The sequence below is a fragment of the Luteibacter sp. SG786 genome (assembly GCF_011759605.1).
Lineage (GTDB): Bacteria > Pseudomonadota > Gammaproteobacteria > Xanthomonadales > Rhodanobacteraceae > Luteibacter.
Genome location: NZ_JAAOYX010000001.1, coordinates 1,970,734 through 2,025,317 on the forward strand (window position 1 = coordinate 1,970,734; position 54,584 = coordinate 2,025,317).

57 protein-coding genes (2 of these 57 only partly in view) are annotated in these 54,584 nt (G+C 66.6%); 29 read left to right on the plus strand and 28 right to left on the minus strand.

The features are described 5' to 3' along the window. Together FHS47_RS09055 and FHS47_RS09060 are read right to left on the minus strand one after the other, a co-directional pair. On the minus strand, positions 1-399 hold the 5' portion of the coding sequence (locus tag FHS47_RS09055) for a glycosyltransferase family 2 protein (protein ID WP_167025915.1). The gene continues 390 nt to the left of window position 1, outside the view; the window shows 399 of its 789 coding nt (coding positions 1-399); the start codon lies at positions 397-399; its stop codon lies beyond the left edge, outside the window. Positions 400-407: 8 nt separating this feature from the next. Further along, a complete protein-coding gene (locus FHS47_RS09060) occupies positions 408-677 on the minus strand; it encodes an acyl carrier protein (RefSeq protein WP_167025918.1) in 270 nt (89 codons plus the stop codon). 444 nt (positions 678-1,121) lie between these two features. Here FHS47_RS09060 and FHS47_RS19910 point away from each other — a divergent pair, with 444 nt between their 5' ends. Then, positions 1,122-1,250, plus strand: a complete 129-nt coding sequence (locus FHS47_RS19910) for a hypothetical protein (RefSeq protein ID WP_282097538.1) — start codon at positions 1,122-1,124, stop codon at positions 1,248-1,250. 62 nt (positions 1,251-1,312) lie between these two features. Here FHS47_RS19910 and FHS47_RS09065 read toward each other — a convergent pair whose 3' ends face one another. After that, positions 1,313-2,416: a Glu/Leu/Phe/Val dehydrogenase gene (locus tag FHS47_RS09065; protein ID WP_167025921.1), complete on the minus strand. Its 1,104-nt coding sequence runs from the start codon at positions 2,414-2,416 to the stop codon at positions 1,313-1,315. A 189-nt stretch (positions 2,417-2,605) separates the two neighbouring features. Beyond that, positions 2,606-2,944, minus strand: a complete 339-nt coding sequence (locus FHS47_RS09070; RefSeq protein WP_167025924.1) for a YXWGXW repeat-containing protein — start codon at positions 2,942-2,944, stop codon at positions 2,606-2,608. 104 nt (positions 2,945-3,048) lie between these two features. Between FHS47_RS09070 and FHS47_RS09075 the strand changes: the two genes are divergently transcribed. The 4 genes from FHS47_RS09075 to FHS47_RS09090 all read left to right on the plus strand — a co-directional run bounded on the left by FHS47_RS09075 (position 3,049) and on the right by FHS47_RS09090 (position 9,437). Next, positions 3,049-3,918 carry an alpha/beta fold hydrolase gene (locus FHS47_RS09075; protein WP_167025927.1) on the plus strand — a complete coding sequence of 290 codons (870 nt, stop codon included), beginning with the start codon at positions 3,049-3,051 and terminating at the stop codon, positions 3,916-3,918. Between the two features lie 232 nt (positions 3,919-4,150). Continuing rightward, positions 4,151-7,603 carry a methylmalonyl-CoA mutase family protein gene (locus FHS47_RS09080; protein WP_167025930.1) on the plus strand — a complete coding sequence of 1,151 codons (3,453 nt, stop codon included), beginning with the start codon at positions 4,151-4,153 and terminating at the stop codon, positions 7,601-7,603. Between the two features lie 118 nt (positions 7,604-7,721). Next, positions 7,722-8,489, plus strand: coding sequence for a hypothetical protein (locus tag FHS47_RS09085; RefSeq protein ID WP_167025933.1), 768 nt, complete (start codon positions 7,722-7,724; stop codon positions 8,487-8,489). 129 nt (positions 8,490-8,618) lie between these two features. Beyond that, on the plus strand, positions 8,619-9,437 hold the full coding sequence (locus tag FHS47_RS09090; protein ID WP_167025936.1) for a DUF3014 domain-containing protein: 819 nt from the start codon (positions 8,619-8,621) through the stop codon (positions 9,435-9,437). Between the two features lie 112 nt (positions 9,438-9,549). Here FHS47_RS09090 and FHS47_RS09095 read toward each other — a convergent pair whose 3' ends face one another. Continuing rightward, on the minus strand, positions 9,550-10,461 hold the full coding sequence (locus FHS47_RS09095) for a peptidylprolyl isomerase (protein ID WP_167025939.1): 912 nt from the start codon (positions 10,459-10,461) through the stop codon (positions 9,550-9,552). 46 nt (positions 10,462-10,507) lie between these two features. Next, on the minus strand, positions 10,508-11,926 hold the full coding sequence (locus FHS47_RS09100; RefSeq protein WP_167025942.1) for an aldehyde dehydrogenase family protein: 1,419 nt from the start codon (positions 11,924-11,926) through the stop codon (positions 10,508-10,510). Positions 11,927-12,036: 110 nt separating this feature from the next. On the opposite strand from FHS47_RS09100, the gene FHS47_RS09105 reads away from it, so the two are divergent. The 3 genes from FHS47_RS09105 (at position 12,037) to FHS47_RS20010 (ending at position 17,142) form a co-directional block, all read left to right on the plus strand. After that, positions 12,037-12,924: a LysR family transcriptional regulator gene (locus FHS47_RS09105; RefSeq protein ID WP_208381882.1), complete on the plus strand. Its 888-nt coding sequence runs from the start codon at positions 12,037-12,039 to the stop codon at positions 12,922-12,924. An 80-nt stretch (positions 12,925-13,004) separates the two neighbouring features. Next, a complete protein-coding gene (locus tag FHS47_RS09110) occupies positions 13,005-15,239 on the plus strand; it encodes a DUF5916 domain-containing protein (protein ID WP_167025945.1) in 2,235 nt (744 codons plus the stop codon). An 85-nt stretch (positions 15,240-15,324) separates the two neighbouring features. Next, positions 15,325-17,142, plus strand: a complete 1,818-nt coding sequence (locus FHS47_RS20010; protein WP_208381883.1) for a glycoside hydrolase family 15 protein — start codon at positions 15,325-15,327, stop codon at positions 17,140-17,142. Here FHS47_RS20010 and FHS47_RS09120 read toward each other — a convergent pair. Beyond that, positions 17,139-17,438 (minus strand): hypothetical protein, encoded by a 300-nt coding sequence (locus FHS47_RS09120; protein ID WP_167025948.1) that lies wholly within the window; start codon positions 17,436-17,438, stop codon positions 17,139-17,141. The genes FHS47_RS20010 and FHS47_RS09120 overlap by 4 nt on opposite strands. 96 nt (positions 17,439-17,534) lie before the next feature. Between FHS47_RS09120 and FHS47_RS09125 the strand changes: the two genes are divergently transcribed. Next, positions 17,535-18,131 (plus strand): class I SAM-dependent methyltransferase, encoded by a 597-nt coding sequence (locus FHS47_RS09125; protein WP_167025951.1) that lies wholly within the window; start codon positions 17,535-17,537, stop codon positions 18,129-18,131. Positions 18,132-18,138: 7 nt separating this feature from the next. On the opposite strand, the gene FHS47_RS09130 is transcribed toward FHS47_RS09125, so the two are convergent. Continuing rightward, positions 18,139-18,918, minus strand: coding sequence for a CPBP family intramembrane glutamic endopeptidase (locus FHS47_RS09130; RefSeq protein WP_167025954.1), 780 nt, complete (start codon positions 18,916-18,918; stop codon positions 18,139-18,141). 122 nt (positions 18,919-19,040) lie between these two features. On the opposite strand from FHS47_RS09130, the gene FHS47_RS09135 reads away from it, so the two are divergent. Further along, positions 19,041-20,615, plus strand: coding sequence for a TerC family protein (locus FHS47_RS09135; RefSeq protein WP_167025957.1), 1,575 nt, complete (start codon positions 19,041-19,043; stop codon positions 20,613-20,615). 93 nt (positions 20,616-20,708) lie between these two features. Here the strand turns inward: FHS47_RS09135 and FHS47_RS09140 are convergent, their stop codons facing one another. After that, positions 20,709-21,140: an MAPEG family protein gene (locus FHS47_RS09140; RefSeq protein ID WP_167025960.1), complete on the minus strand. Its 432-nt coding sequence runs from the start codon at positions 21,138-21,140 to the stop codon at positions 20,709-20,711. A 105-nt stretch (positions 21,141-21,245) separates the two neighbouring features. On the opposite strand from FHS47_RS09140, the gene FHS47_RS09145 reads away from it, so the two are divergent. Together FHS47_RS09145 and FHS47_RS09150 are read left to right on the plus strand one after the other, a co-directional pair. Next, a complete protein-coding gene (locus tag FHS47_RS09145; RefSeq protein WP_167025962.1) occupies positions 21,246-22,115 on the plus strand; it encodes a neutral zinc metallopeptidase in 870 nt (289 codons plus the stop codon). Positions 22,116-22,118: 3 nt separating this feature from the next. Next, positions 22,119-22,460: a YkgJ family cysteine cluster protein gene (locus FHS47_RS09150; protein WP_167025965.1), complete on the plus strand. Its 342-nt coding sequence runs from the start codon at positions 22,119-22,121 to the stop codon at positions 22,458-22,460. Between the two features lie 271 nt (positions 22,461-22,731). Here FHS47_RS09150 and FHS47_RS09155 read toward each other — a convergent pair whose 3' ends face one another. Then, positions 22,732-24,552, minus strand: coding sequence for a DEAD/DEAH box helicase (locus FHS47_RS09155; protein WP_167025968.1), 1,821 nt, complete (start codon positions 24,550-24,552; stop codon positions 22,732-22,734). 147 nt (positions 24,553-24,699) lie between these two features. On the opposite strand from FHS47_RS09155, the gene fghA reads away from it, so the two are divergent. Both fghA and rimJ read left to right on the plus strand, forming a co-directional pair. Further along, the gene (gene fghA, locus FHS47_RS09160) at positions 24,700-25,548 is read left to right on the plus strand and encodes an S-formylglutathione hydrolase (RefSeq protein WP_167025971.1); all 849 of its coding nucleotides are present in this window, start codon (positions 24,700-24,702) and stop codon (positions 25,546-25,548) included. Further along, entirely contained in the window at positions 25,545-26,099 is a 555-nt protein-coding gene (gene rimJ / locus FHS47_RS09165; RefSeq protein WP_167025974.1) for a ribosomal protein S5-alanine N-acetyltransferase, read from the plus strand. The genes fghA and rimJ overlap by 4 nt, the downstream gene beginning before the upstream one ends. Here the strand turns inward: rimJ and FHS47_RS09170 are convergent. From FHS47_RS09170 to FHS47_RS09185, 4 genes are all read right to left on the minus strand, one after another. After that, positions 26,083-26,520, minus strand: coding sequence for a DoxX family protein (locus tag FHS47_RS09170; RefSeq protein ID WP_167025977.1), 438 nt, complete (start codon positions 26,518-26,520; stop codon positions 26,083-26,085). The genes rimJ and FHS47_RS09170 overlap by 17 nt on opposite strands. 94 nt (positions 26,521-26,614) lie before the next feature. Then, positions 26,615-27,988 (minus strand): DEAD/DEAH box helicase, encoded by a 1,374-nt coding sequence (locus FHS47_RS09175; RefSeq protein WP_167025980.1) that lies wholly within the window; start codon positions 27,986-27,988, stop codon positions 26,615-26,617. A gap of 308 nt (positions 27,989-28,296) precedes the next feature. Then, positions 28,297-28,956, minus strand: a complete 660-nt coding sequence (locus FHS47_RS09180; RefSeq protein WP_167025983.1) for a class I SAM-dependent methyltransferase — start codon at positions 28,954-28,956, stop codon at positions 28,297-28,299. Positions 28,957-29,014: 58 nt separating this feature from the next. Next, positions 29,015-29,311: an EF-hand domain-containing protein gene (locus FHS47_RS09185; RefSeq protein WP_167025986.1), complete on the minus strand. Its 297-nt coding sequence runs from the start codon at positions 29,309-29,311 to the stop codon at positions 29,015-29,017. Positions 29,312-29,433: 122 nt separating this feature from the next. On the opposite strand from FHS47_RS09185, the gene FHS47_RS09190 reads away from it, so the two are divergent. Next, positions 29,434-30,690 carry an MFS transporter gene (locus FHS47_RS09190; protein WP_167025989.1) on the plus strand — a complete coding sequence of 419 codons (1,257 nt, stop codon included), beginning with the start codon at positions 29,434-29,436 and terminating at the stop codon, positions 30,688-30,690. 31 nt (positions 30,691-30,721) lie between these two features. Continuing rightward, positions 30,722-31,210 (plus strand): peptidylprolyl isomerase, encoded by a 489-nt coding sequence (locus FHS47_RS09195; protein ID WP_167025992.1) that lies wholly within the window; start codon positions 30,722-30,724, stop codon positions 31,208-31,210. 789 nt (positions 31,211-31,999) lie between these two features. On the opposite strand, the gene FHS47_RS09200 is transcribed toward FHS47_RS09195, so the two are convergent. From FHS47_RS09200 to FHS47_RS09215, 4 genes are all read right to left on the minus strand, one after another. Beyond that, the gene (locus FHS47_RS09200; RefSeq protein WP_167025995.1) at positions 32,000-32,446 is read right to left on the minus strand and encodes a DUF6326 family protein; all 447 of its coding nucleotides are present in this window, start codon (positions 32,444-32,446) and stop codon (positions 32,000-32,002) included. Continuing rightward, positions 32,443-33,147: a DUF4386 domain-containing protein gene (locus FHS47_RS09205; RefSeq protein WP_167025998.1), complete on the minus strand. Its 705-nt coding sequence runs from the start codon at positions 33,145-33,147 to the stop codon at positions 32,443-32,445. Before FHS47_RS09205 ends, FHS47_RS09200 begins: the two co-directional genes overlap by 4 nt. 134 nt (positions 33,148-33,281) lie before the next feature. Next, positions 33,282-33,734 (minus strand): organic hydroperoxide resistance protein, encoded by a 453-nt coding sequence (locus FHS47_RS09210; protein ID WP_193569736.1) that lies wholly within the window; start codon positions 33,732-33,734, stop codon positions 33,282-33,284. 30 nt (positions 33,735-33,764) lie between these two features. Then, positions 33,765-34,337, minus strand: coding sequence for a C40 family peptidase (locus FHS47_RS09215; RefSeq protein WP_167026001.1), 573 nt, complete (start codon positions 34,335-34,337; stop codon positions 33,765-33,767). Positions 34,338-34,450: 113 nt separating this feature from the next. Here FHS47_RS09215 and FHS47_RS09220 point away from each other — a divergent pair, with 113 nt between their 5' ends. Beyond that, on the plus strand, positions 34,451-35,710 hold the full coding sequence (locus FHS47_RS09220; RefSeq protein WP_167026004.1) for an FAD-dependent oxidoreductase: 1,260 nt from the start codon (positions 34,451-34,453) through the stop codon (positions 35,708-35,710). 44 nt (positions 35,711-35,754) lie between these two features. Here FHS47_RS09220 and FHS47_RS09225 read toward each other — a convergent pair whose 3' ends face one another. Continuing rightward, a complete protein-coding gene (locus FHS47_RS09225; protein ID WP_167026007.1) occupies positions 35,755-36,159 on the minus strand; it encodes a globin in 405 nt (134 codons plus the stop codon). A 148-nt stretch (positions 36,160-36,307) separates the two neighbouring features. Here FHS47_RS09225 and gorA point away from each other — a divergent pair, with 148 nt between their 5' ends. After that, positions 36,308-37,669, plus strand: a complete 1,362-nt coding sequence (gene gorA, locus FHS47_RS09230) for a glutathione-disulfide reductase (RefSeq protein ID WP_167026010.1) — start codon at positions 36,308-36,310, stop codon at positions 37,667-37,669. A gap of 16 nt (positions 37,670-37,685) precedes the next feature. Further along, entirely contained in the window at positions 37,686-38,477 is a 792-nt protein-coding gene (hutG, locus tag FHS47_RS09235; protein ID WP_167026013.1) for an N-formylglutamate deformylase, read from the plus strand. Positions 38,478-38,635: 158 nt separating this feature from the next. Here hutG and FHS47_RS09240 read toward each other — a convergent pair whose 3' ends face one another. Genes FHS47_RS09240 through asnS form a run of 6 tightly spaced genes read right to left on the minus strand, consistent with a single transcriptional unit; the run spans position 38,636 to position 43,897 of the window. Beyond that, the gene (locus FHS47_RS09240; RefSeq protein ID WP_167026016.1) at positions 38,636-39,055 is read right to left on the minus strand and encodes a RidA family protein; all 420 of its coding nucleotides are present in this window, start codon (positions 39,053-39,055) and stop codon (positions 38,636-38,638) included. Further along, entirely contained in the window at positions 39,045-40,496 is a 1,452-nt protein-coding gene (locus FHS47_RS09245) for an aldehyde dehydrogenase (protein WP_167026019.1), read from the minus strand. Before FHS47_RS09245 ends, FHS47_RS09240 begins: the two co-directional genes overlap by 11 nt. Positions 40,497-40,503: 7 nt before the next feature. Then, positions 40,504-41,292, minus strand: a complete 789-nt coding sequence (locus FHS47_RS09250; RefSeq protein ID WP_167026022.1) for an SDR family oxidoreductase — start codon at positions 41,290-41,292, stop codon at positions 40,504-40,506. A 29-nt stretch (positions 41,293-41,321) separates the two neighbouring features. Beyond that, entirely contained in the window at positions 41,322-41,654 is a 333-nt protein-coding gene (locus FHS47_RS09255; protein ID WP_167026025.1) for a hypothetical protein, read from the minus strand. 6 nt (positions 41,655-41,660) lie between these two features. Beyond that, the gene (locus FHS47_RS09260) at positions 41,661-42,479 is read right to left on the minus strand and encodes a MalM family protein (protein ID WP_167026028.1); all 819 of its coding nucleotides are present in this window, start codon (positions 42,477-42,479) and stop codon (positions 41,661-41,663) included. A gap of 14 nt (positions 42,480-42,493) precedes the next feature. Then, positions 42,494-43,897, minus strand: coding sequence for an asparagine--tRNA ligase (gene asnS, locus FHS47_RS09265; RefSeq protein WP_167026030.1), 1,404 nt, complete (start codon positions 43,895-43,897; stop codon positions 42,494-42,496). 124 nt (positions 43,898-44,021) lie between these two features. On the opposite strand from asnS, the gene FHS47_RS09270 reads away from it, so the two are divergent. The 9 genes from FHS47_RS09270 to radA all read left to right on the plus strand — a co-directional run bounded on the left by FHS47_RS09270 (position 44,022) and on the right by radA (position 52,000). Continuing rightward, on the plus strand, positions 44,022-44,345 hold the full coding sequence (locus FHS47_RS09270) for an iron-sulfur cluster assembly accessory protein (RefSeq protein ID WP_167026032.1): 324 nt from the start codon (positions 44,022-44,024) through the stop codon (positions 44,343-44,345). A 244-nt stretch (positions 44,346-44,589) separates the two neighbouring features. Next, positions 44,590-45,012, plus strand: a complete 423-nt coding sequence (rpsF, locus tag FHS47_RS09275) for a 30S ribosomal protein S6 (protein WP_166699056.1) — start codon at positions 44,590-44,592, stop codon at positions 45,010-45,012. A gap of 15 nt (positions 45,013-45,027) precedes the next feature. After that, positions 45,028-45,258 (plus strand): 30S ribosomal protein S18, encoded by a 231-nt coding sequence (gene rpsR, locus FHS47_RS09280; RefSeq protein ID WP_045830959.1) that lies wholly within the window; start codon positions 45,028-45,030, stop codon positions 45,256-45,258. Between the two features lie 108 nt (positions 45,259-45,366). Next, on the plus strand, positions 45,367-45,813 hold the full coding sequence (rplI, locus tag FHS47_RS09285) for a 50S ribosomal protein L9 (protein WP_167026035.1): 447 nt from the start codon (positions 45,367-45,369) through the stop codon (positions 45,811-45,813). A 166-nt stretch (positions 45,814-45,979) separates the two neighbouring features. After that, positions 45,980-47,389 carry a replicative DNA helicase gene (locus tag FHS47_RS09290; RefSeq protein WP_167026038.1) on the plus strand — a complete coding sequence of 470 codons (1,410 nt, stop codon included), beginning with the start codon at positions 45,980-45,982 and terminating at the stop codon, positions 47,387-47,389. A gap of 60 nt (positions 47,390-47,449) precedes the next feature. After that, positions 47,450-48,208 (plus strand): SGNH/GDSL hydrolase family protein, encoded by a 759-nt coding sequence (locus FHS47_RS09295; protein ID WP_167026041.1) that lies wholly within the window; start codon positions 47,450-47,452, stop codon positions 48,206-48,208. A 157-nt stretch (positions 48,209-48,365) separates the two neighbouring features. Beyond that, positions 48,366-49,334, plus strand: coding sequence for a CsgG/HfaB family protein (locus tag FHS47_RS09300; protein ID WP_167026044.1), 969 nt, complete (start codon positions 48,366-48,368; stop codon positions 49,332-49,334). A 108-nt stretch (positions 49,335-49,442) separates the two neighbouring features. Then, positions 49,443-50,531 carry an alanine racemase gene (alr, locus tag FHS47_RS09305; protein ID WP_167026047.1) on the plus strand — a complete coding sequence of 363 codons (1,089 nt, stop codon included), beginning with the start codon at positions 49,443-49,445 and terminating at the stop codon, positions 50,529-50,531. A gap of 80 nt (positions 50,532-50,611) precedes the next feature. After that, positions 50,612-52,000, plus strand: coding sequence for a DNA repair protein RadA (gene radA, locus FHS47_RS09310; protein WP_167026050.1), 1,389 nt, complete (start codon positions 50,612-50,614; stop codon positions 51,998-52,000). 15 nt (positions 52,001-52,015) lie between these two features. Here radA and FHS47_RS09315 read toward each other — a convergent pair whose 3' ends face one another. The 3 genes from FHS47_RS09315 to FHS47_RS09325 are packed head-to-tail and all read right to left on the minus strand — an operon-like array spanning position 52,016 to position 53,736. Beyond that, the gene (locus tag FHS47_RS09315; protein WP_167026053.1) at positions 52,016-52,843 is read right to left on the minus strand and encodes a sterol desaturase family protein; all 828 of its coding nucleotides are present in this window, start codon (positions 52,841-52,843) and stop codon (positions 52,016-52,018) included. 18 nt (positions 52,844-52,861) lie between these two features. After that, positions 52,862-53,143 (minus strand): EF-hand domain-containing protein, encoded by a 282-nt coding sequence (locus FHS47_RS09320; protein ID WP_167026056.1) that lies wholly within the window; start codon positions 53,141-53,143, stop codon positions 52,862-52,864. 56 nt (positions 53,144-53,199) lie between these two features. After that, positions 53,200-53,736: a hypothetical protein gene (locus tag FHS47_RS09325; protein WP_167026059.1), complete on the minus strand. Its 537-nt coding sequence runs from the start codon at positions 53,734-53,736 to the stop codon at positions 53,200-53,202. 183 nt (positions 53,737-53,919) lie between these two features. On the opposite strand from FHS47_RS09325, the gene ompR reads away from it, so the two are divergent. Next, on the plus strand, positions 53,920-54,584 hold the 5' portion of the coding sequence (gene ompR / locus FHS47_RS09330) for a two-component system response regulator OmpR (RefSeq protein ID WP_167026062.1). 55 nt of this gene lie beyond the right edge of the window; 665 of the gene's 720 nt are visible here — the first part of the coding sequence; the start codon lies at positions 53,920-53,922; its stop codon lies beyond the right edge, outside the window.

Here is a 54,584-nt window from a genome sequence, read left to right on the forward strand (position 1 = left end):
GTACACCGGGCGGCCGCAGACCATGGCTTCAGGCGCCGCCCGGCCCGCCTCCAGGAAGCGCGGCACGTCCTGCGTGTCGTGCTGTCCGTCGGCGTCGATCTGCAGCACGTGGCTGTAGCCGGCGGCGTGCGCGGCGAGAAAGCCGGCGGTGAGCGCCTTGCCCTTGCCGCCGTTGGCCGGAAGGCGGATCAGGCGCAGGTCGTCGCGCCCGGCCACGAGGCGGTCGAGTGCTTCGCGGGTTTCGGCGTTCGAGCCGTCGTCCACGAGGAACACCGGCAGACCGTAACCGGCGAGTGCGTTCGCCGTGGCGCCGACGGTGCGGCCGTGGTTGTACACGGGTATGACCGCGCAGGGCGCGAACGATCCCGCCGCGTCGCGCGGCTCCGGCCTGCCCGCCACCGGTCCGCTCAGCGGGCGAGCAGTGTCTGCACGGTGGCGACCACATCGCCGACCGTACGCACGCTCTTGAAGTCTTCAGGCTTGATCCGGGTGCCGGTCATGTCCTGCACCTGGATGGCGAGGTCGATCGCGTCGATGCTGTCCAGTTCCAGGTCGGTGAACAGGTTGGCTTCCGGCGTGACCTTCGTGGGATCGATCTCGAAGGTTTCATGGAGGACGGACCGCAAGCGGGCGAGAACGTCGTCGGAGGTGAAGGTTTCGGCTGGGATCGCGCTCATAGCTCGGTAAGTCCAATTCATCCCCGGACGGCCGTGGCCACTTCCCGAAGGACAATGGCAGCACGCGCCACCACCGAGGCGACGAAAGTGATCGGAATGCTCTGGTTGTTGCCGCCCCCTCGGACGGTATCCCCTGGCCCAAAAGCATCGTGTAGGCAAAGCCTTACAAGATTCCCCGGGTACCGAAATTGTAGCAGATCACGGTTGAGAACAATGGGTCGCCGGCCATCGTGGGGGCAGGGCGCCGGGCGCATCGAGGTCCGGACCGGCGGCCCGGACACTGTCCGGCCGGTGCGAAGACGGCGTCCGCGGACAGGTTCGCGCTAGCGACCGGCCTCCTCGAAACGGCGCTACGGCGCGCTCTCAAGGCATGTGCGGCATCTGGCACGGCTCTTGCCACATACCTCTCGAGACCCTTCCCATCATCGTTCCAGGAGAGCCGCCATGAAGTACGAAACCGCCATGCTGAAAACCTTCTTCGTCGTCGCCGTGCTGACCTGCGTGCTGACGTTCGGAGCGATGGTCACGACGGCGGCGCCGGTCGCCACGCAGTCGATCGCTGCCGTTCGCTGAGGGCGGAAACGGAAAAGCCGCCGGTTGCCCGGCGGCTTTTCCGTCGCACTTGCTCGACGCGATTACTGGCCGCGCATGCGGCCCTGGAAACGCGGCGCGCCATTGCCCATGTGCGGCAGGCGGATCTTGCCGATGGCGCTGATGCGCTCTTCGGCCATGCGGTCCGCCGCCTTGTAGGTCGGGATGTTGTCGCGCGCCGAGATCTCGAAGATACGGCCGACGTTGTAGTAGATGGTGCGCATCATGCGCATCGCACGTTCGCGGTTGTAGCCGTCGATTTCGAGCGACACGTTCATCACGCCGCCGGCGTTCACGGCGTAGTCCGGGGCGTAGAGCACGCCGCGGCGTGCCAGTTCGTCGCCGATGGCGTCGGTGGCCAACTGGTTGTTGGCCGCGCCGCAGATGATCTTCGCCTTGATGCGGTCGATGGTCTGCTCGTTGACCGTACCGCCGAGGGCGCACGGGCTGTACACGTCGGCGTCGACGTCGTAGATCTCGTCCAGGCCCACGGCTTCGCAGCCCAGTTCGTCGACGCAGCGCTGCACGGCATCCTTGTTGATGTCCGTGACGAACACCTTGGCGCCCTGTTCGCGCAGCAGCTTGATGAATTCGCTGCCCACGTGGCCGCAGCCCTGCACGGCATAGCTGTACTTGCCCACATCCTCGTTGCCGTGCTTGTGCTGCAGCGCGGCCATCAGGCCCTGCAACGTACCGAACGCGGTGAACGGGGAGGGGTCGCCCGAGCCGCCGTGCACCTGGTGCACGCCGGTGACGTATTCGGTTTCACGGAACACGTATTCCATGTCGTTGACGTCGATGCCCACGTCTTCGGCCGTGATGTAGCGGCCGTTGAGCGAGTTCACGAAGCGACCGAACGCGCGGAACAGGGCTTCCGACTTGTCCTTGGAGGGGTCGCCGATGATCACGGCCTTGCCGCCGCCCAGGTTCAGGCCGGCCACCGCGTTCTTGTAGGTCATGCCGCGCGACAGGCGCAGCACGTCGTTCACGGCGTCCTGCTCGCTCTTGTAGGGCCACATGCGCAGGCCGCCCAGCGACGGGCCAAGCACGGTGTTGTGGATCGCGATGATGGCCTTCAGGCCCGCGTCCTTGTTATGGCAGAAGACGACTTCTTCGTGGCCCGTGTTGGCGATGGTTTCGAAAATCATCGAACGCGTTACTCCAGTTACAAGCGGCCCCCAGGCCGCCCTTCAGGTGGATACCGGCGGTGGGGACCACCGGTGGAATGTGACCGTCCAAAAAAATCGCCCCAACCTGGGAGGCGGGGGCGATATGTCTTGTCAGCTGCCTAGTTTAAACCGTTGCGGGCCCCTGTGTAGGTGCGCCGCAACAGAGCGTTACCGGTGCCAGTGGGGGTCGCGGTACCAGACCTCTCGCTCGAACCGCCAGCCGCGGCCATAGGGGTGCCAGGCCGGCGCGCGGTACACGTAGCCCGGGCGCGAGGCGTACCAGTGGCCGCCCACCCATACGTAACGACCGCCATACCAGTTCCAGTAGCCCGGCGCCCAGACGTAACCGACGCGCGGCGGCGGCACGCGCTCGAAGCGCGGCGGGGGCGGGCGGGTGCCCACGGTGACAGAGACGTATTCCCGCGCGGCGGCGGGCGGGGTGTAGCTCGCGGCGCCGGCGGCCAGGCCCAGGGCGGCCACGGCAGCGAGGGTACGGGTCAGGCTCATGGTTGCTCTCCTTCGGACTCCGCGCGGGTGCGGATTCGTGCGCCAGAACGCGGGCTCGTTCGTGCGGGTTGACGACCTTCCGCCGTATGCGTTCAGCTTCGAGGATGAAACCGCCCCGCCGCTTCGGCGTCCGTACCATCGCAACTCTCCTCGGCATCCGTCTCGCCTACCGCCTGGGCAGCCGCCTGGCACCGCGTCGCACGGTGGCGCATGCCGCCCGCGTGTTCCAGACGCCGCTGCCCAGCAGCCGGGAGCGCGCGGCGCATGCCGCCGCCTCCACCTCGGCCAGGGAGGTATCGCTCGACATGGGCGGCCACGCCATCGCCACCTACGTGTGGGGCGACCCCACGACGCAGCCGTATGTCCTCTTCGTGCACGGCTGGTCGAGCATGGGCCTGCGCTGGGAAAACTGGGTGCCGCAGGTTCTTGCGAACGGCTGGGCGGCAGTCGCCTTCGACCAGCCGGGGCACGGCCGGAGCGGCGGCACGCTGTGCACGCTGCCCGATTTCGCGAACACGGTGGCCGCCGTCGCCCGGCATTACGGCGATCCGGAGGGCGTGGTGGCGCACTCTCTGGGGGGCGCGGCGGTGGCGTTGGCGCTCGACGATGGCTGGACCACGAAGCGCGTGGTGCTGATTGCCGCGGCGGCGGACGTGCAGGGGGCGACGAGGCGTTTCTCCCGATTCGTGCGCCTGAGCGAGCGCCTGCGCCCTAAGCTGCACGACGCGCTGGCCGAGCGCACCGGTGTGCTCATCGACGACCTGCACATCGCCCGGCATGCCCCGAAGCGCACCCAACCGGTGCTGGTGGTGCACGATCGCGACGATCCGGAGGTGCCTGTGGAAGAGGCCGCGATGTACATGAACCTCTGGCCCGGTGCGACATTCATGGAAACCAGCGGTCTTGGTCACCGCGCCGTGGTGGACGATGAGGCGGTGAGAAAGGCGGCCCTGGAGTTCCTCTCGTCACCGTGAGGCAGATGCGCCCTGCGTGGGCGCCTTCTAGCTGCTCTCCATGGATGGGGTGGCTGCTCCGTGTGGGAGCCGCTTCAGCGGCGATGGATGCTTGCGGCAAGCTTGCCCGCTGCCGCGGGATCGCCGGCAAAGCCGGCTCCCACAGGTACGCTGCAGCGCAGCAAGGGCCGCTACGCACGCCGCAGTAGAATTCCGAGTTCCCCACTGCTGTCGATAAAGTCCCGGAGTTTCCATGAGCTCGCAGCCCAAGCACATTCCCGCCAGCAACACGGACGCGGAAGCCACGCCGCTGCGCTTCGTGACGGCGGCGAGCCTCTTCGACGGCCATGACGCGGCCATCAACATCATGCGCCGGATCATCCAGAGCCAGGGGGCCGAGGTGATCCACCTGGGCCACAACCGCTCGGTGGAAGACGTGGTGCGCGCGGCGTTGCAGGAAGACGCGGACGCCATCGCGCTGTCGTCGTACCAGGGCGGCCACGTGGAATATTTCAAGTACATGGTGGACATGCTGCGCGAGCGCGGGGCAGGTCATGTGCGCGTGTTCGGCGGTGGCGGCGGCACCATCACGCCGGAAGAGATCAAGGAACTCCAGGCCTATGGCGTGGAACGCATCTACCATCCCAACGACGGCATGAAGCTCGGCCTCGTCGAGATGATCGAGGACGTGATGACGCGCACCCGCGCCGCGGCGAAGCAGCGCGTGGAAGTCGCGCCGCCGTCCGCCTCGGTGGAAGACGAGATCTCCATCGGTGCCATGCTTTCGGCCATCGAGGAAGACCGGCTGGGCGACGAAGAACTGGCCCGCCTGCGGAAGGCATGGAAGCTGGCCGGCGGCAAGACGCCCGTGCTCGGCCTCACAGGCACAGGCGGCGCGGGCAAGTCCTCCGTGGTGGACGAACTGCTGCTGCGTTTCCTGCACGCGTTCCCGCAGATGCGCATCGCGGTGCTCGCGGTGGACCCGACGCGCCGGCGCAGCGGCGGTGCGCTGCTGGGCGACCGCATCCGCATGAACTCGCTGCGCAGCCCGCGCGTGTACATGCGTTCGATGGCGACGCGCCGGCAGCACGCCGCCACATCGGTGGTGTTGCACGACTGCATCGATTTCCTCAAGGCCCAGGCCTACGACCTGGTGATCGTCGAAACCGCCGGCATCGGCCAGAGCGATTCGGAAATCGTCGACCTCGTCGACTTCCCCGTCTACGTGATGACCAGCGAGTACGGCGCCGCGAGCCAGCTCGAGAAGATCGACATGCTCGACTTCGCGGAACTCGTGGTGCTCAACAAGTTCGACAAGCGCGGTGCCGAGGACGCCCTGCGCGACGTGCGCAAGCAATGGAAGCGCAATCGCGCGGCCTTCCAGCTGTCCGACGACAAGGTGCCGGTGTATCCGACCATCGCCAGCCAGTTCAACGATCCGGGCGTTACCTGGATGTTCGACAACCTGTGCCGTCTGCTGCGCGAGAAGCTCTCGCTCCCCGCGGCCACCTGGACGCCGGACGTGGACACCAGCCTGCGCGAACCTCGCGCCACGGTGCTCATCCCCGGCAGCCGCGTGCGCTACCTGGCGGAAATCGCGGAGCAGGGGCGCGGCGTCAATACCGCCATCGCGACGCAGGCCGCGGCGGCGAGCAAGGCGCAGCATTACTACGAATCGTTGAAGGACATCGGCGACGAATCGCTGCCGCGCGCATTCGATCTCTACGACCACGCGCTGCTCACGGTGCATGGCGACCGCTCGCTCATCACGCTGCGCCAGCGCTACAACGAAGCCGTGCGCGAGCTCTCCAGCGAGGCCATCCACCTGCTGCGCGAGTGGCCGGCCCGCTTCGAATCGGTTACCGCCGAGTTCAACGAATACCAGGTTCGCGACAAGGTGATCCGCGTGGAGAACTACCGCGAATCGCTCAGCCACCAGAAGATCCCGAAGGTATCGCCGCCGAAGACGAAGGACTGGGGCGACCTGCTTTCCTTCCTCATGCGCGAGAACCTGCCGGGGCACTATCCGTACACCGGCGGCGTGTTCCCCTATCGCCGCGCCGGCGAGGACCCGACCCGCATGTTCGCGGGCGAGGGCACGCCCGAGCGCACCAATCGCCGTTTCCACTACCTGTCGCTGGGCGGCGGGGCCGCGCGCCTGTCCACGGCGTTCGACTCGGTGACGTTGTACGGCGAAGATCCGGCGCCCCGTCCCGACATCTACGGCAAGATCGGCAATTCCGGCGTGTCCATCGCCACGCTCGACGACATGAAGAAGCTCTACTCCGGCTTCGACCTTTCGGCGCCGACCACCTCCGTGTCGATGACGATCAACGGGCCGGCGCCGATCATCCTCGCCATGTTCATGAACACGGCCATCGACCAGAACGTCGAGAAGTACCTCAACGAGGATGCGTCCCGCTGGGAGCGCGTCAATGCGCGCATCGCCGAGCTGTACCCGGACGGCAACCGCCCGCGCTACAACGGCGAACTGCCTCAGGGCAACGACGGCCTGGGTCTCGGCCTGCTCGGCGTTTCCGGCGAGGAAGTGGTGGATGCGGAAACCTATGCGCGCATCAAGGCGCATACCCTGGCGACCGTGCGCGGCACGGTACAGGCCGACATCCTGAAGGAAGACCAGGCGCAGAATACCTGCATCTTCAGCACGGAGTTCGCCCTGCGCATGATGGGCGACATCCAGCAGTACTTCGTCGATCACAAGGTACGCAACTTCTATTCGGTGTCGATCTCCGGCTACCACATCGCCGAGGCCGGGGCGAACCCGATCAGCCAGCTGGCCTTCACGCTGTCGAACGGCTTCACCATCGTGGAGTACTACCTGGCGCGCGGCATGAAGATCGACGACTTCGCGCCCAACCTGTCGTTCTTCTTCTCCAACGGCATGGACCCGGAGTACACCGTGATCGGCCGCGTGGCGCGTCGCATCTGGGCCCGCGCCATGCGCGAACGCTACGGCGCCAGCCCGCGCAGCCAGATGCTGAAGTACCACATCCAGACGTCGGGCCGCTCGCTGCATGCGCAGGAAATCCAGTTCAACGACATCCGCACCACGTTGCAGGCGCTCTATGCGTTGTTCGACAACTGCAACAGCCTGCACACGAACGCGTACGACGAGGCGATCACCACGCCCACCGAGGAAAGCGTGCGCCGCGCCGTGGCCATCCAGCTCATCATCAACCGCGAGCTGGGCCTCAACTTCAACGAGAATCCCTGGCAGGGCAGCTTCGTGGTGGACGAGCTCACCGACCTCGTGGAAGAGGCCGTCTACAAGGAATTCGAGGCGATCAGCGAGCGCGGCGGCGTGCTCGGCGCGATGGACACGATGTACCAGCGCGGCAAGATCCAGGAAGAGTCGATGTATTACGAGCACAAGAAGCACGACGGCTCCCTGCCGCTCATCGGCGTGAACACCTTCCTGCCCAAGGACCACGGCGGCGAGATTGCCACCGAGATTGAACTCATCCGCTCCACGGAAGAAGAGAAGGGCCAGCAGATCGACAACGTGCGTCTCTACGGCAAGGCCCGCAACGGTCTCGCCCCCGAGAGCCTGAAAAAACTCCAGAAGACCGCCCGCGACCGCCGCAACGTGTTCGAGGAACTGATGGAAGCCGTGCAGCACAACTCGCTGGGCCAGATCAGCCACGCGCTGTACGACGTGGGCGGGGAATACCGCCGCAACATGTAAGAACCCAGGCCGTCGCCCCTGCGAAAGCAGGGGCCCAGCGCCTCAGTTCCCCCCGCGCGTCTGCCGTCGCTTACGCAAACTGAAATCCGGATGGTGACGCCTCTTCCAGGAACGCTCTATGCGCCGATGCTTCGTCGTGGCCGTCCTCACCCTGCTTGCATTGGCGGGGGCGCAGGCCAGCGAACCCGCGCACCGCGTCCTGTTCATCGGCAACAGCCTCACCTACGTCAACGATCTGCCGAACGCGTTCGCTTCGCTTGCTCCGGACGGGGCGCGCCTCGACGTCGACATGATCGCCAGTGCCGGAGCTTCGCTGGCGGATGCCATGCGAAATCCTCTGGTGACGAAGGCCCTTGCCGAGGGCGGTTACACCGATGTGATTCTGCAAGAGCGGGGAGGCGACGCCTTCTGCCCGACCGCGTGCCGGCAGGAGGGCGTTTCCGCGCTTTCCGCGATGCGGTCCGCCAAGGACGCGGCACACATGGTCAGAGCAGCCGGGGCACGCGTGTTCTATCTGGGTACGTGGCAGTCGAGCAGGGAAACGAACGAAGCGCTCGAATTCGGCGAACGCGCCATCGCGAGCGCCAGCGGCGCAGGTTATGTCGAAATCGCCGAATCGCGCCGGAAACTGATGCAGGCTTATCCTGAGCTTGCCTGGACCCACGCCGATGGTCAGCACCCCGGCTACGCGACGACCGCCATGATGGCGCTGCGGACATGGCGCGCCATGTTCGGCGTGACACCGACGACGGTGCCTTGCGTCGCCGGCGAGGTGCATTATCACGCGCCGATGCCCGACGGCATCCTGCATATCGACCTCTCGAAGAAGCCTCGCACGTGTCTGGTGCCATTGGACGCCGTGCGCGAACTCGCGGGCGATCCGTAGCTCCTGGCGCTCACAGGCGCGATTTTCGCCGCACTTGCGGTGTTTTCGATGGATTGCCCACGGCTCGATTTGAACTCGACCGCCCATCCGTAGTCCCATGGATGCTTGGTTTTCAGCGGGAGCGGTACATTGAGCAGTCAGTCGTCGGGTTCGAAATGGGTTGCAGGTTTGCTGGTGGTGGCGATTGCCGTCGTCGTCGGCATCTTCGTGTATCGGGAGAAGATGGCGCGGGAGAAGGCTGAGGCGCCGCCGTTTGCCGTCGCGGGTTCTTCCGAGCCGGCGCATGCCGGTACCGTGCACGACGCAGCGTTGCCGCAGCACCCGATCGGGCCTGCCAGCGGTTCCACGGCGGCCTTGCCGTCGCTGGACCAGAGCGACGACGCCGTGCTCGCCGGGTTGCTCGCCCTCACCAGCGACGACGCGCTGAAGTCGCTGCTCAAACCGCAGGCCATCGTCTCGCGCATGGTTTCGACCATCGACGCGTTGCCGAAGCAGACCATCGGCATGAACATCGTGCCGCTGCGCACGCCCACGGGGCGTTTCCAGGTGCAGTCGGACGACGGCATGTTCGTCGAGGCGAAAAAGAACTACGCGCGCTACGACACGTACATGTACGTTGCCGACCGGGTGAATCCCAAGGCAGCCGCGGCCTGGTACAAGCGCAATTATCCGCTGTTCCAGGACGCCTACCGCGACCTCGGCACCGGCGGCTATTTCAACGACCGCCTGATCGAGGTGATCGACCACCTGCTTGCCGCGCCGGAACCGAAGGGTACGCTGCAATTGATTCCGGCGAAGGAAGGCTACGTCTATGCCAATCCCACCTACGAGCAACTGTCCGTGGGCCAGAAGTTCATGATTCGCGTGGGGCCTGAGAATGAGGCGAAGTTGAAGGCGAAACTCAAGACGCTACGCGAGGCCATCCTGGCCGACGCGCCTGCGGGCTGAGCCGGTCTTTCTGTGGGAGCCGCTTCAGCGGCGATGGGTGCTCGCAGCAAGCTGGCGCGCTGCCGCGGGATCGCCGGCACAGCCGGCTCCCACAATGGATACTCCCAGCGGCTCAGGGCTTCTTTGACGGATCGCGCACCGGCACGCTGATGTTGCACAGGTCGATCTTCCCCGCGGGGCGGGTGTAGAAGTCGTCGTGGCGGTTGCGCTTGGCTTCGACCACCGCGGCGAAGGTCTTGCTGTCGGTGCGCAGCACCTGGATCGGCGTGCGGTCTGCTTCCGGCACGTCGGCCGCCAGGCGAACGCTCTTGATCGTCACCCGCTGTTCGGGCTTGTCGTAGAAGCCCATCGGTTCGCCGCCGCGCGGGTAGGCCGACAGGATCTCCATGCCCTTGATGACCTTGCCGGCCACCGCGAGGTTGCGGTCGAGGTTGCGCGGGGCCTGGCCGATGATGGCGTAGAGCGAACTGCCGTTGCCGGTTTCCGCGCCGGTATCACGCGCGACGCCCACGGTGCCGTAGCAGTGCGTGATCCACGCCTCGCCCTTGCCGTCGCGCGCCACCGGGAACCCATCGGAAAACCCGACTTCCGGCGCGTAAACGTCGCCGTCCGGCAGCTTCGTGAACGGATACGGCTTGCCGCCCTTGCGCGTGAACTCCGGCGCGAGGGTTTCCTTCGCGGTGCCCAGGCTCTTGGCCTTCTTCTTGTCGTCGCCGTCCGGATCGCCCCATTGGGTGACGAAGTTGTCCTGCACGCGGATGATCTGCGTACCGTCGAAGTAGTGTTCGCGGATCATCGTGCGGATGTTCGCTGCGTGCAGGGGCGACCAGTCCTGGGCCAGTTCGATGATCACGCGTCCCTGCGGCAGATCCATGTACACCAGGTTCTGGAGGTCGGGCGTGCGCCATTCGGCCGGGGTGGACTTCGCCACCAGTTCCTTCGGCGTGGGCGTCTTCTTTGCCTCCTCAGCAACGGCGGGCAGGGCGATGGCGAGAGTGAGCGCGAGGCAGGTACGTGCGAGCATGAGGTCCCCCGGATGAGTTGGCCCGCCGACGTTAGCAGACGTTCGATCACAGGCCCAGGTAGGCCTTGGGCTCCAGGTAGGCCTCGAGGCCGAACTGCCCGTACTCGCGACCGATGCCGGACTGCTTGAATCCGCCGAACGGGGCCTTCGGTTCGTGCGTCAGCGTGTTCACCAGCACGCGCCCGGCGTCGATGCGCGCGGCGACGCGGCGCGCCCTATCCTTGTCGCTCGAGAACACATAGGCCTGGAGGCCGTAGTTCGTGTCGTTCGCGATGGCGATCGCTTCCTCTTCGTTGTCGTAGGCGATGATCGAGAGCACGGGGCCGAAGATCTCCTCGCGGGCGATCGTCATGTCATTGCGCACGTCGGTGAACAGTGTCGGACGGACCAGCCAGCCATGCGCGTGGCCGTTCGGCCGCCCTTCGCCGCCCGTAAGCACGCGCGCGCCCTCGTCAATTCCCTTGCGGATATACCCCTGCACGCGCTGCCACTGCTTCGCGCTCACCATGGGCCCCACTTCGGTCGCGGGATCGCCCGGGTCGCCGGAGATCGCGGCTTCCACGGCGGCTTTGGCCATGGCCTCGAATTCGGCCTTCCGTGAGCGTGGCACCAGGATGCGCGTGCCGGCGATGCACGCCTGTCCGCTGTTCATGAACCCCGCAGCGATGGTCAGGGGTACGGCCTGGGCGAAATCGGCGTCGTCGAGCACGATGCTCGGCGACTTGCCGCCCAGTTCCAGCGTCACGCGCTTCAGGGTGTCCGCGCCGTTGCGCAGAATACCCTTGCCGACCGCCGTCGAGCCGGTGAACGAGATCTTCGCGATGTCGGGACTGGCGACCATTTCCGCGCCCACGATCTCGCCACGTCCGGTCACGATGTTGAACACGCCCGCGGGTGCAGCCGCCTCATGCAGCGCTTCGGTCACGATCTTCGTCTGCAACGCACTCATCTCGCTGGGCTTGATCACGGCGGTGCAGCCGGCGGCGATGGCTGCGGCGAGCTTGCCGCAGATGAAACCAGCGTTGCTGTTCCATGGCGTGATGAGGCCCGCAACGCCGGCCGGCTGCATCACGACGGTGGCCGTGCCCATGCGTCGTTCGAAGTCGAAGGTGCGCAGCGTGTCGATGGCATCCGTAAAAACGGTAGCGGCATGGCGCGCCATCCAGCGACCGCGCGATACGGGTGCGCCGTACTCCTCGCGGATGGCGGCGAACAGATCATCTTCGCGCGCCAGTACCGCCTCGTGCATGCGCCGGAGAAGGGCGATCCGCTCCTCCACGTCTGTATACCTGAAGGTATCGAAGGCGCGCTTCGCCGCAGCGATGGCGCGGCGCGCGTCGTCGGCATCGGCCAGTCGTACCGTGCCGATCACCGCCTCGGTGGCCGGATTGAACAGCTCGAAGCGCTCGGTGCCGTGCGGGGTGACGAACGCGCCGTCGATGTAGATGTGCTCGATGGTGTGCATGACCTGTCCTCGGTGGGCGCGCCAGGGCGCGGGTGCTCTCCAAGATGCGGACGGGTCATTGATCTGATAAGAAGGACAAATCGGAATAAGCCGTTAAGCTGGAGCGGATAATGCGATCCGGTCTCACCGAACTCGAAGCCGTCCTGGCCGTGGCCCGGCAAGGCAGCTTCCGGGCCGCCGCGGCGTCCCTGGAGATGTCCACGTCGGCGCTCAGCCAGGCCGTGGCCGCCCTGGAAGCGCGCATCGGCACGCGGCTCTTCCATCGCACCACGCGCAGTGTCCGGCTCACGGCGGCCGGCGAGCGCTTCGTCGGCGAGGTGGCTCCCGCCGTGGCCGATATCCAGGGCGCGCTGGAACGGGCGAGCGAGGAGGCAGGAACGCCCTCCGGCGCATTGCGGATCAATACCTCGGCCGGTGCGGCGCACCTGGCCATGTGGCCCTACCTTGTTCCGTTTCTGCGGAAGTACCCGGCCGTGCACCTGGATCTGGTGACCGACGACCGCCTCATCGACATCGTGCGGGACGGTTTCGACGCGGGCATTCGCACCGCCGACACGGTGCCGGGCGACATGGTGGCGGTGCCGTTCGGGCCGCCGATCCGCTTTGCCGTGGTGGGAACGCCCGACTACTTCGCGCGGCATGGCCGGCCACGCACGCCGGCGGACCTCGTGCACCACGTGTGCGTACGTGCACGCATGTCGGCCGGCCACATCTATCGCTGGGAGTTCGAACGGCGCGGTGAAACGCTGGCGGTCGAAACGGGCGGCACGCTCACCCTGGACGAGCCGCGCCTGATGCTGGAAGCGGCACTGGCCGGACTCGGGCTTGCCTACGTTGCCGAATTCCAGGCCACCGAGGCCTTGGCGGCAGGCCGCCTCGAACGCGTGCTCGAGGAGTGGACCCCTCCGTTCGACCGACTGTGCCTCTACTACCCGGGACGGCGGCACGTGCCCGCGCCGCTCCGGGCCCTGGTGGAGTTGATCAGGGAGTTGGGCTGAGCGCATGGGCCAAGGGTCATGGCAACCTTTTGCGGTTCGGCAGGCATCCTTCCCGCAAGTTTCCACGCCCCGGACCCCCCATGCGTTCTCGCTTCACCCTTGCTTTGCTGCTGGGCCTCGTTGCCGCCCCCGCGTTCGCGGAGGTGACGATCGATGGGCACATCGATCCCGCGGAATGGGCTGGGGCGAAGCACATCGTCGACTTCCGCCAGACGCAGCCGTTCACGGGCAAACCCGGCAGCCAGCCGACGGAAGCATGGATCCTCTCGACGCCCAAGGGCCTTGCGGTGGCGATCCGGGCGACACAACCCGATGGCGACGTCGTTCGCTCGCGCCAGCAGACGCGGCGTGACGAGAACGCGCTGGTCGACCGTATCAACGTCATGGTGGATTTCAACGGCGACGGTCGCGTGGGTTACGACTTCGAGGTGAAGTCGCAAGGCGGCATCGCCGACGAGGTGATCACCAACGAATCCGACTTCAGCTACGACTGGGACGGCCGTTGGGACCATGCGGTCAGCGAAGACGCCAACGGTTATTCCGTGGAAGTGCTCATCCCGTGGTACATCGCGCCCATGCACAAGGCAAAGGGCGGGGAGCGAACCATCGGTCTCTACATCGACCGTGTGATAGGCAGCACCGGCGAACGCATGGGCTGGCCCACGATCACGTTCGACCAGGGGCGCTTCCTTTCGAGCTTCGAGCGTGTGCGGATGCCCGCGTATTCGCAGTCGCTGTTCGCGGTGACGCCTTACGTAGTGGGCAAGGTGGACCGGGCGCATGGCGGCACCACGTTCGAGCAGGGCGCCGACATTCTCTGGAAGCCCAACGGCCAGACCCAGCTCACGGCCACCATCAATCCGGACTTCGGCCAGGTGGAAAGCGACGACCTCGTGGTGAACTTCTCGCCGGAGGAAACCTTCTTCACCGACAAGCGCCCCTTCTTCACGGAAAACCAGGGCATCTTCGATTTCAGCCTGCTCGACGATTACTCGCAGCTGGTCTATACGCGGCGCGTGGGCGGCGCCTCGGACGATGGCCACGGTGCTGCCGACATCTCGGCGGCGGTGAAGGTCAACGGCAGCCTCGGCTCCACCAATTACGGCATCCTCACTGCGCAGGAAAAGGGCGACGCGGGGCGCAGCTTCGGGGCGCTTCGTCTCAGCCAGAACGTCGGCACGCAGACGTTCGGCATGCTCGCCACCCATGTCAGCCATCCCTACCTCGACCGCGACGCCAATGTGCTGGGTTTCGACCACCGCTGGCAGCCCAATGCCGATTTCACGGTGACCAGCAACGTGGTGGGCAGCAAGATCGACCAGCCAAATGCCGGTACATCCGGCCTCGGGGCGACCAGCGTCGCGTACTGGCAGATGAACGATACGTGGGCGCAGCAGTGGCTCGGCATGTACTTCGGCGAGCGGCTCGACATCGACGACTTTGGATACCTGCCGCGCAACAACATGGAATATCTGCACTGGGAAGTGCGCCGGCGCGTGACCGGCCTGCCGGCGGATTCCGCGTATGCGTCGCACCTGTGGAAATATCGCATCTCGGGCGCGAACAACACCCGCGGCCTGTCCATCAGCCGCCGCCTCCGCATCCAGCGTGACAGCCGCCGCCGCGACGGTGGCGACGAAGAATGGCGCCTCGACACCTTCTCGTCCGCCTATGACGATCTGCTTACCCGGGGTGGGCACGCTCTGCACGAGCCGCCCACCGCGAAGCTGTATTACGAACGCACGCGCCCCCGCGTGGGCCGCTGGGCCTGGGAAGCGGAAGGCTTCGTCACCGGGAATCAGCTCACCGGCTACCACCGGCTCGGCTATTACTTCAAGTTCACGCCGACGTATTTCATCACCGACGCCTTCAGCGTGTTCCTCGGCGGCAGCTACGAGTGGGACCCGAACTGGCTGATCTGGCAGGGCCACGACAACCTGCTGGGCTCTTACGACGGGCGCACCATAGGCATCGACAGCGGCCTCAACTGGAACCTCAGCAACCGGCAGGAGCTGCGCGTGAAACTGCAGACGCTGGCCGTGGGCGCGAAGCTGCGCGACACGCTGGAGGTAACGCCCAGCGGCGGCACCGTGCACAGCGACGAACCGGTGGACGACCTGGGCGTGGCCAACCTGGGCTTCCAGATCCGCTACCGCTACGAGATCGCGCCGCTGTCCGATCTCTACATCGTGTACAACCGCGGCGGCTACAGGGATGACACGGACGACGACGTGGGGTCGCAGTTCCGCCAGGGCTTCAGCCTCAAGGACGTGAACGAGGGCCTGGTGAAGATCGCGTACCGGCTGGAGTTCTGACGGGCGCCGCCATGGGCTCCGGGTAGAGTCCGGCTTCACATGTCATGTGGCATTCCTCCGCCATGGACGGCCTGCGGAGAGCCTTGTGCCACATCTCGACAATCCCGTGCCGGGGCGCCGCATCGGCGACCACGGCGTCATCGGGAACCAGGACACCATCGCGCTGGTGGCGAGCGACGGCACTATCGACTTCATGTGCTGGCCGCACCTGGACAGCCCCTCGGTGTTCGCGGCGCTGCTCGATCCTGAGAAAGGTGGCGAGTTCACGGTCGAGCCCCTGCTCGAAGAAGCCAACCGCATGCAGCTGTATGTTCCCGAAACCAACATCCTGGTCACGCGCTGGATGGCGGACGAGGCCAGCATCGAGCTGACGGATTTCATGCCGCATCCGGAGTGCGGCGCGCGCCTTCCCCGCAGCCTCGTGCGCCGGCTTCGCGTGTCGCGCGGCAAGGTGCGGGTGCGCGTTCGCTGTCGTCCCCGGCTCGACTACGCCTCGTGCGTCCCCACGGCCGAGGAATACGGGTCCACGGTGGTGTTCCACGACGGCGCGCATGCCCTGCGCCTCGGTGCTTCCGTTCCCTTGAAGTGCGGCGACGGCGAGGCGCATGCGGAGTTCGCTCTCGACGTGGGCGAGGACGCGTGGTTCGTGCTGTGCGACGAGGAACACGATCCCCTGGATGCCGCGGAGTGCGCGGCCGCGCTCGATGCAACGGCGGACATCTGGCGGCACTGGGCACGGCGTTCCACCTACCGCGGGCGCTGGCGGGAAATGGTGGATCGGTCCGCGCTCGTGCTGAAGCTGCTCGTGTCGCACAAGCATGGCTCCATCGCGGCGGCCGGTACGTTCGGCTTGCCGGAGGCCACCGGCGCCTCACGCAACTGGGATTACCGTGCCAGCTGGCTGCGCGACGCGTCCTTCACCGTGTACGCCTTCATGCGGTTGGGCTATGTCGATGAGGCGGAACACTTCCGGAAGTGGACGGAAGACCGGTTCACGGAACTGGAGAACGGCAACACCTTGCGCATCATGTACGCACTGGACGGCAGCGAAGCTTTGGCCGAATCGACATTGGATCATCTGGCGGGCTATGCGGGCTCGCGCCCCGTGCGCATCGGCAACGCCGCACGTTCGCAGACGCAGCTGGACATCTACGGCGAACTGCTCGACAGCATCTATCTTTCCAACAAGTACGGACGGGCGATCAGCCGGGAAGGGTGGGCACACGTGCAGCGCCTGGTCGACTACGTGTGCGCGCACTGGATGGAAGCGGACGAAGGCATCTGGGAGGTGCGCGACACGCCACGGCATTTCCTGCACTCGGGCCTGATGTGCTGGGTGGCGCTCGATCGCGCGGTACGGCTCGCGCGCAAGCGCTCGCTCCCTGGCGCGGTGGTGGAATGGGCGACTGAACGGGACCGTATTTCGGACGACATCTGGACGCACTTCCGGCATCCCGAGCACGGCTATTTCGTGCAGACGAAGGGCGGCCGCGACCTCGACGCGTCGGCCCTCATGATGCCGCTGGTGCGTTTCGTGTCGGCCACCGACCCGGTATGGCTGAAGACGCTGGATGCGATCGGCGAACAACTGGCCGATGACGGCATGGTGTTCCGCTACCGGAACTCGGACGGCCTGGAAGGTGGCGACGGCGCCTTCACCACGTGCACGTTCTGGTATGTGGAATGCCTGGCACGGGCGGGGCGGCTGAACGAAGCGCGCGAGGCGATGGCGCGCGGCCTGCGCTATGCGAACCACGTGGGCCTGTTCGCCGAGGAACTGAGCCTACGGGCGGAACCCCTGGGCAACTTCCCGCAGGCGCTGACCCACCTTGCGTTCATCAGCGCGGCTTATTACCTCGATCGCCGCCTCTCCACCCCGCAAGGGGAAACCTGGCAGCCCTAGATCTCGTTCTCGTCCGGATTCACGAACTCGATCGCGGCTTCTCGCGTGCCGGCGGTTTCCTCGGCGATCTCGCGCACCCGCTCGCCGATCTTCTCGTTGGGAACCTCCACCTCGAGGGTGTAGGTTTTCGAACTCATGTCGTCGGAGAGGTTCTGCGAGCTGGAGTCGTCGCGGAAGTCGTTCATGAAGTCGTCGATCTCCTCGACCCTCTCGATACGGTCGACGCCGTGGATGGCGTTCAGCACGTCCTCGAACACGTCGCGGTCGCCGGTGATGCGTAGCTGGATGCGGGGCATGGAAGTCTCCTTTCCGGATGGGATGATGCTGGCGCGTGACATGTGTGCCGAAAGTGTACGCCGCCGCTACCATGGGCGTTTTCGACGGCCGCGACCATGCCCAAGACCTACGACCAGGCCTATTTCGACAAGTGGTACCGCAGCGCCGGCCACGCCGTGCGGTCGCCGGCCGAGCTTCGGCGCAAGGTGGCCATGGTGGTGGGGCAGGCCGAGTTCTATCTCGGCAGGCCCGTGCGCAACGTGCTGGACGTGGGTTGCGGCGAAGCGCCCTGGCGGGCCGAACTCCGCCGCCTGCGTCCCGATATCGAATACCGGGGACTGGAGGCCAGCGAATATGCGGTGGCGCGTTACGGCCGGTCGCGCAATATCGGCTATGCACGCTTCGGCCAGCTGGCCGAGCTGCGCTTCGACACGCGCTTCGACCTGATCGTCTGCACCGACGTGTTGCATTACCTGAAGCCTGCCGAGATCCGCGCCGGCCTCATCGGTATCGGCGAGATGGCCGAAGGGCTGGCTTTCCTCGAGGTGTACACGCGCGAGGACGACCCGGGCGGCGACCGCGAAGGGTTCTTTGGCAGGCCGGCGCGCTGGTACCGCGAGGCCTTCGCCAGGGAGGGGCTGATTCCCGTCGGCTCCCAGTGCTATGCCAGCCCCCGCCTCGCACGCCACGTGGCGGCGCTGGAGCGCCTTTAAGGGTTTTTTACGAGCCCGCCGAGGCCGTGAACCACGCGATCGTCGCCAGCGCGTTGTTGGCGGCGTGGGCGACGAAGGACGGCCAGATGGAACCGCTGCGCACGCGCAGCCAGGCGCAGAACAGGCCGACGAGCACCAGGTTCGGCACCGCGTACCAGAGCCACGCCAGGTCAGGCAGGTGCACCGTGCCGAAGATGAGCGCGGACAGCGCGATGGCCCAGCCGTCGCCGAGCCGCGTGCGCAGCACCGAGAGCAGGGCGCCCCGGAACAGCAGTTCCTCGACCGCGGGGCCCGCCAGTACCACCACGGGCAGGAGTGCCACCCGCATGCCGATGTGTGCCTTGTCGGCGATATCGCTCACAGCTTGGCTGACGGTGTGCTCGCCGGCGAGCAGTTGCGTAAGAAGGCCCCCGATCATGGGCGCGGCCAGACCCAGGATGGTACCCATCAGGATGAAACGGCCGGCCGGTTCGGTGAAACCCAGCCCGCTCGGGCCCGGGTCCCTGGCGTGTTCCGGACCCCAGCGCCGCACGACGAGCCAGGAGGCCAGGGCAGCGGCGCAGAGCACGGTGAGGATCACCACGACGATGAGCCGATCAGGCGCGGCGGGCACCTGGCCCGGGAAATGGCGGGCGATCTGCATGGAGGCGCCGCCGAACAACGCGCCGAACACGAACTGCATGGCGAAATAGGCCACGATGCAGAGCGCGGTTTCGACGATTCCCGGAGGGGGAGCGGGTGCCCGGAAGGTGGACAAGGGGGATTCGGGAAGGTAATCGTGGGCCATGGGGCACCCTAGCCGACGGAGGTCGGGCGCCGCAACGACGCTTACGGCACAGGCGGTCATCCGGGCCCTGTATAGTTGTCCGTCCCTAAAGGAGGAAGCGTGGCGCCCCGACGCGCCTGATCATGTTCGCATTCGACTGGCTAGCCGACCCTTCGGCCTGGGCGGGACTCCTCACGTTGATCGTGCTGGAGATCGTGCTCGGCATCGACAACCTCGTCTTCGTCGCGATCCTCGCCGACAAGCTCCACGCCCGCCAGCGCGACCACGCGCGCCTCATGGGCCTCGGCCTCGCGCTGGTCATGCGCCTGTGCCTGCTTGCCGCCATGTCCTGGCTGGTGACGCTCACGCAGCCGCTGTTCGAGTGGCGCGGGTTCAGCCTGGCCTGGCGGGACATCATCCTCATCGTCGGCGGCGCTTTCCTCCTCTTCAAGGCCACGCTCGAACTGCACGAGCGGCTGGAAGCATCCGAACACGACGAAGGCGGCGCTCGGCGCCGGGCCAGCTTCTGGCTGGTGGTGGCTCAGATCGTGATCCTCGACGCGGTGTTCTCGCTCGACTCCGTCATCACCGCCGTCGGCATGGTCGATCACCTTTCCATCATGATGATCGGTGTGGTGGTGGCCATGGGACTCATGATCACGGCGAGCAAGCCGCTCACCGTGTTCGTCAACGCGCGCCCCACGGTCATCATCCTCTGCCTGTCGTTCCTGTTGATGATCGGCTTCAGCCTCATCGCCGAAGGCTTCGGTTTCCATATTCCGAAGGGCTACCTGTACGCCGCCATCGGCTTCTCGATCATGATCGAGGTGTTCAACCAGACGATGCGGCGGAATCGGCGCCGCTCGCTGCTGGTGGGCGGCCGGGTGATGCGCGACCGCACGGCGCGCGCGGTGCTGCGCCTGCTCGGCGGTGCCCCGGACGACGCCGGCGACGGCGGGAAGGGCGAGCCTGTGCCGGAGGTCGCCGAGACCTCGGTGTTCGGCAAGGACGAGCTGGAAATGGTGCAGGGCGTGCTCGATCTCTCGCAGCGGCCGGTTCGCTCGATCATGACCCCGCGCACCGAAATCGTCTGGGTAGACCCCGACGAGGAATCCTCGGTGCTGCTCGGCGAAGCGCGCGAATCGCCGCACCATTGGATGCTCGTGGCGCGGGGCGATCTCGACGAACTCGTGGGTGTGGTCTCGTCCCGCGACCTGCTGGCCAGCGTGAGCGAACACGGCCGGCTGGACACCGATACCTTCGTGCGCAAGCCGATCACGGTGCTGGAATCGCTGAGCGTGCTCCGGTTGATCGACGAGTTCCGCCGCGCGCCGCTGCAGGTGGCGCTCGTGGTGGACGAGTACGGCAGCATCCTCGGCCTCGTCACGCCGGCCGACGTGTTGGAAACGATCGCGGGCGAATTCCCCAGCGAGACCGACGAGGGCGATCCCTCGGCGGTCAGCGAGCCGGATGGTGCCTGGCTGCTCGACGCCAGCCTCGACGCACGCCGCGTGGAGCACTTGCTCGGGCACCGGCTGCCGGGCGCGGCGGAAGGCAATTTCTCCACGCTGGCGGGCTTCGTCCTCCAGCAGCTGGGCCGTCTACCCGCCCCGGGCGACCGCTTCGAGACGGACAATCTGGAGTTCGAGGTCACCGCGATGGACGGCGCTCGCATTCAGCGCGTGCGCGTGATGGCCCTGGGCAGCGACGACGTATAGAACCCACTGTGGGAGCCGCTTCAGCGGCGATGGGTGCTTGCGGGAGACTTGCCCGCTGCCGCGGGATCGCCGGCATAGCCGGCTCCCACAGTGTTACGGGGCTCCTGCCGTGTCCTCGGTCGGCGTGGCGTTGTTTTCCATGATCGCCATGCCGATACCGCCGGCGGCCATCAGCATCAGCACCAGCCAGGCGAGCATGGAGACGATGTAGCCGGGGCCACGGCGGCTGGCGTCGCGCAGGTAGGCCACGGCATACCACACCCGGCCGGCAAGCCAGACCAGGCCGGCGATGCCGGCCCATAGCGGGTCCACGTACTGCGCGGCCAGCCACAGCGCCGGAATGAACATCACGGCGTTCTCGAGCGTGTTCATCTGCACCCGCCAGGCCCGTTCGAAGGCAGGATCGCCTGAGATGGACGGGGCCTTGATGCCGTAACGTTCACGCGCCCTGCCTACCATCCACACGGTGGCGAACATCAAGAGCAGGGTGAGCAGGGTGACGACGGCAGGAAGCTGGCTGGTCATGGGAGGTCCGGGGACGATGTCGATCACGAAGTCTACCGGCAACCGTCCGTGCGATCATGCGTACCGTGTCTCGCCTCAAGACGCTTTCAACCGGAGGACACCCCGATGCTTTGGCAAAAAGGCCGTAGAAGCGACAACGTGCAGGACGCCGGCGAAGGCGGCGGTGGCGGTCCGTCGTTCGGTGGCCGGGGGCTGGGGCTCGGCGGCATCGTCATCCTGGCCATCCTGGGCCTGGTGTTCTTCAAGGACCCTACGGCCCTCCTCGGCCAGGGCGACCCGGGCGCGGCCCAGGCGCCGCAGACGCAGCAGGCGCCGCAGCAGGCCGCATCGAACGATCCGCAGGTGGATTTCGTGCGCGCCATCCTGGGGGAGACGGAGGACACCTGGGGCGAGATATTTGCCGCAAACGGTCAGCAGTACGAGCAGCCGAAGCTGGTGCTCTTCCGCAACGGCGTGCGCACGGCATGCGGATCGGCCTCCTCGGCGGTGGGGCCGTTCTATTGCCCGGGCGATCACAAGGTCTACCTCGACCTCGGGTTCTTCCAGGAGATGCAGGCACGATTCCAGGAATCCGGCGACTTCGCTCGTGCCTATGTCATTGCGCATGAGGTGGGTCACCACGTGCAGAACCTGACGGGTGTGTTCGACAAGGTGAGCGACGCACGCCGCCGCGGAGCGCATCTGGAAGGCGCTTCCGGTCTCTCGGTGCGGCAGGAGTTGCAGGCCGATTGCTTCGCGGGTGTCTGGGCGAACCATTCGCAGCAGCGCAAACAGTGGTTGCAGCCCGGCGACATCGAGTCGGCGCTCCATGCCGCTACCGCCATCGGCGACGACGCGCTGCAGGAACAGGCGCAAGGCAGGGTGGTGCCGGATTCATTTACCCATGGCACGTCGGCTCAGCGCGTGCACTGGTTCCGTACCGGCTTCGATAGTGGCGATGTCGGCAAGTGCAACACGTTCTCGGGCGCGATCTGATCCATGACTCACCCATGCCTGCGCTGCGGCGCATGCTGTGCGACGTACCGCGTCGCCTTCCATTGGCTTGAAACGGACGCGGCCGGCGGCATCACGCCGGCCGCGCTCACCGAACACCTCGATCCGCATCGCGTGGCGATGCACGGCACGAACGCATACGAACCGCGCTGCAAGTCGCTCGTGGGGGAGGTTGGCGTGGCTGCGCATTGTGGTGTGTACGAGGTACGCCCGTCGCCTTGCCACGATTTGAAGCCGGCGTGGGAAGACGGCACGCCGAGTCCGCAGTGCGACAAGGCGCGCTTGCGGCATGGCATGCAGCCCCTATCGCCGGCGGACTTTTTGTAAACCCCGCGCTCTGTGTGGGAGCCGCTTCAGCGGCGATGGGTGCTCGCGGCAAGCGTGCCCGCTGCCGCGGGATCGCCGGCGTAGCCGGCTCCCACAGAAGGCCCCACGCCACACAAGCCAGGCAAGCTCTGTGTGGGAGCCGCTTCAGCGGCGATGGGTGCTCGCGGCAAGCGTGCCCGCTATGTCGGGGATCGCCGGCATAGCCGGCTCCCACAGGGCCCGGCTAACGTGGCCGGCTCTCACAGCCGGCCTAGCTGGTGTCCCTCAGATGCTAGAAATCCCGCTTCTTCCGCGGCGGCTTGCCGCCGCCCGGACGGCTGCCGGAGGAAGGGCGGAAATTGCCGCGCGGGCGCGGCGGGGCGCCGCTCTGCGGCTGCTCCGTGCCGTCCCATTCCCTGATCTTCAGCTGCTGCTGCGCGACCCACACCTTCTTCAGGTGGTTGAAGGTCTCGGCCGGCATACCTTCCGGCAGGTCGATCAGGCTGTAGTCGTCGCGGATGCTCACGCGGCCGATGAACTTGGCCTCGACACCACCTTCGTTCGCGATGGCGCCCACGATGTTGCCCGGCTTCACGCCGTGCTCGTGGCCGACCTCGATGCGATAGGTGCGCTTGCCGTTCTCGGTGACGTGCGGACGCGGCTGGCGCATGCCTTCGCGCACCGGACGACGGTCGGCGAAGTCGCCACCGTCGCGCGACGGACGCTCGCGGTCGTATTCGCGCGGCGGGCGCTCGGTGTATTCGCGCTTGGCCGGCGGCTCCAGCAGCAGCGGCTGGTCGCCCTGGGCGATGCGCGCCAGCGCGGCGGCGATCTCGATCGCCGGCACGTTGTGTTCCTGCTCGTACTTTTCCACCAACTGCTGGAACATGCCGAGGTCGCCGGTGGCGAGCGTGTCGGTGATGCGCTGGTTGAACTTGTTGACGCGCGTGTCGTTCACCGCCTCGATGGTGGGCAGCTGCATCTGTTCGATCGGCTGGCGCGTGGCGCGCTCGATCTGGCGAAGCAGGTTGCGCTCGCGCGGCGTGACGAAAAGAATCGCCTCGCCGCTGCGGCCGGCGCGGCCCGTGCGGCCGATGCGGTGCACGTACGACTCGGTGTCGTGCGGAATGTCGTAATTGAGCACATGGCTGATGCGCTCCACGTCGAGGCCGCGCGCGGCTACGTCGGTGGCGATCAGGATGTCGAGCTTGCCCGTCTTGAGCTGGTCGATCACGCGTTCGCGCTGGGCCTGGGCGATGTCGCCGTTGATGGCGGCAGCGGCGAAACCGCGCGCCTGCAGCTTGCTGGCGAGTTCTTCGGTGGCCTGCTTGGTACGCGCGAAGACGATCATCGCGTCGAAGCTCTCGGCCTCGAGGATGCGCGTGAGGGCGTCGAGCTTGTGCACGCCGCTCACCCACCAGTAACGCTGGCGGATGTTCGCCGCAGTGGTGGTCTTGTTCTTGATCGTGACCTCGGCCGGGTCCTTCAGGTACGTCTGCGCGATGCGGCGGATCGGTGCCGGCATGGTCGCGGAGAAGAGCGCCACCTGGCGGCCCTCCGGCGTGGCCTGGAGCAGCTTCTCCACGTCGTCGATGAAGCCCATGCGCAGCATCTCGTCGGCTTCGTCGAGCACCACGAAGCGCAGGCCGGAGAGATCCAGCGTGCCCTTGTCGAGGTGGTCGATGACGCGGCCGGGCGTGCCCACGATGACCTGCGCGCCGCGCTTCAGGCCCTGCAACTGCGGGCCGTAGCTCTGGCCGCCGTAGATCGGCAGCACCTGGAAGCCGGGCAGGTAGGTGGCGTACTTCTGGAAGGCCTCGGCCACCTGGATGGCCAACTCGCGCGTGGGGGCGAGCACCAGCGCCTGCGGCTTACCGGGCTTGAGATCGATGCGCGAGAGCACCGGCAGCGCGAACGCCGCGGTCTTGCCGGTGCCGGTCTGCGCCTGGCCGATGACGTCGCGGCCTTCGAGCAGCGCCGGAATGGTGGCGGCCTGGATGGGGGAGGGGGTCTCATAGCCCACCTCGGTCAGCGCGCGCACGACGTTGGCGTCGAGGGCAAGCGCGCTGAAACCGGGCAGGGCCGGAGCGTTATCGGTATCGGGGGATGACATGGCGACCTCAGGGAGGGGCGCGGCGGCACGATCGGCGCCGGGCAGTCCCCCTATTGTAGCAGCGATAGGTGCACTTCGCCGTGGGTCATGGCCACCTGCCGCGTCGGCGCTACACTCCTCGGTCAGCTTCGCGTAAGGAAGAGTCCCATGTCGGCCATCGAGACGGTATCGGAACAGCGCTGCTTCGGCGGCGTACAAGGGTTTTATTCGCATGCCTCGGAGGCGTGCGGCGGTCCCATGCGCTTCGCCCTGTACCTGCCCCCGGCGGCGGAGCAGGGGCCGGTGCCGGTGCTCTGGTACCTCGCCGGCCTCACCTGCACGGCGGAAACGTTCACCATCAAGGCCGGCGCACAACGGCTCGCGGCCGAACTCGGGCTGGCCCTGGCGATGCCGGACACCAGCCCGCGCGACACCGGGCTTCCCGGTGCCACCGGCGACTGGGAGTTCGGGGAAGGCGCGGGGTTCTACCTGGATGCCACCGAGGCACCGTGGGATGCGCGATTCCGCATGTACAGCTACGTGGTGGACGAGCTGCCACGCCTGCTCGCCGGACGGTTCCCGCTCGACATGGGGCGGCAAGGCATCACCGGTCATTCCATGGGCGGACACGGCGCGCTCACGATCGCCCTGCGCAATCCGGGCCGCTTCCGCTCGGTGTCGGCGTTCGCGCCGATCGTCGCGCCGGCTCGTGTGCCATGGGGCGAGAAGGCCTTCTCGCGCTACCTCGGCGACGATCGCAAGGCGTGGGAGCGCCATGACGCCACGGCGCTCGTTCGCGCGGGAGCCCGCTTCGACGGCACCATCCTCATCGACCAGGGCGAGGCCGATGGTTTCCTCGTGAGCCAGCTGCAACCGCAGCGCTTCGAGGCGGCCTGCGAAGACGCGGGTCAACCGCTCGATCTGCGCATGCGCCCGGGCTACGACCACAGCTACTACTTCATCCAGACGTTCGTGGAAGACCACCTCCGCCACCATGCGAAAGCGCTGGCCGCATGAGCGAACCGATCCGCATGCGCACCGCGCGCACGGTGATCCGCCTGCTCGACGTGGACGAAGCGGAACTGCTTCGCCGCTATCGCACTGAGAATCGCGAACACCTGGCGCCGTGGGAGCCGCTGCGCACCGAATCGCATTACTCGCTGGAAGGCTGTCGGCAGGCGATCGAGGCGGGGCTGGAAGCCGCGCGGGGCGACCGCGGCTATCCGTTCGCGATACTGACGCCCGACGCCACCGCGATGATCGGCACCTTCACCTTCGCCAACGTGGTACGCGGTGTCTTTCAGGCGTGCCATCTCGGCTATGGCATCGGCGCATCGCACGAAGGCAAGGGCCTCATGTTCGAGGCCCTCGAGGCGGCCGTGCGCTATGCGTTCGGCCCGCTGGATTTCCACAGGGTGATGGCCAACTACATGCCGCGCAACGAACGCAGCGGACGGCTTCTCGAGCGCCTGGGGTTCGAGAAGGAAGGCTATGCGAAGCGCTATCTGAAGATCGACGGCCTGTGGGAGGACCACGTCCTCACCGCGAAGATCAGAACGCAGGGCTGAGCGGCGCGGGCTCGGTATCGGCTCGCTTGCCGCCAGCGGCGAACATGGCGCGCCATGCGCCGCGCTCTTCCCATGCAAGGAGCAGGTAGATCGCCAGCAGAGGCAGGTGCGGCCCGAGCGTCCGGCCTTCGGTGACGAAGTGGTAGCCGAAGATGACGACGATGGGGGCCGCGAGCAGGAGCAGCGCGAGCGGCACGAGCCGCGCCGCCATCAACGCCACGCCGGCATAGACGAAGAGCACGCCCACCAGGGGCTCGACGAAGCCGCTGGCTTCGAGGCCGGCCATGAAGGCGCGGCCGGCGGCCGTGTGCGGGGCAGGCGGCTGCCAGAAGGCGAAGATGTGGTTGAGGCCGGAGAAGGCGAAGAACGCGCCGAACACGGTGCGCAGCACGGCGACGCTATAGCGGTGGAGTCGGGACATGCGGGGTGGTACCTGGGTTGGGTGGCCTGCCAACCCGCATGATCCGGATTACCGCATGGGCGGACCATTGCCCATGCGGCTAGGCCATCGGGCCTCAGGCCTTGTTCGTCGCCGGCCCGCGGCGCTGGCGCCGGCGCTTGTGGCTGCCGGTGTTCTCGCCCGTGCCCGCGGCGGAGTGCCCGTGCGGACGATGCGACGGCGGGCGTCCGCCGCCGTTGCCGCCCTGGCGTGAGCCGCCGGCACCGGGACGGCCCTGGCCACCGCCCTGCTGCGAACGCGGCTGGCGCTGCTGCTGCTTCGGGCGCGGCGCGCCAGCGTCGAGGCGAAGCGGCGTGCTGGGCTCGTAGCCTTCCACGTTGCGGATCGAGAGGTCGGTCTTCAGCAGGCGGCCGATGTCGCGCAGCAGGCCCGACTCGTCGTGGCTCACCAGCGAGATGGCCTGGCCTTCGGCGCCCGCGCGGCCGGTGCGGCCGATGCGGTGCACGTAGTCTTCCGCGACCATGGGCAGGTCGAAGTTGATGACGACCGGGAGCTGGTCGATATCGATACCGCGTGCGGCGATGTCGGTGGCGACCAGCACGGTGATGCGGCCCGTCTTGAAGTCGGACAGCGCACGCGTGCGGGCGTTCTGGCTCTTGTTGCCGTGGATGGCGGCGGCACGGATGCCGGCCTGTTCCAGATGGCGCACGAGCTTGTCGGCGCCGTGCTTGGTGCGGCTGAACACCAGCGTCTGGCGACGGCTGTCCTGGGCGAGGATGTGCAGCAGCAGCTCGCGCTTGTTCGCCGCGTCGACCGGGTGCACCACGTGGGTGACCGTGTTGGCCACGGTGTTGGCCGGCGTGGTGGACACCTCGCGCGGCTCGCGCATGAACTGCTGGGCAAGCGCCTTGATCTCCGGCGCGAACGTGGCCGAGAACAGCAGCGTCTGGCGCTGGCGCGGCACCGCGGCGAGGATGCGCTTCAGTGCCGGCAGGAAGCCCATGTCGAGCATGCGGTCGGCTTCGTCGAGCACGAGCACGTCCACCTTGGACAGGTCGACCGAGCGCTGCTGCATGTGGTCGATCAGGCGGCCCGGCGTGGCCACCACGATGTCGACGCCGCGACGCAGCGCCTGCAGCTGGTTGCCCATGCCCACGCCGCCGAAGATCACGGTGCTGGACAGGCGCACGTACTTGCCGTAATCGCGCAGGTTTTCCTGCACCTGGGCGGCGAGTTCGCGGGTGGGGGTGAGAATGAGGGCACGGATCGGACGGCGGCTTTCGCCGCGTACCTCGCCGGCAAGGCGATGAAGCAGCGGCAGCGAGAAAGCGGCGGTCTTGCCGGTGCCCGTCTGCGCGGCAGCCATCAGGTCGTGACCGGCCAGCACCTCGGGTATGGCGGCCGCCTGGATGGGCGTGGGCTTTTCATAGCCGGCTTCGGACAGCGCGCGCAGCAACGCGGGCGCAAGGCCCAGCGAATCGAAAGACATGGAAACACTCCTGCGTGACTCGAGCGTTCCCTGGAACCGCGCTGCGAGTTATGGATTCGGCGGCCGCGAGCCATGACGAAGACAGCAGGCTGGCCGGTGTCGCGCGCGCTTCCGGGGGTGGGGGAACGGGCGGGAAAATCTCCACGCCGAGGGTCCGCAAGGGAGTCGGAGCGCAGGCACGACCCGCCGAGTATACCTTATTGCGGCGCACAATGTCGGGCTTTGTGTGGGAGCCGCTTCAGCGGCGACGGGTGCTCGCGGCCAACGGGCCCGCTGCCGCGGGATCGCCGGCATAGCCGGCTCCCACATCACAGGCGCGAGGCCGTCATCAGCCAGCTGTTGTACGGCGTGCGCCCGAACAGCGGCTTGAAATCGACGTGGATGCCCCGGGGCTCCAGCACCCCGCGGATGTCGTCCTCGGTCGGGAAATACTGCGCCCCACCTGGGATCCAGCCCACCGCCTTGATGAACTTCTCTTCCCAGACCGTGGCCCGGTAGCGCCACGAGCCGTCACGGATCACGTTGCGCAGGATCAGCACGCCGTCGTCGGCGAGGTGGTCCACGGCAAAGGACAGCAGTTCCGACTGGCGTTCGCGCGGGAGGTAATGCAGCACGTCGAGCATCGCGACGTGTCCACGAAGGGGCTGCGGGGTCGCCGCGTCTGCCTCGTGCAGAGCGATCTCGTCGCCGAGGCCGGCACGTTCCGCCGCATCGCGGCCCATCGCGATCTTTCGGCTGTCGTGGTCGAGGCCGAGATAACCGTCGAGGGTATGGCACGCATGCAGGTAATGGCCGAGCAGGCCCAGCCCGCAGCCGATGTCGAGCAGCGGCAGGCGCCGCCCCTTGATGGCGCGCGCAGTCGCAGCGTAAACGGGGTCGGTGGCCAGCTTGCCGTGGATGTAGATCCGATCGCCGGGTCGGCGAAACCGGGCGGCGATACGTCGCCGGGTGCGGCTGTCGGGAATCATGCGGAGCTCCGTCCGTCGGGAGGGCCGGGGCACGGATGCAATGCCCCGGCCCCGGGACTTATCGCTGCGGCTGCTTGACGTTGGCCTTGTTGATATAGGCGTTGTATTCGCCTTCGTCCACCCGTCCGTCGTGGTTCGTGTCCGCTTCGTTGAAGTGCGCGCGCAGTTCCTTCAACGCATCCACGTCCTTCGGCACGTCGCCGCGGCGTATGGGCTTGCCGTCGTTGAGGCTGGAGAAAGCAGGGGCGCCGCTGTCGTCGGATTGCGCCTGTGGCGCGTTTCCTTGCGCAAAAGCGACACCTGCGGAAAGGCTGGCTACGAGTGCGAGTGAAACGATCGAGCGCGAGTACGTCATCGAGTCCTCCGTCTGTCGTGAGATGGCCAGTGTAACGAGGCCTTGTCGTGGCGCCGTGAGGCGCACGTCGGATAGTAGCGCTGTGCTAGCCTCGGCGCCGCCCGATTGATGAGGAAATTCTCATGCCGCTTCCCGCAGCGCTGCGCGAACTGGATCACACGCAGCGGCATACGGTCCTGGCCAGCTTCCTGGGCTGGACGCTGGACGCCTTCGATTATTTCCTCCTCACCTTCGTGATCCTCGCCGTGGCGCATGAATTCGGCGTGCCAAAGCAGGACGTCACTTATGGCCTGTTCCTGACGCTGGCGGCCCGCCCGATCGGTGCGCTGGTCTTCGGACGCCTGGCCGACCGTTACGGTCGCCGGCCCGTGCTCATGGTCGACATCGTCCTGTTTTCCCTCCTGGAACTCGCATGCGCCTTCGCGCCGAGTCTGGGCGTGCTGCTCGGCCTGCGTTTCCTGTTCGGCATCGCCATGGGCGGCGAATGGGGCATCGGTGCGTCGCTGGCGATGGAATCGATCCCCGCGAAATCGCGCGGTTTCGTCTCCGGCCTTTTGCAGAGCGGCTATCCGTGCGGCTTCTTCCTCGCTGCGCTGGTCAACTGGCTGCTGGTGGACGCGATCGGATGGCGCGGCCTGTTCGTGGTCGGCGCGCTGCCTGCGTTGCTGGTGCTGTACATCCGGCGCACGGTGCCCGAATCGCCGGTGTGGGAAGGTCGCCGCCAGCACGCGCGCGAAAGCGTGTTCGTTTCCATGCGCGGTTACTGGAAGCTCTTTGTGTACCTCATGCTGCTGATGGCCGCGTTCAACATGTTCAGCCATGGGTCGCAGGACATGTATCCCACCTTCATCCAGACCCAGCTGAAGATTCCCGCGGGCTCGGGCACCGCGTTCATGCTCACGGCGCTGCTCAATCTCGGCGCGCTGGCGGGCGGCCTGGCCTTCGGTTCGCTGTCCGAGAAGATCGGCCGGCGGAAGGCCATCATCATCGCGGCGCTTCTGGCCATTCCGGTGATCCCGCTATGGACCTACGGCGGCTCGCTGTTGCTGCTGGGCCTGGGCGCGTTCTTCATCCAGGTGATGGTGCAGGGCGCCTGGGGCGTCGTCCCCACGCACCTCAACGAGCTGGCGCCCGATGCCGTGCGCGGCACGTTGCCGGGCTTCGCCTATCAGATGGGCAACCTCCTGGCGGCCATCACCGCCACCGCGCAGACCTGGCTGGCCGAGCGGCGGGGCGGCGATTTCGCCTTCGCCATGTCCACCTGGATCGCCGCCGTGGCGGTGCTGCTGGCCCTGCTTACCTGGCTCGGGCCCGAGGCCCGCGGCGTCGGCTTCGGCCGCGAACGGGCGCCGGGTGACGGCGGGGCCGGCCGCGGCTAAAATCCCTCGTTTTCCTTCGGTAGAAACCAACATGCAGGCTGGCAAGGGCAAGGTCGTCTCGTTCCATTACTCGCTCACCGTGGACGGCGAGAAGGTCGAAAGCTCGATGGATGGCGGCGAGCCGCTGTGGATCCTGCTCGGCCACGGCCAGCTGATTCCCGGCCTGGAAGCCGGCCTCGAGGGCAAGTCGGTGGGCGACGTATTCGACGTCGAGATCGCCCCGGAACAGGGCTACGGCCAGCGCCAGGAAGGCATGACCCAGCGCGTGCCGAAGAAGTACTTCCCGCAGCAGGGCAAGGGCCTGAAGGCCGGCGACACCACCGTCCTTTCGCTGAAGGAAGGCGGCAGCCGCGTCGTCGTGGTGCAGAAGGTGGGTTCCAGCGTGGTCGACATCGACCTCAACCACCCGATGGCCGGCAAGACCCTGAACTTCCACATCGACGTGCAGACGGTGCGCGACGCGTCGGAAGAAGAAGTCGCCCACGGCCACGCCCACCCGAACGGCGACGGCGCGCACTGAGCGCCGTTGGTCGCGAATCGAAAAAGCGCCTTCGGGCGCTTTTTTTGGTTCATCGCGGATTACCGGGGGCACAGATGGCTCGGGTCGACGGCCGTGGTTCCCGCGAGCTCGCCCCGGCGCCCACGAGTTCGGAGTCGCCAAAGCGCTATGCATCGTAGCGCTTCGCCTGGGCCCTTGGTGCCCACCCTCGCTGCTCAGACAGGTCCTCCGCGTTCGTATCGGAAGGCCGCTGGCGCGGCCCATGTGCTTATCGGCCTGCGGCCGCTCACTTGTGCGGAACTCGCCTCGAGGGTGGACACCAAGGACCCTCCCGGGCGGTGCGGGCACGTGACGGGAGAGCTGCAGGCGTCCGAGACGGTGGCCTGCAAGCGCTGCTTCAGGCGAAAGATGCCCGACAAGAGGCAGCCCGGCGTCACGAATGGCTTGACCGCCGGCGAGCGAGGCGACGCATTGCTGTACTGCGAATAGCGACTGCTTCTGCCGTGCCGGCTCTCCGGGCACGCTACCTCATGGATCGGGAGAGTCTTCGGTGTCCACCCTCGAGGCGAGTTCCGCACAAGAGAGCGGCCGAAGGCCAGATAGGTAAACGGGCCGCGCAAGCGGCCCACCTTTCCGAACGCGGAGGACCTGTCTGAGCAGCGAGGGTGGGCACCGAAGGCTCTGGCCCTACCGTCCGAACAACGGCGGCGCCAGCCGCTGGCCACATGCATTCGCCTTGGCGAATGAACCGATCCATGTGCATGCGGTATACATCCCCGGACTTCCGCGATGAACCTTTTTCTTGGTTCGTTATGCGTTTTCAGGAACTGCGGACGTGTTCTGGTTACGGACCGTTGCCCGCGGCCATCGCCATGCATAGACCACGACGGCAGCGGTCAGCAGGACCTCGATGACGCCAAGCGTTACATAGAACGGAAGTGCGCCCTGCATCGTCAGCAACATGATGATGGTGTACGCCACGCCTGCCAGGATGTTCGCCCAGCGGCACGCGGCCACGGGCAGGATCAGCGAAGCGGCAATCATCAGGGCGGGGACGGCGAGCATCACGCTCACGCCGACCAGGATGCCCGGTGTCGTGGGTCCCAGCGGACCGAAGTTGCCTGCCATCATGTCCTGCAGGCGGCCCGGCGCGAAGAGTCCGAAGAAGTCGCCGTAGACGTAACAGAACATCAGCGACGTCCATAATCCCGCCAGCTTTATGCGGAGCGGTACCTTCGCGTCTTCGAGCATCGTCATGCCGGGGTCTCCTTGTGGAATAAATGGCGTCGGGCACCGAAGAGCAGCATCCACAGCATGAAGGCGACCTCGCCCAGCTGCAGCACCATGAAAAGAGCGCCCAGGCCGTCGAGGGAGTCCGGCGCGATGAAACCGGCGATGCTTTGCACGATATAGGCAAGGCCATTCAGTGCCAGCCACAGGCCGAAGAAGCGTGGCAGGAAGCTCGAGCGGAAAACCAGGATCGCGAGCGGTATCAACCAAAGACCCCACAGCATCTCCGCGGCGACCACCACCTGCCCATGCAGGCGCAGGAAGAGCAAGGCGAGCGCTTTGCGTTGGGCCTCGTCGAACACACCCAGATAAGGCGCGCCCTTCATGAGGAGAAGCGCCGCTGCGTCGTTCACGGTGTTGAGGTAGTAGATGGTCGCAGGCAATACGCCGCCGAGGATCACCATCACGATGGCCAGGGGGCGGCCGACTGTTCGAAGCAGCCGATACAGCGCGAGGACGACGAAGACCAGGACGGTTCCGGCGCAGAGGTCGGCAACGATGCCCCAGCGGAAGAGGGTCTCGTGTGCCAGCACGTTCGCTGCCGTCGCGTCGGCGTTGCCTGCCACGAAAAGTTTCGTGGGGATGTAGATAAGCCGCAGCGGCGCCAGCAATGCCAGCAGGATGTAGAGGAAGCCCGTCAGGCGTGCCTGGCGGTGCAGGGTGTCCATGGCAGCGGCTCCGTGACGGCGTTGGCCGCACCATGCGCTTTATTGCGACCGGCTGCCCCTGCCGGAAGTCTTGCCGGGATCAAAAAGAACGGCGCCCGTAGGCGCCGTTCCTTGTCACGCGGGAGCGACCGGTGTCAGACGACCGATTCGCCGTTCACCGTGATTTCGAGGTCGATATTGCCGCGGGTAGCGTGCGAGTAGGGGCAGACCTTCTCGTGCGCGGTTTGGACGATGTGCTTGGCCTTTTCGGCGTCCACACCCGGGAGGGACACTTCCAGCTTCGCGCGGATGCCGAAGCCGGAATCCTCGCGCGGGCCGATGCTCACGCTGCTGGCGACCGACGCGCCGTCGACCTTGACCTTTTCCTGGCCGGCCACGAAACGCACCGCGCCCTCGAAGCAGGCAGCGTAACCGATGGCGAAAAGCTGCTCGGGGTTCGTGCCGCCGCCGTTGCCGCCCATTTCCTTCGGCAGGCGAAGATCGACCTTGACCTGGCCGTCGTCGGTCTCGCCGTGGCCTTCGCGCCCGCCCGCGACTTTCGCGTGCGCGGTGTAGAGGACCTTCTGCAGCTTCGAGATGTTGCTCATTTCGGATGTCCTTGAATCAGGGGGAGGGGATCAGTTGAGAACCCGCCGGCCATAGGCGAAGTTCTCTTTCCAGTAGGCACCTTCGAGGTCGTCCAAGCGTACCGTGCCGCCCGAGTTGGGTGCATGCACGAAACGACCCTTACCGACGTAAACGCCTACGTGGGTGATATGGCCTCGGCCGAAGAACACAAGGTCGCCACTGGCGAGTTCGTTTTCCCGAACCTTCGGTTTGTCGAGGGCGGCCATCTCGGCGGAGGTGCGCGGCAGGCGCAGGCCGGTGGACGTCATGTAGATGTAATTGATGAGGCCGCTGCAATCGAAGCCGCCCTGTGGCGTGTTGCCGCCCCAGCGATAAGGCGTGCCGACGAGGCCGATGGCGCGGAACAGCACGTCGTTCGCCGCGTCGGCCGGCGGCGCGGCCGCGGGGGCCATCGACCAGTTCAAGTTCTTTGCCACGGGCACCGCCGAGGCCGGATTGCGGCGCTGCGACGACGAGGGCTTGTGCGGCGCGCCGCCACACGCGGCAAGGAACATCGCCAGCACCGTCACGGTCGCTACGCCGGCGACGCTGCGGAGGCTGGGGCGGTACGGGGCTGGAATCATGGCGTGGTCCTGTCCATCTCAGGCGGCAACGAGAGTATCAAATCAACAAGTTGCACGGAATACCTGCTAAAGCGCACGAATTCATCTGCCGTATGGGGCGCTAGAATGGGCAAATGGACCGATCCCAAAGCGACGTGCTGATCCTCGGCGGGGGTGTGATAGGGCTAGCCTGTGCGCTCTATCTGCTGAAAAGAGGCGCCAGCGTTCGCGTGCTGGAACAAGGACTTCCGGGTAGCGGGAGTTCGCACGGCAATTGCGGCACCGTCACACCGAGTCACGCCGCACCGCTGACCATGCCGGGCATGGTGGGCGTGGCCTTGCGCTCGCTGCTGCGGCGGGACGCACCGCTCTACGTGAACCCCCGGCCCGACGCGGCGAGGGCGCGCTGGTTGCTGGGCTTCGCCCGGCGATGCAACTGGCGCGATTTCGAACGCGCCGGCGAGGCGCGAGGGGCGATCCTCGCGCGGTCGCGCGCCTTGCTCGACGACCTTGTCGCCGATGAAGGGCTGGACTGCGAATTCGAATCGACGGGTGAGCTCTACGTGTATCGCGACGCCCGGACGCTGCTCGCGGATCGCCCCCATGTCGATCTGCTGCGGCGGCTCGGCATGGAGGTGGGCGAACTCGACGGCGATGCGGCGCTGGCGCTGGAGCCGGCCTTGCGCGAAGGCGTGGCCGGTGCGTTATTGCACCCGGGCGACGCGCGCTTGCGACCCGACCGTTACGTGGCCGAGCTGGCGCGGCGCGTGCGGGAACGGGGTGGCGCGATCGAAACCGGCGCGCGCGTGGACGAGTTCGTGTTCGACGGCACCCGGATTTCCCACGTGCGCACCACCGGCGGCGTCTTCGGCGGAGAGCGTGTGGTGATGGCGCTGGGTGCGTGGTCGCCGCTGGTGGGCCGCCTGCTCGACATCCGTCTGCCGATGCAGCCGGGCAAGGGTTATTCGCTTACATGGGAGCGGCCGCCGTTGCGTGCACCCCACCATTCGCTGGTGCTGCGCGAGGCCGCCGTGTGCGTCACGCCTTGGCAGTCCGGGTATCGGCTCGGCAGCACGATGGAATTCTCGGGCTTCGAGGCCGGGCTCAACGACGTGCGCATCGATGCCTTGCGCCGCGGCGCCGCGGCGTACCTGCATGAGCCGGAGGGCCAGGGCGAGGTCGTGCCTTGGTGGGGCTGGCGGCCGATGAGCGTGGACGAAGTGCCGATCATCGGAACAAGTACACGCTGGCCGAATCTTGCCTATGCGACGGCACACGGCATGCTCGGCATCAGCATGTCGGCGGCCACGGGCGAATTGCTCGCCGACCTGCTGACGGGTGCCATGCCCGCCATCGATCCCACGCCATTCGCGCCGGGCCGTTTCGCCCTGTGACGCATCAGGCGTTGTCGCTCCGTGCCCGAGCCGCGCGGCGATCGTCAGAACGCGACGGCAAACGCATGCGTGACCTTGCCCATGGCTTCGCGCCAGCGCGCCTCCAACTCGGGCGTGAACTGATCGTCGCGCTCACGCACTGCCTGCAAAAGGCTCTCCAGCCAATGGTCGTGGAAAGCGGGAGGCACCGGCGCCCGGCCCATGCGTGCGTGGACGCGAATCATTTCTTCGACAGGGCGCTGCGCCATGCCGTCTCCCGCGGCCCATGAAATCGCCAGGCTGATGCCGCGACGGAGGGCCATGTGCTGTTTCTGGAAGTCGGTTTTTTCGAAAAGCGGCGGGATCTGCGGGTCGCGGGCGAGAAGGATTTCGTAGAAGCGCTCAATGAAACCGCGCGAGCGCAGGCAGCGGCCGTAGCTCGTATGCAGGTCGTTGTAGCCGGTGGACATGGTGGACCCCCTCGACGAAAGCGACCAGCGTAGCCGGGAGTACCCGGCTGTCCCTTGCGCGTGATCAATTTCTCCGAAGCTATCGCGCGCAGGCGTGACACCGTGGCGTTCTGCTACGGTGGCGGCTTTCACGCCAAGGAACCCACGCATGACCGCGGAAACCTTCGACCTCATCGTTATCGGCGGCGGCTCGGGCGGCCTGGCCGCGGCGATCCGGGCCTCGAAACATGGTGCGAAGGTCGCGTTGCTGGAGCCGAACGAACTGGGCGGCACGTGCGTCAACGTGGGTTGCGTGCCGAAAAAGGCGATGTGGTACGCGGCGCAAATGGCCGAAGCGCAGTACATCGCGGTCGACTACGGCTTCCATGACAAGCCGGGCAGCCTCGACTGGCCGCGCTTCATCGAACGCCGCGACGAATATATCCAGCGCATCCGCGGGAAGTATGCGCAAACCCTCGACACGGGGCACATCACCCTCGTTCGCGAAGTCGGCCGCTTCCTCGCGCCGGATCGCATTCAGGCCGGCACCCGCGTACTGACCGCGCCGCACGTCGTCATCGCCACGGGTTCCTCGCCGCGCCGGCTGAACAAGCCGGGGTTCGAACTCGGCATCACCTCCGACGAATTCTTCGACCTGCGCGCCTGCCCACGCCGCGCGGCGATCGTCGGCGGCGGCTACATCGCCGTCGAGCTGGCCGGGGTGCTGCGCGCCCTCGGATGCGACGTGGACATGTATGTGCGCGGTCGCCTGATGGGCGGTTTCGACGAAGAGATGGCCGTGGTCCTTGGCGAAGAGATGCAGAAGCACGGCATCGTCATCCACTACGGCTGCCAGATCGAGGCCGCGCACGAGAAGGACGGCGTGCTTCTGCTCGACTGCGACAGCGGCTCGCGGCCGGGGCCCTATGACGTTCTGATCTTCGCGGTCGGCCGCGACTCGAACACCGCGTCGCTGGATGTCGGGCGCATCGGTCTGCGCACCGGCGAGCATGGCCACGTGGAGATCGACGACTACCAGAACACCAACGTGCCGGGGGTGTATGCCGTGGGCGACGTGACGCCGCGCATGCAACTCACGCCCGTGGCGGTGGCGGCGGGGCGGAAGCTGGCCGACCGGCTGTTCGGCGGCAAGCCGGATGCCAGGCTCGACTACGAAAACATTCCCAGCGTGGTGTTCTCGCACCCGCCGCTGGGCACCGTCGGCATGTCGGAGCAGCAGGCGCGCGAGCGCTACGGGGCTGCAGTGCACCTGTACAAGCAGTCGTTCATTCCCATGCAGCTCGCGCTGGCCCACCGGCCGATGACCACGCTGTTCAAGCTGATCTGCGTGGGCGACGACTCCCGCATCGTGGGCATGCAGATGCTGGGACCCGGCGTGGACGAGATCCTCCAGGGCTTTGCCGTGGCGATCAAGATGGGCGCGACCAAGGCCGACCTGGACGCCACGCTGGCCATCCATCCCACGGTGTCGGAAGAGATGGTGCTGATGGGAGATCGGGTGCCCGGTTGAGCGGTACACTGAAGGCATGAGCCCGTATACCCTGCATCGCGGCACGGCGCCGCTACTGATCAGCCTTCCGCACAACGGCAGCGCCATTCCCGACGAACTGGCCGCCCGCATGAAGCGTCCGGCACGCCGGTCGCCCGATACCGATTGGCACGTGGCCGAGCTTTACGATTTCGCCCGGGACATGGGCGCCAGCGTCATCAAGCCCTTCGCCTCGCGCTACGTGGTGGACCTGAACCGGCCGGCCGACGGTCACGCGCTGTACCCCGGCAGGAGCGAAACCGGCCTGGTGCCGACCATCCTTTTCAGCGGCGACCCCATCTACCGCCCCGGCGCCGAGCCCGACGCCGAGGAAATCGCGGAGCGGGTGAAACGCTGGTGGAAGCCCTACCACCGCGCCCTTGCCGACGAGCTCAACCGACTGCGCAAGGCCTTCGGGCGTGTGGTGCTGTGGGAAGGCCATTCCATCCGCAGCCACGTTCCCATGCTGTTCGACGGCCGGCTGCCGGACTTCAACATCGGTACCGCCGACGGGGCAAGCTGCTCGCCGGCGTTGCAGGCGAAGCTCGCCGCCTTGCTGGAGCGCCAGACCGACTACACGCATGCGGTGAACGGCCGCTTCAAGGGTGGTTACATCACGCGCCACTACGGCCAGCCGGAGCAGGGCGTCGACGCCGTGCAACTCGAACTCTCGCAGCTCAACTACATGGACGAGGATTCATTCGAGTACCTGCCCGCGAAGGCGGCCAACGTACAGCTTCTCATCGGCGACATGCTGAAGGCGTGTTTGGAGCATGCGGCTACGCCGTGACTCGCTGGCTAGGTACGAGCCGCTATAGCGGCGAGGGAGTTCAACCTGGCAAGCCGCAGGCTTTGTGTGGGAGCCGCTTCAGCGGCGATGGGTGCTCGCGCCAAGCCTGCCCGCTGCCGCGGGATCGCCGCTGAAGCGGCTCCCACCATGTCGGTCCGTTAACCCAGCGCCGCCACGCACTTCAGCTCGATGGCGATCGGCGTCGGCAGGGCATTTACCTCAACCGTGGTGCGGCATGCATCGACGCCAGCGAACGCTTCCGCATACAGGCGGTTGTACGCCGCGAAATCGTGGGCGATATCGGTGAGGTAGACGGTGACGTCCACCAGATCTTCGAAGCGCGCGCCGCTGGCTTCCAGCACCGTGCGCACGTTGGCGAACACCTGGCGGCATTGCGCCTCGATGTCGTAGGAAAGCAGGTTGCCATCCACGTCCATGACGTTGCCGGGAATGGCGTTGGTGGCCGGCTCGCGGGGCCCGATGCCGGAGAGGAACAGCAGCTGGCCCACACGTCGCGCATGGGGATAAGCCCCCACCGGGGCAGGCGCGCCGTCGGCGCGGATGATGTCATTGGCCATGGTCGATGCAGATGTTCCTGGCTTCGGTGAAGAAACGCATGGCTTCGAAACCGCCTTCGCGGCCCACGCCGGATTGCTTGGTGCCGCCGAATGGCGTGCGCAGGTCGCGCAGCATCCAGCAGTTGACCCAGACGATGCCGAAGTCGAGCCTGGCGGCGAAACGATGCGCGCGGGAGACATCGCGCGTCCAGACGGAAGCCGCCAGACCGTACGGCGTGCCGTTGGCGATCGCGAGGGCGTCTTCTTCACTGTCGAAGGGGATGAGGGTGACGACGGGCCCGAAGATCTCTTCCTGGTTCGTCGCTGTGTCGGGTGCCAGGCCCTCGATGACGGTGGGCTCGATGAACCATCCCCCGGCGCACCGGCCGCCGACATCGACCCGGCTGCCGCCGGTGAGCACGGTGCCGCCTTCGGCGCGGGCCCGTTCGATGCAGCCGGTCACCTTTTCGAAGTGCGCCTTCGAGACAAGCGCGCCAAGCTGGTTGCCGTCGTCGCGCGGATCGCCCACGCGCAGCGCGCGTACGCGCCGCAAGTAGTCATCGCGAAAGCGCTCGTAGATCGACCGCTGCACGAGCAGGCGTGAGCCACAAAGGCAGATTTCGCCCTGGTTGGCGAAGCCCGAGCGCACGATGGTCGCCATGGACGACTCGGCGAAATCGAAATCGTCGAAGACGATCGCGGGATTCTTGCCGCCGAGCTCCAGGGACACCTTCTTGAGGCGCGGCGCCGCGGCGGATGCGATGGCCACGCCCGTGCGCGTGCTGCCGGTGAAGGAGATGGCCTTGACCGCCTCGTGGGTGACGATCGCTTCGCCGACGGCGGGGCCGGTGCCGTGCACGATGTTGAGCACGCCGGGCGGAAAGCCGGCTTCCTCGACCAGCGTACCGAGCAGCCAGGCGGTATAGGGCGTGATTTCGGACGGCTTGGCGACCACGGCGTTGCCGGCGGCGAGCGCCGGCGCGATCTTCCAGGTGAAGAGGTAGAGCGGCAGGTTCCAGGGGCTGATGCAACCCACCACGCCGAGCGGAAGGCGCAGTGTGTAGTTGATGGCGCCGTGTTCCATCGCGTGCGATTCGCCGCTCCATTGGCTTGCGGCGGCGGCGAAGAAACGCAGGTTGGCGACGGCGCGCGGAATGTCGAGCGAGCGGGCCAGGGCCAGCGGCTTGCCGCTGTCCTGCGATTCCGCGTCGGCGAACGATTCCAGGCGGGCCTCGATGGCGTCGGCCAAGCGTCGCAGGCAGCGAGCGCGTCCTTCGGCGGAAAGGCGCGACCACGCCGGAGCGGCGCGGCTGGCTGCCACGACAGCGGCCGCCACGTCGTCGGGCCCGGAATCGGGGCAGTGCGCAAAGGCCTGGCCTGTCGCCGGGTCGATCACGTCGAGATAGTTACCGCCAAGCGGCGCGCACGGCCGTCCGTCGATCAGGTTGGCAAGGACAAGCATGGCCGCCTCAATTCAGCGCGCGTGTGCGGCCGCCGTCGACGGCGATGCTGGTGCCGTTGACGTATCCGGCCGCGGGGCTTGCAAGGAAGGCCACCATAGCCGCCACCTCGGCCGGTTCGGCGAAGCGCGCCGCGGGCACGCTCGCGAGAAGTCCCTTTTCCACTTCCTCCCGGGTACGTCCTGCCTTGACGCTGGATTCCACCAGGGCCTCGAGGCGAGGCGTGCGCGTGTAGCCGGGCAGGACGTTGTTCACGGTGATGCCATCGGCCGCGACTTCGCTGGCGAGCGTCTTGGCCCATCCCGCCATGGCGGCGCGTGTGGTGTTGGACACGCCGAGGTTGGGGATCGGTTCCTTCACCGACGTGGAGACGATGTTCACGATGCGCCCGTAGCGCGCCTCGCGCATGCCCGGCAGGCAGGCGTGGGCCAGCACTTGGGCGGCGACGACATGCTGGCGGTACGCGATGAGGAAGGCCTCGGGCTCGGCGTTCCACACCGGGCCGGGCGGCGGCCCGCCGCTGTTGTTCACCAGCACGTGCACGGCCCGGTCGCCGACGATGTCGGCAATGGTGGCGGCAAGCGCCTCGGTGTCGAGCATGTCCACGGCCACGTGGCGATGTTTCTGCCCGGCCTGGTTGGCCGGAAGTTCGGCGGCGAGCGCGGCGAGCGCGTCGGCGGAGCGGGAGAGCAGCGTGAGGCTGGCGCCGAGTTCGGCCAGTTCGAAGGCCGTGGCACGGCCCAGTCCTTGCGAGGCACCGCAGACCAGGGCGTGGCGACCGGTGAGACGAAGATCCATGCGGCGCTCCCTTCAAGGGGTGGACGGGCTCAGCCCTGTTTCATCGCCCACCACTGTATCGCCATTGCGGCAAACCAGCACGGCCAGGCGAGCCACGGCGCCAGGCGCCACACGCGCTGCCAGCGGTTCAGTTCGTCGTCGTCGAACAAAGCCGGTGCATCGGAGCGAAGCACCCGGCGCATCCGCAGCCAGTTCGCCATGCCGTTAGGCCGGCCGGTGTCGGCCTCGACGATGGTCTTCCAGTGGTCCGGGTAGCGCTTCCTCAGCAACGCGGTGAAGCGCCACTGGGCCACGAAGTGCAGAAGGAAGAAGGCGACCGCGCCGAGTAGGAGCAGGAGATAGAGGTAGACGGCGGTCTGCATGACGGATCAGCTGCCCTTTTCTTTGTCTTTGCTGCGCTTCTCCGGATCTTCGCCAAGGATGTCGGTGGTGACCACACTGCGAATGGTGGAGATGACGCCGTTGCCCTGCTGGGCTTTGGAGCAGACCGCGTTGTTGATGGCCTTCTTGTAGGTGTCGTTCTGCATGCCGACAAACAGCACGCCGTCCGGACCATGGGCGATCTTGAAGCTGCCGGCGGGGTTCATCTTCACCGGCGCCTCGGCCGAGAAGGTGGTGGGCGACTGCTCCCAGTAGGTCTGGCTCTTCTGCTGCTGCGCGGACGAATACACCACGAGGTAGCGGGCCTTGTCGTCCACCACCTTGAACTTGCCGAAGGCGCCGGTGGTCTCGCTCGTCCAGCCGATGTACTCGCACAGCTGGATGTCTTCCGAGTGCAGCGGCTGGAAGGCGTCGTCGAGCAGCACCACCGTCGGCGCGAACAGGTAACTGGAACTCAGCCAGCGCCCGTTGAGCTCCGACTTCATCGCGATGGTGTATGGCAACTGTGCGCCCTGCGGCAGGCGGAACGCGAGGAAGTAGCTGCGGTCGCCGTTGAGGCTGGCGACCGGGCTGTCCTTGTTCAGTTCGAACCGCTGCGGCTGCCAAGGCAGCATGTCCTGGTAGGACAGGTCGGCGAAGCTGCCGCAGCAGGGATTCGCCTCGTCCAGCGCCTTCCGCGCGATATCGATCGTGTTCGTCGGGTTCTCCGGCGGGCGGAGGTTCGGCGGCACGATGGAGCGGCAGGCACCCAGCGCCACGAGGGCGAGGGCGAGGAGCAGCGGACGGAGCAGGGAAGGGGGCATCATGATCTTGTCGTTGGCTAGAACTCGGCGCTCCCTGCCGCGCGGGGGTAGGGGATGGCGTCGCGGATGTTCGACAGGCCGCACACGTACACCAGCAGGCGCTCGAAGCCCAGGCCGAAACCGGCATGGGGCACCGTGCCGTAGCGGCGCAGGTCGCGATACCAGTCGTAGGTGGCCTTGTCGAGATGGAACTGGTCCATGCGGCGGTCGAGGTAGTCCAGGCGCTCTTCACGCTGGGCACCGCCGATGATTTCGCCGATGCCGGGCGCGAGCACGTCCATCGCGGCGACCGTCTTTCCGTCGTCGTTGAGGCGCATGTAGAACGCCTTGATCTGTTCGGGGTAGTTCATGACGACAACCGGACGCCCGATATGTTCCTCGGCGAGGTAGCGCTCGTGCTCCGTCTGCAGGTCGACGCCCCAGGCCACGGGGTGCTCGAACTTCTTGCCCGACTTCTGCAGGATCGACACGGCTTCCGTGTAGTCGATGCGCTCGAACGGCTTGGCGATGAAGGCTTCCAGGCGCGAGATGGCATCCGGCTGCACGCGCTCGGCGAAGAACGCCATGTCGTCGGGGCGCTCGTCCAGCACGGCCTTGAAGATGCCCTTGAGGAACAGCTCGGCCAGGTCGGCGTTGTCGTTGAGGTCGGCGAAGGCCACCTCCGGCTCCACCATCCAGAATTCGGCGAGGTGCCGCGTGGTGTTGGAATTTTCGGCGCGGAAGGTGGGCCCGAAGGTGTACACCTTGCTCATGGCCAGGGCGTAGCCCTCGACATTGAGCTGGCCGGACACCGTGAGGAAGGCCTCGCGACCGAAGAAATCCTTGCGGAAATCGATGCCGCCTTTCTCGTCGCGGGGCAGGTTGGTCAGGTCGAGCGTGGACAACCGGAACATGTCGCCCGCACCTTCCGCGTCGGAGGTGGTGATGATGGGCGTGTTGATCCAGAAGAAGCCTTGCTCGGTCAGGATCCGGTGGATCGCCGTCATCATCGTGTGGCGAACGCGCGTCACGGCGCCGAACAGGTTGGTGCGCGGGCGCAGGTGCGCCACCTCGCGCAGGAACTCCATCGAATGCTGCTTCGGCTGGATGGGGTAGGTGAGCGGGTTGTCGACGAAGCCGGTGACCTCGATCCGGGTGGCCTGGATCTCGAAGGCCTGACCCTTGCCCTGCGAGGGCACGAGCTTGCCGGTGGCGATGACGCCGGCACCGGCGGAGAGGCGCTTCACGTCCGTCTCATAGTTGGGGAGATCGGAGGTGGCCACCACCTGGATGGGGGCGAAGCAGGAGCCGTCGCTCACGTTCACGAACGAGAGCCCACCCTTGGACTCGCGCAGGGTGCGCACCCAGCCGCGAACCGTGACCTCGTGTTCGCCTGCGGCCGTGCCGCCGGCGAGAGCCTGCTTGACGCTTACCACCGTCATCGATTGAAACTCCGGAAAAGGCGCCACATGTTCAGCGCGTAAGAAGCACGACCCTATATGATAATGTAAGGTTCACGTGAACGGCACCGCTTCAATCGATATACCACGGCCAGAAAACGTTTTCATGATACAAATTACCCCCGCAGCATCTGATCGCATGCGCGACTTCCTGGCCCGTTCCCCCGAGGCCGCGGGCGTTCGTTTCGCCGTGAAGCGCATGGGCTGCTCGGGCTTCGGCTACGTGGTGGACCTGGCCGCCGACATCGCCGAGGACGACCGCGTGCTCGACATCGATGGCATCCGCGTGGTGGTCGACCCCAAGAGCCTCCCCCTGGTGGACGGCACTCTCATCGACTTCCAGCGCCAGGGGCTGAACGCCTCGTTCGTGTTCCATAACCCCAATGCCACGGGCGAGTGCGGGTGCGGCGAATCCTTCACGGTTTCCTAGCTGGCGCGTGGGACCGGCGTTGTGTGGGAGCCGCTTCAGCGGCGATGGGGTGCTTGCCGCAAGCTGGCCCGCTGCCGCGGGATCGCCGGCATAGCCGGCTCCCACAGGAAGCCAGCCTCTTGCTGTAAATCCCGGTTTCTCCTTACAATGCGCGGCTGGCCCTCTCCAAGGAGGGTCTTCTTGCCTCACCGCCCGCGCGGGAGGCTGCCATCCCCGTCAAGGGGTGCATCCACAAGGAGCCACCATGCGTCATTATGAAGTCGTGTTCCTGGTCCATCCGGACCAGAGCGAACAGGTGCCCGCCATGATCGAGCGTTACAAGACGCTGATCGAAGGCGACAACGGCAAGATCCACCGCCTCGAAGACTGGGGCCGCCGCCAGCTGGCCTACCCGATCGAGAACCTCGCCAAGGCTCACTACGTGATGCTGAACATCGAGGTTTCGCAGAACGCCCTGAACGAGCTCGAGACGGGTTTCCGTTTCAACGACGCCGTCCTGCGCCACCTCGTGATCCGTCGCGACGAGGCCGACACCGAGCAGTCCTTCATCCTGAAGAGCAAGGAAAAGGACGAGCAGAAGGGTTCGCGCCGCCGTGACGACGACAGCGACGGCGACGACCGCCGTGGCGGTCGCGACAACGACAACGATCGCGACAGCGACGACTAATCGGGGATCACAGCCATGTCCAAGTTTTTCCGCCGCCGCAAGTTCTGCCGCTTCACCGCCGAGGGCGTGAAGGAGATCGATTACAAGGATCTCAACACCCTCCGTCAGTACATCACGGAGAACGGCAAGATCGTCCCGAGCCGCATCACCGGCACGAAGGCCCGCTACCAGCGCCAGCTGGCGACCGCGATCAAGCGCGCTCGCTTCCTCTCGCTGCTGCCGTACACCGACAACCACGACGTCTGATCGTCCGCGCGCCCTTCCCATGCATGGGTGGGGCGCCCGGTGAACGACACTCGGACAACCAGTTTTGGCTGCGCGGGGCCCATCCCGTGCTAACGAAAGGAACATCCCATGGAACTCATCCTCCTCGAGAAGGTGAAGAACCTCGGCAACCTCGGCGACAAGGTCAACGTCAAGCCGGGTTACGGCCGTAACTTCCTCCTCCCGACCGGCAAGGCCGCTCGTGCCACCGCCGACAACATCGCCGCGTTCGAAGCGCGCCGCGCCGAATACGAAGCCAAGGCCAAGGAGCAGCTCTCCGGTGCCGAAGGCCGTGCGGCCAAGCTCGATGGCGCCGAGGTCACGATCGAAGTGAACGCTTCGCCGGAAGGCAAGCTGTTCGGTTCGGTCACCCCGCGTGACGTTGCCGAAGCCCTGACCGCCAAGGGTCTGGACGTCGACAAGAGCGAAGTGATCCAGGCCGAAGGCCCGTTCCGCAACACCGGCGATTACGAGGTCGTCATCGTCCTCCACGCCGACGTGCAGCAGACGGTCAAGGTCAAGGTGGTCGGCGCGTAAGCTCCGCGCCATCCGCAAGACCCGACGGGCGCCGCAAGGCGCCCGTTTTCGTTTCATCCCCAGGTTATCCACAGAGTTATCCTCTCAACGTGTGAGACTGCTCCGCGTATGATCGTCCCCACGGCCTGCCGCTCCGGCTGGTGCCGTCCGCAACACGAGGTAGTCCATGTCCTTCAATCCTGCTGAGCGCGGCGAGCGCAAGCGCCGGCGCGAGCCTTCCGCCATCGATGCGTTGCGTGTGCCGCCGCATTCCATCGAGGCCGAGCAGGCGGTGCTGGGCGGTCTCATGCTTTCGCCGGATTCGCTGGACAAGGTGGCCGACAAGCTCACCGACGACGACTTCTACCGTCGCGACCACCGCCTCATCTGGCGCGCCATCAACGAGCTGGCGAACAAGGGCATGCCTTGCGACGCCATCACGCTCGGCGACTGGTTCATCGCCAACGACATGGCCGAGATGGTCGGTGGCGCCACGTATCTCATGGAACTGGCGAACTCCACGCCGAGCGCGGCCAACATTGCCGCGTACGGCGACATCGTTCGCGAGAAGTCCGTGCTTCGCCAGCTGATCGACGCCGGCACGCTGATCACCGAAGACGGTTTCCGGCCCGAAGGCAAGAGCGTGCAGGAAGTGATGGAACTCGCCGAGCAGCGGGTGTTCCGCATCGCGGAATCCGGCGCGCGCGGCAAGAAGGACATCGTCTCGGTGCGCGAGGCCACGGCCGAAGCGTTCCGCATGCTCACCGAGCGCTATGAGAAGCGCGGCCAGCTCACCGGCCTGTCCACCGGCTTCACCGATCTGGACGAACTCACCTCCGGCCTGCAGCCCTCCGACCTGATCATCATCGCGGCGCGTCCCTCCATGGGCAAAACGGCATTCGCGCTCAACCTCGCGGAAGCGGCCGCCATGCGCGGCAAGAAGGCCGTGGCGGTGTTCTCGATGGAAATGTCGGCATCGCAGCTGGCCTTCCGTCTCATTTCCTCCCTCGGTCGCGTGCACGCGCAACACTTGCGCAATGGCGACCTGGCGGAAGAGGACTGGCCGCGCGTCACGTCCGCCATCACCATGCTTTCCGACGCGAAGATCTTCATCGACGACACGCCGGCGATGTCGCCGGTGGAAATGCGCTCGCGCGCGCGCCGCCTCCAGCGCGAGCACGGTCTCGGGCTCATCGTGATCGACTACCTGCAGCTCATGCAGGTGCCGGGCAACTCCGAGAACCGCGCCACGGAAATCTCGGAGATTTCCCGCGGCCTGAAGGCATTGGCGAAGGAACTCAATGTGCCGGTCATCGCACTGTCGCAGTTGAACCGCTCGCTGGAACAGCGCGCCGACAAGCGGCCGATGATGTCCGACCTGCGCGAATCGGGCGCTATCGAGCAGGACGCCGACGTCATCATGTTCATTTACCGCGACGAGTACTACAACAAGGAATCGGCGGACAAGGGCCTGGCCGAAATCATCATCGGCAAGCAGCGTAACGGTCCCACCGATACGGTGAAGCTGGCCTTCCTCGGCCACTACACAAAGTTCGAGAACTGGGCACCCGACTCCTACGTGGGCAGCTTCGACTAGCGAACTGTCGGTCGGCGCGGCTTGCTATCCTCGGCGGCACGTCCCGTATGGAGAGTGCCGATGTTCCGTTCCCACGTTTTCCTGGCCGCGGGCCTTCTCGCGGCAACCGCAGCCACGGCAGCCCCGCAGATCGCGGTGCCCGAACGTCCCACGGCGGAACAGCGCGCGGACATCGAACGTCGCCTCAACGACTGGCCCGCCCTGGGTCGTTACGCCAAGGACAATGCCGCGCTCGGCGCTCCGAAGCCCGGGCAGCCGCGCGTCGTCTTCATGGGCGATTCGATCACGGATGCCTGGGGGCGCGAGATCGGCACATTCTTCCCGGGCCACGACTACGTCAATCGCGGTATCAGCGGGCAGACCACGCCTCAGATGCTGCTGCGCTTCCGTCCCGATGTCGTGGCGCTCAAGCCGGCCGCCGTCGTCATCCTGGCCGGCACGAACGACATCGCGGGAAACACGGGGCCGACCACGCTGGAAGCGATCGAGGGCAACCTCGCATCCATGGCCGAACTCGCGAAAGCGAACGGGATACGCGTCGTCCTCGCCTCCGTCATGCCTGTGAGCGACTACGTAGGGAGTGGCCAGACGAAACAACGGCCGCCGGAGAAGATTCTCGCGCTCAACGCCTGGATCAAGGCGTACGCCGCGCGCGAGCACCTCGTCTACCTCGATTACTACACGGCGATGGTCGACACGCGCGGCGCGCTGAAGAAGGAGCTCAGCTACGACGGCCTGCATCCCAATGCCGCGGGCTATGCGGTGATGGCGCCGCTCGCAGAGAAAGCCATCGCGGAGGCGCTGCGCGGAGGCCGCTGACACCAAGACGCGGCGTCCGGTAAGTCAATTTTAGGACGACATCCTAAAGACGAATTGGTTGACAAGATCTAGCATCCCGCTCCCGTGATGCCTTCGCGTGGGTGCGCCCGACCGCGTGCAAGGCGGACCACCGGGCGCATCAAGGACCGTATCGATCATGGAAACCATCCAGAAGCACGCCGCCACGGCGTCGCTGGCGCTCGCCTGTGTCATCGCCATGTCGGGCTGCACCGCTGGCAATCCGCTTGTCACCCGTTCGCAGAAGGCGCACGAGGCGAAAGTCGCCGCCATACCGAAGTGTTCGCGGAAGCTCGGCACCATCTCGGTCATCGAGCCGGAAGGCGGCGTGCACTGGTGGACGCAGCAGCAACTCCCGTCGCCCACCAAGCTCATCAAGGTGTTCGTCAGCAAGTCGGGCTGCTTCACGCTGCTCGACCGCGGCATGGGCATGGACGCGGCCATGCGCGAGCGCGAACTGGCAACGGGCGGGCAGTTGCGTGGCGGTGCCAACGTGGGCAAGGGGCAGATCAAGGCTGCGGATTACGTGCTCGTGCCCGACCTCGTCTCCCGCAACAGCGATGCCGGTGGCGGCGCATTGAGCGCGATCGCGGGCGGCCTCATCGGTGGCGGTGCCGGCCAGTTGGTCAGCGCCATCAACATTCAGTCCAAGACGGCCGATGTCACGCTCACCGTCACCGACGTCCGTTCGTCCGAGCAGGTGGCTCTCGCGGAAGGACATGGCGAGAAGAACGACATCGGCCTCGGCGCCAAGGGGGTGTTCAACGGCACGCAGGGCGGCCTCGGCGCAGGTGTCGGCGGCTACTCGAATACGACCATCGGCCAGGTCATCACCATGGCCTACCTCGACGCCTACACCAAGCTCGTGGACGAGATGGGCGGCATGCCCGGCAACCCCTCGGCAGCGAACGCGCGCCAGTCGGGCACGATACGCGTCGCCACACGCATGTTCGAGAACTCGACCATGAAGGGCAAGGTGGTGCGCCTGCTCGACGTCGGGATGACGGTGTATCCCACTGGCGAGAAAGCGGGGGCGATCTGGCAGGTGGAGGACGAACACGGCAACCGGGGGTGGGTGTCTTCCGTCCATTTCGACCTGGCGAAATGAACCCGTGGCGGCGGGAGGATCTTCCCGCCGCCACATTGGTGCCCGACGGGCGCCAGCCGGGTGCGGCTAAACTGGGCGGTCTCTCGCTGCCACGTTGCTTCCGACGCCATGAGCCGCACCACCGTCGCCACCATCCATCTTGGTGCCCTGCGCCACAATCTCTCCCGCGTCCGTGCCATGGCGGGCCCGGCGAAGGTGATGGCGGTGGTCAAGGCCGACGCCTATGGACACGGTCTGGAACGCGTGGCTCGTGCGTTGAACGGCGAAGCGGAAGCGTTCGCCGTGGCCGCCATCGCCGACGGGTTGCGCCTGCGCGCCGCCGGCCATGGGCAACGTATCGTGGTGCTGTCCGGCCCGGATACACCGTCCGACCTCGTGGAAATGCAGCGCCTCGGGCTCGACGCCCTTATTCACCATGATGCCCAACTGCCCTGGCTTTCACGGGCGGATCCCGCTCGCGGACCGCTGCGGGTGTGGATCAAGGTGGACACGGGCATGCACCGCCTCGGCTTTGCACCCGAGCGGGTGCGCGAAGTCCATGCCAGCCTGCGGGCGATGCCCGCCATCGACGACGAGATCGGGCTCATGACCCATTTCGCGTCGTCGGAGGAATTCGAAGGGCGCGATACCGCCTTGCAGATCGCCCGGTTTCGCGAGGCCACCGAAGGGCTCCCGGGACCGCGTGCGCTTTCCAATTCCGCTGCCGTGCTGGGCTGGCCCGATGCCCGTGGCGACTGGGTGCGCACAGGTGGCCTGTTGTATGGGCTCTCCGTGGTGGAAGGCCGGTCCGGATCGGATTTCGGGTTCCGCCCGGCCATGTCGCTCACCACGCGCCTCGTGGCGATCAACCGTCTCGCCAGGGGCGAGCGTGTCGGCTACAACGGCACGTATGTATGCCCCGAAGACATGGCCGTCGGCGTCGCCGCCATCGGTTACGGTGACGGGTATCCGCGCAGCGCGGCTCCCGGCACGCCGATGCTCGTGAACGGCCGCATCGCGCCCCTGGTCGGCCGCGTGTCCATGGATCTCATCACGCTCGACCTGCGCGGCGTGCCCGATGCGCGCGTGGGCGACAAGGTCACGCTCTGGGGCGAGGGCCTTCCCGTGGAGACGGTGGCCGCTTCCGCCGGCACGATCTCCTACGACCTCACCTGCGGCATGACGCGGCGCGTGCTGTTCGTCGAGGACGAGGCCTGACGCCATACCCTCGCCGCGTATCGCTCCGTGCGACGCATCCGCGCTATACATGGCGCTTCGCCTGAGGAATTCCTGCAACGATGGCCAAGGCCAAGACCGCATACGTCTGCACCCAGTGCGGCGCCGAACACAGCAAGTGGCAGGGCCAGTGCGCCGAATGCGGCGAGTGGAACGTGCTTTCCGAATTCGTGGTGCAGCCGGCGAAGCCGAACGCCGTGTCCACGGGCACGCGGCGCGGGGGCTATGCCGGGGAAGCGGCGGGGGCGCCGCGCATCACGCCACTGACCGAGGTGCTGCTGACTGCCGAGGCGCGCACGAACACGGGCATCGGCGAACTCGACCGCGTGCTCGGTGGCGGCCTGGTCGACGGATCGGTCGTGCTCATCGGCGGCGATCCCGGCATCGGCAAGTCCACGCTCCTGTTGCAGATGCTCGGCACGCTCGGCACCAGCCTGCCGAGCCTCTACGTCACCGGTGAGGAATCCCTGGGTCAGGTGGCGGGCCGGGCGCAGCGCCTGGATCTTCCGCTTGGCCCGCTCCACGCGCTGGCGGAAACCTGCATCGAGCGCATCCTCGAACAGGCCGCGGCGGCGCGCCCGCGCGTGCTGGTCATCGACTCGATCCAGACCATCTGGACCGAACTGCTCACCGCTGCTCCGGGCTCGGTAAGCCAGGTACGCGAATCGGCGGCGAAGCTCACCCGCTTTGCCAAGGAAACGGGTACGTCCGTGTTTCTGGTGGGCCACGTGACGAAGGAGGGCGGCATCGCCGGGCCCCGCGTGCTCGAACACATGGTGGACGCGGTGCTGTACTTCGAGGGCGAATCCGGCAGCCGCTTCCGTGTCCTGCGCGCTTTCAAGAACCGCTTCGGGGCGGTGAATGAACTGGGCGTCTTCGCCATGTCCGAGAAGGGCCTGCGCGAGGTGCCCAACCCGTCGGCGATCTTCCTCTCCGCGCACGCCGGCCCCACGCCGGGAAGCGCGGTGATGGTGACTCGCGAAGGCACCCGGCCGCTGCTCGTGGAAGTGCAGGCCCTGGTCGATCAATCCTCGCTGGGCAATCCACGTCGCGTGGTGCTCGGGCTCGAACAGAACCGCCTTGCGATGCTCCTCGCCGTGCTCCATCGCCACGGCGGCGTGGCCGCCTACGACCAGGACGTATTCGTAAACGTCGTCGGCGGCATCCGCGTGCAGGAAACCGCGTCGGACGTGCCCGTGCTCATGGCCGTGCTGTCGAGTCTGCGCGACCGTCCGCTCCCGGAGAAGACCATCGCCTTCGGCGAGGTCGGTCTCTCGGGCGAGATCCGGCCGGTGCCCAACGGCGAGGAGCGCCTGAAGGAAGCCGCCACGCACGGCTTCCGCCGCGCGGTGGTTCCGGCGGCGAATGCACCGAAGCGCGGCCGCGTGGGCGAGATGGAAGTGATCGGCGTCGAGCGACTGTCCCAGGCGATCGACGCCAGTCGCGAGTGACCCCGCGAGCGCCCGTTATTGCGGTGGCCCGAACAACACCAGTGCGCGTTCCTTCCAGTTCCGCGCGGATTTCAGGGTGCGAAACATCTGTATCCAGGCATGGAAGGCGATGCGGACGGGATTGTGACTGTGTATGGGCTTCACCAGGCCGTACCGTGGCGGCTCGTCCTCACGCTCCCGGCGGAACGAACCGAACAGCCTGTCGAACACGATCAGCACACCGCCGTAGTTGCAATCGATGTAATCGGGATTGCTGGCGTGGTGCACGCGGTGATGCGAAGGCGTGTTGAATACGAACTCGATCGGCCGCGGCAGTCGTCCGATCAGCTCCGTGTGCAACCAGAACTGATACAGCAGGTTCACCGCCAGCGCGGCGAGCACCACGGGAACCGGAAATCCGACCCATACCAGCGGCGCGAAGAACACCGTCGCACCGGTGATCTTCCCGGTCCAGCCAAGGCGATACGCGGACGACAGTGTGTACTGGTTGGACGAGTGGTGAACCGAGTGGTTCAACCAGAACCAGTGGATGCGGTGGTCGGCACGATGCATCCAGTAGTAGCAGAACTCCTGGCCCACGAAGAGCAGCGCCCAGTGCCACCAGCGGTCCATGGCGAAGGTGGGGATGCGCCATTGCCACACCGCATAAAGCAAAGCTCCGGTGATGCCGGCCTGGAGCAGTCGATTGACCAGCACGCGGCCCAGCGCATCACCGAGCGATGCCCAGTAGGCTTTCCAGTCGTGCCCGAGGCCACGGCGTTGCCGCAGCCACCCTTCGGCGGCGGCGATCAGCACGAACAACGGCAGCGGTAGCACCAGCAAGCCGAGCGACGACGTATTCATGGTGATCGCCGTCGTGGTTCAGCGACCGAAGCGCTGACGCGCGGCGGCGGCGGCCTGCTTGAGTTCGCCGGGAGACAGCTTTCCATCCTGGTCGGTATCGATCTTGTCGAAGTTCTTGGCGATACGCGGCAGGCCGGCTTCGGCTTCCTTGCGATCGATAAAGCCGTCGCCGTTGGCGTCGGCCGCCTTGAGGCGTGCCTGCATGTCCTGCTTGGCCTCGGCCGCGCGGTCGCTCTGCGCGAAGGATGAGGTGGACGCGACGAGCAGGGCCGCGGCGAGCAGATAGTGAAGTTTCGGCATGGGATACCTCGTGGGTTGAGAAGGTGGCCATCCATGGCCTGTGGGAGGGTTGGGGATCAGTTGCCGCGGCAGGCGATCGTCTCGCCCGCGGCGTTGGTGCAGGTGCCGGTGTGGGTCACCACGCCGTTCTGGACGCTGGTGGAGCCGTTGTAGCTGTTTCCGTTCTTGCCGGTGGCGCTGGTGCTGCGGCTGCCGTTGACGTTGCCCTCGGCATCGCGGGCGATGCTCCCGCTGGTGGTCGCGTAGCCACCATTGGGGCCGTTGATCGAGGCGCTGCCCTGTCGACCGGCGCTTCCGTCGGCGTTGCGGTAGAAGCTGCCCTGGCGCTGCGCGGTGCCGCCGTTGGCACCCGCGGCATAGGCTCCGCTGCGCCCATCGACATTGCCCTGGCCGTCGCTGGTCACGCGGCGGCCACGCGTGTACGCACCGCGCTCGCCACGGGCCGCGGCCCCGGTGACGGCGGTGCGGCCTCCGTCGCCGGTATGGGCCACGGCATGGCCGCGGATTCGGCCTTGCGCCGAGGCATCGGGAATCGTGGCGGCCGATGTGCCGGTCAGCACCAACGCCGCCAGTAGCAGGGTCGTTCTGTTCACAGGAGGTCTCCTTCGGGTCGGCGCGAGGCGTTCTCGCGGTAGGCCCAAACTAGTGCCCACCGCCGGCGAAGGTGTGTCGTGATAGCTACCGCATGTTTCGACGGCGCGTCCTGGAAACATTCGCTTACAAACGCTCTGGGAAGGGCGTTGCGCGGGCTCGCAGCTAGCCGCGATAGTGGCGCCATGGACGAAACCCTGGCCCGCATCCTTCTGGTCGACGACGACGCACGCCTGCGCGACCTGCTGCTGCGCTACCTGCAATCGCAGGGCTTCGAGGTAAAGGGCGTGGGCGACGGCGCGCAGATGCGACAGGCATTGGATCGAGGCCATTACGACCTGATCGTGCTGGACCTGATGCTGCCCGGAGAAGACGGTCTGGATATCTGCCGCCGCCTCCGTGGCCAGGGCGACGACACGCCGATCGTGATGCTCACCGCCAAGGGCGACGAGATCGACCGCATCGTGGGCCTGGAGATCGGTGCCGACGACTACCTGCCCAAACCGGTCAATCCGCGCGAATTGCTGGCGCGGATCAAGTCGGTGCTGCGGCGCGCCCGCCCGGCACCCGGGGCGCCGGAGCCGGACGGTGGCGAGATCCGTTTCGGCCCGTTCCGACTGGATCTGGGTCGCCGCGAACTGAGCCGGAACGGCGCGCTGCTGCGCCTGACCTCGGGCGAATTCGCGGTGCTGACGGTGCTGCTGCGCCACCCGCGGCAGCCGCTCAGCCGCGACCGGCTGATGAGTCTGGCGCGCGGCCGCGAGCACGAGGCTTTCGAGCGGAGCATGGATGTCACCATTGCCCGCCTGCGCCGGCTGCTGGAAGACGATGTGCGCAATCCGCGCGTCCT

What these genes read in the sequence shown, in the direction of transcription:
- FHS47_RS09270 (WP_167026032.1), top strand. Translation starts at nt 44,022, where the DNA reads ATGATACAAATTACCCCCGCAGCATCTGATCGCATGCGCGACTTCCTG.
- FHS47_RS09255 (WP_167026025.1), bottom strand. Translation starts at nt 41,654, where the DNA reads ATGCAGACCGCCGTCTACCTCTATCTCCTGCTCCTACTCGGCGCGGTC.
- FHS47_RS09175 (WP_167025980.1), bottom strand. Translation starts at nt 27,988, where the DNA reads ATGTCTTTCGATTCGCTGGGCCTTGCGCCCGCGTTGCTGCGCGCGCTG.
- rimJ (WP_167025974.1), top strand. Translation starts at nt 25,545, where the DNA reads ATGAGCGAACCGATCCGCATGCGCACCGCGCGCACGGTGATCCGCCTG.
- alr (WP_167026047.1), top strand. Translation starts at nt 49,443, where the DNA reads ATGAGCCGCACCACCGTCGCCACCATCCATCTTGGTGCCCTGCGCCAC.
- FHS47_RS09110 (WP_167025945.1), top strand. Translation starts at nt 13,005, where the DNA reads ATGCGTTCTCGCTTCACCCTTGCTTTGCTGCTGGGCCTCGTTGCCGCC.
- FHS47_RS09320 (WP_167026056.1), bottom strand. Translation starts at nt 53,143, where the DNA reads ATGCCGAAACTTCACTATCTGCTCGCCGCGGCCCTGCTCGTCGCGTCC.
- hutG (WP_167026013.1), top strand. Translation starts at nt 37,686, where the DNA reads ATGAGCCCGTATACCCTGCATCGCGGCACGGCGCCGCTACTGATCAGC.
- FHS47_RS09060 (WP_167025918.1), bottom strand. Translation starts at nt 677, where the DNA reads ATGAGCGCGATCCCAGCCGAAACCTTCACCTCCGACGACGTTCTCGCC.
- FHS47_RS09300 (WP_167026044.1), top strand. Translation starts at nt 48,366, where the DNA reads ATGGAAACCATCCAGAAGCACGCCGCCACGGCGTCGCTGGCGCTCGCC.
- rplI (WP_167026035.1), top strand. Translation starts at nt 45,367, where the DNA reads ATGGAACTCATCCTCCTCGAGAAGGTGAAGAACCTCGGCAACCTCGGC.
- FHS47_RS09145 (WP_167025962.1), top strand. Translation starts at nt 21,246, where the DNA reads ATGCTTTGGCAAAAAGGCCGTAGAAGCGACAACGTGCAGGACGCCGGC.
- FHS47_RS09185 (WP_167025986.1), bottom strand. Translation starts at nt 29,311, where the DNA reads ATGACGTACTCGCGCTCGATCGTTTCACTCGCACTCGTAGCCAGCCTT.
- FHS47_RS09075 (WP_167025927.1), top strand. Translation starts at nt 3,049, where the DNA reads ATGAAACCGCCCCGCCGCTTCGGCGTCCGTACCATCGCAACTCTCCTC.
- FHS47_RS09205 (WP_167025998.1), bottom strand. Translation starts at nt 33,147, where the DNA reads ATGGACACCCTGCACCGCCAGGCACGCCTGACGGGCTTCCTCTACATC.
- FHS47_RS09105 (WP_208381882.1), top strand. Translation starts at nt 12,037, where the DNA reads ATGCGATCCGGTCTCACCGAACTCGAAGCCGTCCTGGCCGTGGCCCGG.
- FHS47_RS09170 (WP_167025977.1), bottom strand. Translation starts at nt 26,520, where the DNA reads ATGTCCCGACTCCACCGCTATAGCGTCGCCGTGCTGCGCACCGTGTTC.
- FHS47_RS09315 (WP_167026053.1), bottom strand. Translation starts at nt 52,843, where the DNA reads ATGAATACGTCGTCGCTCGGCTTGCTGGTGCTACCGCTGCCGTTGTTC.
- FHS47_RS09180 (WP_167025983.1), bottom strand. Translation starts at nt 28,956, where the DNA reads ATGATTCCCGACAGCCGCACCCGGCGACGTATCGCCGCCCGGTTTCGC.
- fghA (WP_167025971.1), top strand. Translation starts at nt 24,700, where the DNA reads ATGTCGGCCATCGAGACGGTATCGGAACAGCGCTGCTTCGGCGGCGTA.
- FHS47_RS09260 (WP_167026028.1), bottom strand. Translation starts at nt 42,479, where the DNA reads ATGATGCCCCCTTCCCTGCTCCGTCCGCTGCTCCTCGCCCTCGCCCTC.
- FHS47_RS09195 (WP_167025992.1), top strand. Translation starts at nt 30,722, where the DNA reads ATGCAGGCTGGCAAGGGCAAGGTCGTCTCGTTCCATTACTCGCTCACC.
- FHS47_RS09155 (WP_167025968.1), bottom strand. Translation starts at nt 24,552, where the DNA reads ATGTCATCCCCCGATACCGATAACGCTCCGGCCCTGCCCGGTTTCAGC.
- FHS47_RS09225 (WP_167026007.1), bottom strand. Translation starts at nt 36,159, where the DNA reads ATGTCCACCGGCTACAACGACCTGCATACGAGCTACGGCCGCTGCCTG.
- rpsR (WP_045830959.1), top strand. Translation starts at nt 45,028, where the DNA reads ATGTCCAAGTTTTTCCGCCGCCGCAAGTTCTGCCGCTTCACCGCCGAG.
- FHS47_RS09065 (WP_167025921.1), bottom strand. Translation starts at nt 2,416, where the DNA reads ATGATTTTCGAAACCATCGCCAACACGGGCCACGAAGAAGTCGTCTTC.
- FHS47_RS09070 (WP_167025924.1), bottom strand. Translation starts at nt 2,944, where the DNA reads ATGAGCCTGACCCGTACCCTCGCTGCCGTGGCCGCCCTGGGCCTGGCC.
- FHS47_RS09190 (WP_167025989.1), top strand. Translation starts at nt 29,434, where the DNA reads ATGCCGCTTCCCGCAGCGCTGCGCGAACTGGATCACACGCAGCGGCAT.
- FHS47_RS09250 (WP_167026022.1), bottom strand. Translation starts at nt 41,292, where the DNA reads ATGGATCTTCGTCTCACCGGTCGCCACGCCCTGGTCTGCGGTGCCTCG.
- FHS47_RS09240 (WP_167026016.1), bottom strand. Translation starts at nt 39,055, where the DNA reads ATGGCCAATGACATCATCCGCGCCGACGGCGCGCCTGCCCCGGTGGGG.
- FHS47_RS09140 (WP_167025960.1), bottom strand. Translation starts at nt 21,140, where the DNA reads ATGACCAGCCAGCTTCCTGCCGTCGTCACCCTGCTCACCCTGCTCTTG.
- FHS47_RS09080 (WP_167025930.1), top strand. Translation starts at nt 4,151, where the DNA reads ATGAGCTCGCAGCCCAAGCACATTCCCGCCAGCAACACGGACGCGGAA.
- FHS47_RS09095 (WP_167025939.1), bottom strand. Translation starts at nt 10,461, where the DNA reads ATGCTCGCACGTACCTGCCTCGCGCTCACTCTCGCCATCGCCCTGCCC.
- FHS47_RS09150 (WP_167025965.1), top strand. Translation starts at nt 22,119, where the DNA reads ATGACTCACCCATGCCTGCGCTGCGGCGCATGCTGTGCGACGTACCGC.
- asnS (WP_167026030.1), bottom strand. Translation starts at nt 43,897, where the DNA reads ATGACGGTGGTAAGCGTCAAGCAGGCTCTCGCCGGCGGCACGGCCGCA.
- FHS47_RS09135 (WP_167025957.1), top strand. Translation starts at nt 19,041, where the DNA reads ATGTTCGCATTCGACTGGCTAGCCGACCCTTCGGCCTGGGCGGGACTC.
- FHS47_RS19910 (WP_282097538.1), top strand. Translation starts at nt 1,122, where the DNA reads ATGAAGTACGAAACCGCCATGCTGAAAACCTTCTTCGTCGTCGCCGTG.
- radA (WP_167026050.1), top strand. Translation starts at nt 50,612, where the DNA reads ATGGCCAAGGCCAAGACCGCATACGTCTGCACCCAGTGCGGCGCCGAA.
- FHS47_RS09290 (WP_167026038.1), top strand. Translation starts at nt 45,980, where the DNA reads ATGTCCTTCAATCCTGCTGAGCGCGGCGAGCGCAAGCGCCGGCGCGAG.
- FHS47_RS09120 (WP_167025948.1), bottom strand. Translation starts at nt 17,438, where the DNA reads ATGCCCCGCATCCAGCTACGCATCACCGGCGACCGCGACGTGTTCGAG.
- FHS47_RS09295 (WP_167026041.1), top strand. Translation starts at nt 47,450, where the DNA reads ATGTTCCGTTCCCACGTTTTCCTGGCCGCGGGCCTTCTCGCGGCAACC.
- FHS47_RS09085 (WP_167025933.1), top strand. Translation starts at nt 7,722, where the DNA reads ATGCGCCGATGCTTCGTCGTGGCCGTCCTCACCCTGCTTGCATTGGCG.
- FHS47_RS09215 (WP_167026001.1), bottom strand. Translation starts at nt 34,337, where the DNA reads ATGATTCCAGCCCCGTACCGCCCCAGCCTCCGCAGCGTCGCCGGCGTA.
- FHS47_RS09125 (WP_167025951.1), top strand. Translation starts at nt 17,535, where the DNA reads ATGCCCAAGACCTACGACCAGGCCTATTTCGACAAGTGGTACCGCAGC.
- gorA (WP_167026010.1), top strand. Translation starts at nt 36,308, where the DNA reads ATGACCGCGGAAACCTTCGACCTCATCGTTATCGGCGGCGGCTCGGGC.
- FHS47_RS09130 (WP_167025954.1), bottom strand. Translation starts at nt 18,918, where the DNA reads ATGGCCCACGATTACCTTCCCGAATCCCCCTTGTCCACCTTCCGGGCA.
- FHS47_RS09210 (WP_193569736.1), bottom strand. Translation starts at nt 33,734, where the DNA reads ATGAGCAACATCTCGAAGCTGCAGAAGGTCCTCTACACCGCGCACGCG.
- FHS47_RS09220 (WP_167026004.1), top strand. Translation starts at nt 34,451, where the DNA reads ATGGACCGATCCCAAAGCGACGTGCTGATCCTCGGCGGGGGTGTGATA.
- rpsF (WP_166699056.1), top strand. Translation starts at nt 44,590, where the DNA reads ATGCGTCATTATGAAGTCGTGTTCCTGGTCCATCCGGACCAGAGCGAA.
- FHS47_RS09245 (WP_167026019.1), bottom strand. Translation starts at nt 40,496, where the DNA reads ATGCTTGTCCTTGCCAACCTGATCGACGGACGGCCGTGCGCGCCGCTT.
- FHS47_RS09100 (WP_167025942.1), bottom strand. Translation starts at nt 11,926, where the DNA reads ATGCACACCATCGAGCACATCTACATCGACGGCGCGTTCGTCACCCCG.
- FHS47_RS09200 (WP_167025995.1), bottom strand. Translation starts at nt 32,446, where the DNA reads ATGACGATGCTCGAAGACGCGAAGGTACCGCTCCGCATAAAGCTGGCG.